The organism is Pseudomonas sp. W2-17 (assembly GCF_041060445.1).
In the GTDB taxonomy this organism is placed as follows: Bacteria; Pseudomonadota; Gammaproteobacteria; order Pseudomonadales; family Pseudomonadaceae; genus Aquipseudomonas.
Genome location: NZ_JAUFNS010000006.1, coordinates 230686 through 288356, shown reverse-complemented (window position 1 = coordinate 288356; position 57671 = coordinate 230686). Strand labels below are relative to the sequence as shown.

At 60.9% G+C, this 57671-nt stretch carries 50 protein-coding genes and 1 pseudogene (1 of these 51 running past the window's edge); 38 read left to right on the top strand and 13 right to left on the bottom strand.

Features of this window, described 5'->3' with window-relative positions; translation table 11 throughout:
- Both gcvA and QWI20_RS10240 read left to right on the top strand, forming a co-directional pair.
- Window positions 1-109, top strand: the 3' portion of a protein-coding gene (gcvA, locus tag QWI20_RS10245) for a transcriptional regulator GcvA (protein ID WP_369305366.1). It extends 797 nt beyond the left edge of the window; the window shows 109 of its 906 coding nt (coding positions 798-906); the start codon falls outside the window, past its left edge; its stop codon occupies window positions 107-109.
- Between the two features lie 75 nt (window positions 110-184).
- On the top strand, window positions 185-1012 hold the full coding sequence (locus tag QWI20_RS10240; RefSeq protein WP_369305416.1) for an EamA family transporter: 828 nt from the start codon (window positions 185-187) through the stop codon (window positions 1010-1012).
- Between the two features lie 11 nt (window positions 1013-1023).
- Here the strand turns inward: QWI20_RS10240 and QWI20_RS10235 are convergent, their stop codons facing one another.
- Both QWI20_RS10235 and QWI20_RS10230 read right to left on the bottom strand, forming a co-directional pair.
- Window positions 1024-1305, bottom strand: coding sequence for a hypothetical protein (locus tag QWI20_RS10235; protein WP_369305365.1), 282 nt, complete (start codon window positions 1303-1305; stop codon window positions 1024-1026).
- A gap of 178 nt (window positions 1306-1483) precedes the next feature.
- Window positions 1484-2002 (bottom strand): Hcp family type VI secretion system effector, encoded by a 519-nt coding sequence (locus tag QWI20_RS10230; protein ID WP_065988875.1) that lies wholly within the window; start codon window positions 2000-2002, stop codon window positions 1484-1486.
- Between the two features lie 681 nt (window positions 2003-2683).
- Between QWI20_RS10230 and tssA the strand changes: the two genes are divergently transcribed.
- The 16 genes from tssA (at window position 2684) to QWI20_RS10150 (ending at window position 23155) form a co-directional block, all read left to right on the top strand.
- Entirely contained in the window at window positions 2684-4246 is a 1563-nt protein-coding gene (gene tssA, locus QWI20_RS10225) for a type VI secretion system protein TssA (RefSeq protein WP_369305364.1), read from the top strand.
- A gap of 26 nt (window positions 4247-4272) precedes the next feature.
- Window positions 4273-4776, top strand: a complete 504-nt coding sequence (gene tssB / locus QWI20_RS10220; RefSeq protein WP_369305363.1) for a type VI secretion system contractile sheath small subunit — start codon at window positions 4273-4275, stop codon at window positions 4774-4776.
- 25 nt (window positions 4777-4801) lie between these two features.
- Complete coding sequence (gene tssC / locus QWI20_RS10215) at window positions 4802-6277, top strand: type VI secretion system contractile sheath large subunit (protein WP_369305362.1); 1476 nt, start codon at window positions 4802-4804, stop codon at window positions 6275-6277.
- Between the two features lie 13 nt (window positions 6278-6290).
- Window positions 6291-6710 (top strand): type VI secretion system baseplate subunit TssE, encoded by a 420-nt coding sequence (gene tssE / locus QWI20_RS10210; protein ID WP_369305361.1) that lies wholly within the window; start codon window positions 6291-6293, stop codon window positions 6708-6710.
- Between the two features lie 92 nt (window positions 6711-6802).
- A complete protein-coding gene (gene tssF / locus QWI20_RS10205; RefSeq protein WP_369305360.1) occupies window positions 6803-8590 on the top strand; it encodes a type VI secretion system baseplate subunit TssF in 1788 nt (595 codons plus the stop codon).
- Entirely contained in the window at window positions 8554-9576 is a 1023-nt protein-coding gene (gene tssG / locus QWI20_RS10200; protein ID WP_369305359.1) for a type VI secretion system baseplate subunit TssG, read from the top strand. The genes tssF and tssG overlap by 37 nt, the downstream gene beginning before the upstream one ends.
- Complete coding sequence (gene tssH, locus QWI20_RS10195; protein ID WP_369305358.1) at window positions 9573-12152, top strand: type VI secretion system ATPase TssH; 2580 nt, start codon at window positions 9573-9575, stop codon at window positions 12150-12152. Before tssG ends, tssH begins: the two co-directional genes overlap by 4 nt.
- Before the next feature lie 10 nt (window positions 12153-12162).
- Complete coding sequence (locus QWI20_RS10190; RefSeq protein WP_369305357.1) at window positions 12163-13680, top strand: sigma-54 interaction domain-containing protein; 1518 nt, start codon at window positions 12163-12165, stop codon at window positions 13678-13680.
- Window positions 13681-13758: 78 nt separating this feature from the next.
- The gene (locus QWI20_RS10185; RefSeq protein ID WP_369305356.1) at window positions 13759-13899 is read left to right on the top strand and encodes a type VI secretion protein; all 141 of its coding nucleotides are present in this window, start codon (window positions 13759-13761) and stop codon (window positions 13897-13899) included.
- 17 nt (window positions 13900-13916) lie between these two features.
- On the top strand, window positions 13917-15122 hold the full coding sequence (gene tagH, locus QWI20_RS10180) for a type VI secretion system-associated FHA domain protein TagH (RefSeq protein WP_369305355.1): 1206 nt from the start codon (window positions 13917-13919) through the stop codon (window positions 15120-15122).
- Window positions 15123-15127: 5 nt separating this feature from the next.
- Complete coding sequence (gene tssJ / locus QWI20_RS10175) at window positions 15128-15634, top strand: type VI secretion system lipoprotein TssJ (RefSeq protein WP_369305354.1); 507 nt, start codon at window positions 15128-15130, stop codon at window positions 15632-15634.
- Window positions 15631-16962 (top strand): type VI secretion system baseplate subunit TssK, encoded by a 1332-nt coding sequence (gene tssK, locus QWI20_RS10170; protein ID WP_369305353.1) that lies wholly within the window; start codon window positions 15631-15633, stop codon window positions 16960-16962. Before tssJ ends, tssK begins: the two co-directional genes overlap by 4 nt.
- 5 nt (window positions 16963-16967) lie before the next feature.
- Complete coding sequence (gene icmH, locus QWI20_RS10165; RefSeq protein ID WP_369305352.1) at window positions 16968-17867, top strand: type IVB secretion system protein IcmH/DotU; 900 nt, start codon at window positions 16968-16970, stop codon at window positions 17865-17867.
- Between the two features lie 13 nt (window positions 17868-17880).
- The gene (tssM, locus tag QWI20_RS10160) at window positions 17881-21408 is read left to right on the top strand and encodes a type VI secretion system membrane subunit TssM (RefSeq protein WP_369305351.1); all 3528 of its coding nucleotides are present in this window, start codon (window positions 17881-17883) and stop codon (window positions 21406-21408) included.
- Complete coding sequence (locus tag QWI20_RS10155; RefSeq protein ID WP_369305350.1) at window positions 21408-22136, top strand: PP2C family serine/threonine-protein phosphatase; 729 nt, start codon at window positions 21408-21410, stop codon at window positions 22134-22136. The genes tssM and QWI20_RS10155 overlap by 1 nt, the downstream gene beginning before the upstream one ends.
- Entirely contained in the window at window positions 22133-23155 is a 1023-nt protein-coding gene (locus QWI20_RS10150; RefSeq protein ID WP_369305349.1) for a serine/threonine-protein kinase, read from the top strand. The genes QWI20_RS10155 and QWI20_RS10150 overlap by 4 nt, the downstream gene beginning before the upstream one ends.
- 225 nt (window positions 23156-23380) lie before the next feature.
- On the opposite strand, the gene QWI20_RS10145 is transcribed toward QWI20_RS10150, so the two are convergent.
- Window positions 23381-23788, bottom strand: a complete 408-nt coding sequence (locus tag QWI20_RS10145) for a type II toxin-antitoxin system HicB family antitoxin (RefSeq protein WP_369305348.1) — start codon at window positions 23786-23788, stop codon at window positions 23381-23383.
- Window positions 23789-24291: 503 nt separating this feature from the next.
- On the opposite strand from QWI20_RS10145, the gene QWI20_RS10140 reads away from it, so the two are divergent.
- Window positions 24292-25674 (top strand): MFS transporter, encoded by a 1383-nt coding sequence (locus QWI20_RS10140; RefSeq protein WP_369305347.1) that lies wholly within the window; start codon window positions 24292-24294, stop codon window positions 25672-25674.
- Between the two features lie 74 nt (window positions 25675-25748).
- On the opposite strand, the gene QWI20_RS10135 is transcribed toward QWI20_RS10140, so the two are convergent.
- Window positions 25749-28178, bottom strand: a complete 2430-nt coding sequence (locus QWI20_RS10135) for a DUF3772 domain-containing protein (protein ID WP_369305346.1) — start codon at window positions 28176-28178, stop codon at window positions 25749-25751.
- 352 nt (window positions 28179-28530) lie between these two features.
- On the opposite strand from QWI20_RS10135, the gene QWI20_RS10130 reads away from it, so the two are divergent.
- Complete coding sequence (locus QWI20_RS10130; RefSeq protein WP_369305345.1) at window positions 28531-29484, top strand: DNA/RNA non-specific endonuclease; 954 nt, start codon at window positions 28531-28533, stop codon at window positions 29482-29484.
- An 87-nt stretch (window positions 29485-29571) separates the two neighbouring features.
- On the opposite strand, the gene QWI20_RS10125 is transcribed toward QWI20_RS10130, so the two are convergent.
- Window positions 29572-31170 carry a hypothetical protein gene (locus QWI20_RS10125; protein WP_369305344.1) on the bottom strand — a complete coding sequence of 533 codons (1599 nt, stop codon included), beginning with the start codon at window positions 31168-31170 and terminating at the stop codon, window positions 29572-29574.
- Window positions 31171-31173: 3 nt separating this feature from the next.
- Window positions 31174-32871: an Hsp70 family protein gene (locus QWI20_RS10120; RefSeq protein WP_369305343.1), complete on the bottom strand. Its 1698-nt coding sequence runs from the start codon at window positions 32869-32871 to the stop codon at window positions 31174-31176.
- A 351-nt stretch (window positions 32872-33222) separates the two neighbouring features.
- On the opposite strand from QWI20_RS10120, the gene QWI20_RS10115 reads away from it, so the two are divergent.
- The 5 genes from QWI20_RS10115 to QWI20_RS10095 all read left to right on the top strand — a co-directional run bounded on the left by QWI20_RS10115 (window position 33223) and on the right by QWI20_RS10095 (window position 38856).
- Window positions 33223-33924 carry a DUF3053 domain-containing protein gene (locus tag QWI20_RS10115; RefSeq protein ID WP_369305342.1) on the top strand — a complete coding sequence of 234 codons (702 nt, stop codon included), beginning with the start codon at window positions 33223-33225 and terminating at the stop codon, window positions 33922-33924.
- Window positions 33925-34172: 248 nt separating this feature from the next.
- Window positions 34173-34427, top strand: coding sequence for a hypothetical protein (locus QWI20_RS10110; RefSeq protein ID WP_369305341.1), 255 nt, complete (start codon window positions 34173-34175; stop codon window positions 34425-34427).
- Window positions 34428-34546: 119 nt separating this feature from the next.
- Window positions 34547-35257 (top strand): hypothetical protein, encoded by a 711-nt coding sequence (locus QWI20_RS10105; protein WP_369305340.1) that lies wholly within the window; start codon window positions 34547-34549, stop codon window positions 35255-35257.
- Between the two features lie 332 nt (window positions 35258-35589).
- The gene (locus QWI20_RS10100; protein WP_369305339.1) at window positions 35590-37341 is read left to right on the top strand and encodes a right-handed parallel beta-helix repeat-containing protein; all 1752 of its coding nucleotides are present in this window, start codon (window positions 35590-35592) and stop codon (window positions 37339-37341) included.
- Window positions 37342-37614: 273 nt separating this feature from the next.
- Window positions 37615-38856 carry a DUF1835 domain-containing protein gene (locus tag QWI20_RS10095; RefSeq protein ID WP_369305338.1) on the top strand — a complete coding sequence of 414 codons (1242 nt, stop codon included), beginning with the start codon at window positions 37615-37617 and terminating at the stop codon, window positions 38854-38856.
- Here QWI20_RS10095 and QWI20_RS10090 read toward each other — a convergent pair whose 3' ends face one another.
- Together QWI20_RS10090 and QWI20_RS10085 are read right to left on the bottom strand one after the other, a co-directional pair.
- Entirely contained in the window at window positions 38857-39318 is a 462-nt protein-coding gene (locus tag QWI20_RS10090) for a GNAT family N-acetyltransferase (protein WP_369305337.1), read from the bottom strand.
- A 189-nt stretch (window positions 39319-39507) separates the two neighbouring features.
- Window positions 39508-40401, bottom strand: coding sequence for an AraC family transcriptional regulator N-terminal domain-containing protein (locus QWI20_RS10085; protein WP_369305336.1), 894 nt, complete (start codon window positions 40399-40401; stop codon window positions 39508-39510).
- A gap of 138 nt (window positions 40402-40539) precedes the next feature.
- On the opposite strand from QWI20_RS10085, the gene QWI20_RS10080 reads away from it, so the two are divergent.
- The 4 genes and pseudogenes from QWI20_RS10080 (at window position 40540) to QWI20_RS10065 (ending at window position 43322) form a co-directional block, all read left to right on the top strand.
- A complete protein-coding gene (locus QWI20_RS10080) occupies window positions 40540-41283 on the top strand; it encodes an SDR family NAD(P)-dependent oxidoreductase (protein WP_369305335.1) in 744 nt (247 codons plus the stop codon).
- Window positions 41284-41302: 19 nt separating this feature from the next.
- Window positions 41303-41704, top strand: a complete 402-nt coding sequence (locus tag QWI20_RS10075) for a VOC family protein (protein ID WP_369305334.1) — start codon at window positions 41303-41305, stop codon at window positions 41702-41704.
- On the top strand, window positions 41701-42687 hold the full coding sequence (locus QWI20_RS10070; protein WP_369305333.1) for a trans-acting enoyl reductase family protein: 987 nt from the start codon (window positions 41701-41703) through the stop codon (window positions 42685-42687). Before QWI20_RS10075 ends, QWI20_RS10070 begins: the two co-directional genes overlap by 4 nt.
- A gap of 7 nt (window positions 42688-42694) precedes the next feature.
- Window positions 42695-43322: pseudogene (locus tag QWI20_RS10065) on the top strand (SDR family NAD(P)-dependent oxidoreductase).
- A 52-nt stretch (window positions 43323-43374) separates the two neighbouring features.
- Here the strand turns inward: QWI20_RS10065 and mntP are convergent.
- The 3 genes from mntP to QWI20_RS10050 all read right to left on the bottom strand — a co-directional run bounded on the left by mntP (window position 43375) and on the right by QWI20_RS10050 (window position 46629).
- Window positions 43375-43941, bottom strand: a complete 567-nt coding sequence (mntP, locus tag QWI20_RS10060) for a manganese efflux pump MntP (RefSeq protein WP_369305332.1) — start codon at window positions 43939-43941, stop codon at window positions 43375-43377.
- 247 nt (window positions 43942-44188) lie between these two features.
- On the bottom strand, window positions 44189-45499 hold the full coding sequence (locus QWI20_RS10055) for an ATP-binding protein (RefSeq protein ID WP_369305331.1): 1311 nt from the start codon (window positions 45497-45499) through the stop codon (window positions 44189-44191).
- Between the two features lie 218 nt (window positions 45500-45717).
- Window positions 45718-46629, bottom strand: coding sequence for a LysR family transcriptional regulator (locus tag QWI20_RS10050; protein ID WP_369305330.1), 912 nt, complete (start codon window positions 46627-46629; stop codon window positions 45718-45720).
- A 91-nt stretch (window positions 46630-46720) separates the two neighbouring features.
- Here QWI20_RS10050 and QWI20_RS10045 point away from each other — a divergent pair, with 91 nt between their 5' ends.
- Entirely contained in the window at window positions 46721-47158 is a 438-nt protein-coding gene (locus tag QWI20_RS10045) for an ester cyclase (RefSeq protein ID WP_282372030.1), read from the top strand.
- Between the two features lie 20 nt (window positions 47159-47178).
- Entirely contained in the window at window positions 47179-48099 is a 921-nt protein-coding gene (locus tag QWI20_RS10040) for an NADP-dependent oxidoreductase (protein WP_369305329.1), read from the top strand.
- 66 nt (window positions 48100-48165) lie between these two features.
- On the opposite strand, the gene QWI20_RS10035 is transcribed toward QWI20_RS10040, so the two are convergent.
- The gene (locus QWI20_RS10035; protein ID WP_369305328.1) at window positions 48166-48753 is read right to left on the bottom strand and encodes a TetR/AcrR family transcriptional regulator; all 588 of its coding nucleotides are present in this window, start codon (window positions 48751-48753) and stop codon (window positions 48166-48168) included.
- 89 nt (window positions 48754-48842) lie between these two features.
- Here QWI20_RS10035 and QWI20_RS10030 point away from each other — a divergent pair, with 89 nt between their 5' ends.
- The 3 genes from QWI20_RS10030 to QWI20_RS10020 all read left to right on the top strand — a co-directional run bounded on the left by QWI20_RS10030 (window position 48843) and on the right by QWI20_RS10020 (window position 51506).
- Window positions 48843-49856: an NADP-dependent oxidoreductase gene (locus QWI20_RS10030; RefSeq protein WP_369305327.1), complete on the top strand. Its 1014-nt coding sequence runs from the start codon at window positions 48843-48845 to the stop codon at window positions 49854-49856.
- A 166-nt stretch (window positions 49857-50022) separates the two neighbouring features.
- Window positions 50023-50376 (top strand): hypothetical protein, encoded by a 354-nt coding sequence (locus QWI20_RS10025; protein WP_369305326.1) that lies wholly within the window; start codon window positions 50023-50025, stop codon window positions 50374-50376.
- A 128-nt stretch (window positions 50377-50504) separates the two neighbouring features.
- Window positions 50505-51506 (top strand): YiiG family protein, encoded by a 1002-nt coding sequence (locus QWI20_RS10020; protein ID WP_369305325.1) that lies wholly within the window; start codon window positions 50505-50507, stop codon window positions 51504-51506.
- A gap of 53 nt (window positions 51507-51559) precedes the next feature.
- Here the strand turns inward: QWI20_RS10020 and QWI20_RS10015 are convergent, their stop codons facing one another.
- Entirely contained in the window at window positions 51560-53632 is a 2073-nt protein-coding gene (locus QWI20_RS10015) for a calcium-binding protein (RefSeq protein ID WP_369305324.1), read from the bottom strand.
- 405 nt (window positions 53633-54037) lie between these two features.
- Between QWI20_RS10015 and QWI20_RS10010 the strand changes: the two genes are divergently transcribed.
- From QWI20_RS10010 to QWI20_RS09995, 4 genes are read left to right on the top strand one after another with little or no spacing between them, the layout of a single operon-like run.
- Window positions 54038-55057 (top strand): NAD-dependent epimerase/dehydratase family protein, encoded by a 1020-nt coding sequence (locus QWI20_RS10010; RefSeq protein ID WP_369305323.1) that lies wholly within the window; start codon window positions 54038-54040, stop codon window positions 55055-55057.
- The gene (locus QWI20_RS10005) at window positions 55057-55815 is read left to right on the top strand and encodes a glycosyltransferase family 2 protein (RefSeq protein WP_369305322.1); all 759 of its coding nucleotides are present in this window, start codon (window positions 55057-55059) and stop codon (window positions 55813-55815) included. The genes QWI20_RS10010 and QWI20_RS10005 overlap by 1 nt, the downstream gene beginning before the upstream one ends.
- The gene (locus QWI20_RS10000) at window positions 55812-56090 is read left to right on the top strand and encodes a lipid-A-disaccharide synthase N-terminal domain-containing protein (RefSeq protein WP_192173500.1); all 279 of its coding nucleotides are present in this window, start codon (window positions 55812-55814) and stop codon (window positions 56088-56090) included. Before QWI20_RS10005 ends, QWI20_RS10000 begins: the two co-directional genes overlap by 4 nt.
- A gap of 3 nt (window positions 56091-56093) precedes the next feature.
- Complete coding sequence (locus QWI20_RS09995) at window positions 56094-57614, top strand: ArnT family glycosyltransferase (protein ID WP_369305321.1); 1521 nt, start codon at window positions 56094-56096, stop codon at window positions 57612-57614.
- Window positions 57615-57671 lie beyond the last annotated feature (57 nt).

Genomic DNA, 57671 nt, shown 5'->3' with positions numbered 1-57671 from the left:
GGCCTATTACTTCGTTTGCCCGAAAGGGGTGGAAACCCAGCCACACGTGGCCAGTTTTCGCGATTGGCTGCTCGAGGAGTCGACAGCGGCCGGCATCACCTATGAGTGAGGCATGAGGATTTACTCATGGCCGGATGAAGAAACGTCGCTTTTGTTTCCCGGCGTCGACTGGCTACTATCGGGCATGCCTACTCACATCATCCTGCTAATCCTCTTCGCCGCCTTGCTGCACGCCAGCTGGAATGCCTTGCTGCGCGGCGGTGGCGACAAACTCTGGTCGATGACCGTCATGTGCGTCGCGGTGGCCATCGTCAGCATTGCCGGGGCGCTGTTCATGGACGCCCCGGCGCCGGAAAGCTGGCCTTACGCGGTGCTCTCGGCGCTGCTGCATATCGGCTACAACCTGTTTCTGGTGCGCACGTACCGCAGCGGCGACCTCGGGCAAACCTACCCGATCTCACGGGGTTCATCGCCGGTGCTGATCACGCTGTGTGCGTCGATATTTGCGGGGGAGGTGGTCGAGACCGGCGCGATGATCGGCATTGCACTGGTGTCAGCGGGGATTATTTCTCTTGCGTTCAAGGGCCGGAAACTGGACATGACCAGCCTCCCTTATGCGCTGGGCACCGGGTGTTTCATCGCGGCCTATAGCGTGACGGACGGCATCGGCGGGCGTCTGTCCGGCGCGCCGATGGCGTACACCGCCTGGATGTGCGCCCTGTGGGGCGTAATGATGCCGATCACTTATATCTGTCTGCGGGACGCACGCAGTCTGTTGACGGTCCGGCCCGGTTTGGTCGCCGCGTTGGGCGGAGGTGTGGTGTCGCTGCTCGCTTACGGCATCGTCATTTACGCAATGACCCTCGCGCCCATGGGAGCGGTGTCGGCCCTGCGCGAAACCAGCGTGCTGTTTGCCGCCTTGCTCGGGTATCTGTTTTTGGGCGAGTCGCTGACCGTGCGCAAGATCCTTGCGTGCGTGGTCATTGCGGCCGGCACGATCATCATTGGCTGAGCGGCGCATGTTTACTTGCGCAGCTTCGGTTTGACCGCCTTCAACCGCGCAATGGCGAGGTTGTGCAGGTATTGGCGTACGGCGTCGTGATGCTCGGCGCTGACGTGATAGCTGTCCAGCAGTCCCAGCAAATACCCCTCGGCCATGGCGTGGTAACGCGACACGCTTTCCCGAGTGTCACTGGTGTTGAGCCGGGCAATCAGCTCGCCGATCCGAGCGTAGTGCTCCTGTGAGAACCAGTCCTGCTGAGGCGCAGAGCCTGCGTCATCGGTCAGGGGCGTGTGCAGATTCATTGAGCCTCCAGGCAAGTACTGCGGTCGCGGGCTGAAAGGACGCGGGACGGTTTTGCTGCTAGATCCCACGAACATGGGGTTGGACAGCGCATCTGCCGCAAAATCCGCTAGCCCGCGCCGCAAAGGCTCAGAAATCCCGGCCAGTATTACCGGCCGGGATTTTGATGGTTAGCTGATCTTAGCCAGCAACCGGGGACCGCCAGTCATCGGAGCCCGAAGTGCCGCAGACTTCGTGGGTCCAGGTGATCTTGCGGTAGGTGAACTCCACGTCTTCCAGATGGGTGAAGTGGGCGTTCGACGGGTCCTGACAGTTATGCATGTAGTCCTTGATGTCGACGATAATCGCGTCCTCGAGTTTGGTGGTGTAGTAATGCTCCTGTGTGCCCGCCGCCGAGGTGCGATACCACTGGATGGTGATTTCGGTCAGGCGTTCGCCCGACGTCAACGCTGCCAGCAACAGTGGCGAAGACTTGTCGAACACTTTGGTGATCTTGACCGGCTTGTGCACACGTTGACCGGTTGGCTGGCCCGACTGCGGGTCGCGCGGGATGATCATTTCATGTTGAAACCCTTGCACCATAACCTGATCTTCGTGGCCTTCCTGAAACGTGTTGCCCACCGAGTCTGCGGTGAAAGCGCCCGCGGTGATCAGGCCCTGCTTGGTGCCTGTGATGGACATATATGCTGGTGTCGCCATGAAAATGCTCCTTGCCTCATAAATTAAAATCCCGACCAGCGAAATTGCCTGGTGGGCGGAAGAGTTAGTTCAAGCATCGTGCCAAGTAAGTTTTGTTTAATTTAAAAAATCGTTTTGGGGGTTTTTTATGGTTTATTTGCGTTATAAGAAACGACTTTTTAGCCTTATTGTGGGATTTATGTTGCGCTGTGATACGAAACTTCTTGCGCACTTGCCGACAGGGCCCGTTCTATAAAGGCTGGCCAGGATCATTCAGTGATATTTCCGTCAGGAAGTGCGCAACTTGTTGCGCAGGGAGGCCTTGGACCATTGCTCGTCGCGGGTGATTGCATAATAGCTAAGGAAGCACGCTGGATCCCGTTACACCCTTTGCATGACCGCGCTAGCCCGGTGCTGCGCCCTTGATAGGGTATTTGCCACCGCTGAAACATTGCAGAAAGAAGTTATATGAAAGAAGTTTCTCTGGGCCTCATGTATTTGAAGAAAGTTCCTACAGTCTGAGTTGAGTTATCGCGTTTATAGAAAGCTTGATAGTGTTATTCGCGCTAAGTATTATTCCCGGCCTCTGAGGGGTAGACGTTTTGTTACATGTCAGCTGCACAACTAGCCCTTATTCTAATTCCGTTAGGCACGCCAATTTAATTGTCTAAATTCGGCGCGGTTTTGCACTGAAGATCTCGAATGTCTTATTCATGCCCACTGTCTGATCATTATCTCGACGCTGCTCAAGCCTCAATATCCACAGAGCGCTTCGCGGGTGAAGACGTTCGTTTTTCAAATGAATACGAGACGCTGGAAAGCGAGGTCAATAAAGCTCAATCGATGCATGAAACGGTTCAGATCGACTGGCAGAAAGTGCGTGAGCAAAGTGAGCACCTGCTTCGCACCCAATCCAAAGATCTTCGCGTTGCGGCCTGGCTTACGTGGGCCTTGTATCAGCGGGAATCCTTCCACGGGCTGTTGGCAGGACTAGGGCTTCTTCACCATCTCTGCGTGTTCCATTGGGTTGAAGTACATCCCGTCAAGATTCGCACCCGCTCCGCAGCCATTGGCTGGCTGCTTCCCCGCCTTGAGCACGTGCTTTTTGATCACGTCGCTATCAAAGCGCAGTTACCACTGTTCAGTCGCCTCGTCGAGATACTCGAAGACCTTGATACGGTGTTTACACAGCACATGGGCGACGATGCACCTTTGCTGTTGCCGATCTCCCGGCGTTTGAAAAATATGGCCCAACGGGTGACTGACAATCTGCCCGACGCCGGGATCGTCGGGGGCTCCGACGCGCCAGTCAAGCCGCCTCTTACCCAGTCATTCCCTTCACCGGTGCTGATCGACAGCGAGAAAGACGCGCACAAGTCACTGCGACTTCAGCAGGACAGCGCGCGCACGTTGTGTGCCTGGTGGCTCAAGCAAAACGCCAGCGACCTGCGCGCGTTGCGCCTGAACCGAACATTGCTGTGGCTGCCAATCGAGGCATTGCCAGAGCGCAACTCAGAGCACATTACCGCGCTGCGCGGGCTTCCGGCAGACAAGCTCAGGTGCTATCGAGACCAATACGATCAGGGCAACTACGCCGATCTGCTTGTCGAGCTGGAGGCGAGCATGGCAAAGGCGCCGTTCTGGTTCGATGGCCAGCGAATGGCCTGGGAGTGTCTGCACGCGCTGAACGCCGAGCTGGCAATGCGCGAAATAGAAGTTCAATTCGCGCTGTTGATTCAGCGGTTGCCGGAGGTCATCGAGCTGCGTTTTCACGACGGCGTCCCGTTTGCCGATCCGGCGACTCGCGCCTGGATCAGTGCCACCGTCATGCCTCGGCTGCAGGCCGCCAGTGCGCCTCGCAAAGTCGAAACCGCTGATAGCCAGCCAGCCTGGGAGTCCGCCCTGGAAAGCGCGGTCTCGGTGTTGCGCGATAAAGGCCTCAAAGCTGCTGTGCAGCTCCTCAAGCAAGGCCTGCACAGCGCTCAGGGCGGGCGTGCACGATTTTTCTGGCAATTCGCCCTGGCGCGGTTGTGCTTCACCGCCAGGAAATACGAACTCGCCAAAACCCAACTCGAAACCCTCGACTTGACGCTGGAGGACTCAGGCATCAATGCCTGGGAGCCTGATCTTGCGCTGGAAGTGCTGGAGCTCTTGCACAGCTGTTACGAATTGCTGCCTCAGGTTCCTGGCGCTCGGGAGCGCAAGGAAGAGGTTTATCGCAGGCTCTGCCACCTCGACCTCGAAGTCGTACTTGAACAGGCCTAAGGGCCCTAATTACCAGGAGAACGGCCATGGCCAAAGAAGGATCGGTAGCCCCCAAAGAACGCATCAATGTCACGTTCAAACCCGCCACGGGCGGTGCGCAGGAAGAGATCGAGCTGCCGCTGAAGCTGCTCGCAATCGGTGATTACACCCTGCGCAAAGACGAGCGAAAAGTCGAAGAGCGCAAGCCGATCAGCATCGACAAGATGACGTTTGACGAGGTGCTGGCCAAGCAGGACCTGAGCCTGACGCTGAGCGTGCCGAACCGTCTGCAAGAGGATGAAGGCAATGAAGAGTTGGCGGTGCAACTGCACGTCAAATCGATGAAGGACTTCAATCCCGCCTCGCTGGTGGACCAGGTACCCGAACTGAAAAAACTCATGGAACTGCGCGACGCCCTGGTGGCGCTCAAAGGACCGCTGGGTAACGCGCCCGCTTTCCGAAAGGCCATCGAAAGCGTCCTCGCCGATGACGAGTCCCGCGGTCGCGTGCTCGGCGAGCTGGGTTTGAATGCCGCCGCCCAGGACACCTGAGTCCACCCGCCAAGGAGCCAACATCATGAGTACTACACCATCGCAGCAGCACAGCAGAGAGTCCGGCGAGTTCAGCATTCTCGACAGCATCATCGCCGAAACCCGTCTGCCTCGAGATGAGGATGCCTATGGCATCGCCAAGCGCGGCGTGTCGGCGTTTATCGAAGAGCTGCTCAAACCGCAAAACGCGGGTGAGCCGGTCAAGAAGGCAATGGTTGACCGCATGATTGCCGAGATCGATGCCAAGCTCGGCCGCCAGATGGATGAAATTCTGCACCACCCCGCCTTCCAGTCTCTGGAGTCATCCTGGCGTGGGTTGCAGTTGCTGGTCGAACGGACCGACTTCCGCGAGAACATCAAGATCGAAATCCTCAACGTGTCCAAAGAGGACTTGCTGGAAGATTTCGAAGATTCACCCGAAGTCATGCAGGCCGGGCTCTACAAACATATCTACACCGCCGAGTACGGTCAGTTCGGTGGGCAGCCTGTGGGGGCAATCATCGCCAACTACTTCATGTCCCCAAGCTCGCCGGACGTGAAGCTGATGCAGTACGTCTCCAGCGTCGCCTGCATGTCCCACGCGCCGTTCATTGCCGCCGCCGGCCCAAGATTCTTTGGCCTGGAAAGCTTCACCGGCCTGCCGGACCTGAAAGATCTGAAGGATCATTTCGAGGGCCCGCAATTCGCCAAATGGCAGAGCTTCCGTCAGTCGGAAGATGCTCGTTACGTGGGACTGACGGTGCCGCGCTTCCTGCTGCGCAACCCGTACGACCCGGAAGAGAACCCGGTCAAGTCGTTTGTCTACAAGGAAACCGTTGCCAACAGCCATGAGCACTATCTGTGGGGCAACACAGCGTACGCCTTCGGTACGAAGCTGACGGACAGCTTTGCCAAATTCCGCTGGTGCCCGAACATTATCGGCCCGCAGAGCGGTGGCGCAGTCGAAGATTTGCCGCTGCACCACTTCGAAAGCATGGGTGAAATCGAGACCAAGATCCCCACCGAAGTACTGGTCAGCGATCGGCGTGAATACGAGCTGGCGGAGGAGGGGTTCATCTCCCTGACCATGCGCAAGGGCTCGGACAACGCGGCGTTCTTCTCCGCAAGCTCAGTACAAAAGCCGAAATTTTTCGGCACCAGCGCGGAAGGCAAAGCAGCGGAGCTGAACTACAAGCTCGGCACCCAGCTGCCGTACATGATGATCGTCAACCGCCTTGCTCACTATTTGAAAGTTCTGCAACGCGAGCAGCTGGGTTCCTGGAAAGAACGCACCGACCTCGAACTGGAGCTGAACAAGTGGATACGCCAGTACGTTGCCGACCAGGAAAATCCAAGCGCCGAAGTCCGTGGTCGTCGTCCCCTGCGTGCCGCGCAGATCATCGTGAGTGACGTGGAGGGCGAGCCCGGCTGGTATCGCGTCAGCCTGAACGTGCGCCCGCATTTCAAATACATGGGCGCCGATTTCACCCTGTCGCTGGTGGGCAAGCTGGACAAAGAGTGACGGGCTTCAACTCATGACTGGATACGGCAGCCTCTTTGAACGCCTGGGTGGCGATGCAGACAAGCGCGTCGGCTGGAGCCGCGAAGACGCTGCGACGGCGTCGGTGGCTTCCCATCTCGCCAAGATGCTCAGTACTCGGGCCGGCAGCGTTCAGACCCTTTGCGATTACGGGCTGCCGGATCTCAATGACATGCGCTTGAGCCTTCATGACGCGTTAACGAAAGCGCGGCTCGCTATCGAGGTCTTCATCGAAAGCTACGAGCCACGCCTGAGCAGCGTCCAGGTCACCGCGCTGCCCCATGATAACGATCAGCTTCGGCTCGCCTTCAGTATTCAAGGGTTGCTGGAGGTGGAGGGTTTCAAGCGTCAGGTCACGTTCGCCGCACGCCTGGAAGGCGGCGGTCAGGTACAGGTCAATCACAGGAAAAGCTGATGCGTGGCTGCACCTGATGACATGAGGCGCTAGCAGGCATTTTTTTTCTACGTCCACCCTTGAACCAAACAGCTCCGCTAGAAGGTAATACCATGTCCTTTAACCACTACTACCAAAGCGAACTCACCGCGCTTCGCCAGTTGGGTCGCCGATTCGCCGAGCGCAGCCCGGGGTTGGCCCCTTTTCTGGGGCAGACCGGGCGGGATCCTGATGTAGAGCGGTTGCTGGAGGGTTTTGCCTTCCTGACGGGACGCTTGCGGCAGAAACTCGATGACGAACTGCCCGAGCTCAGCCACTCGCTGATGCAGCTGCTGTGGCCCAATTACATGCAGCCGCTGCCGGCGTTCAGCATTCTCCAGTTTGACCCGTTGAAGCTGGCAGGCCCTGCGCTGAGGGTGGAGCGGGACACGCCCGTTGACAGCGTGCCGGTCGATGGCGTGCAGTGCCGCTTTCGCACCTGCTACCCAACCGATGTCCAGGCGCTGGATCTGGTGGACCTGACGTACTCGGTCAAGGGCGACGGCGCGCTGTTGAGCTTGCGTCTGGAACTGAGCGGCGAAGGCCATTTGGGTGAGTTGGACCTAAGCTGTTTGCGCCTGCATCTTGCCGGCGAGCGCTACATCAGCCAGACGCTCTATCTGAGCCTTCTGCGCAATCTGGAGAGCATCGAGCTGGTGCCTTTGGACGAAGACGGCAAGCCCATACCCGGCGTCAACGGCATGCCCATGGCATTCAGAATGCCTGGCGATCGTATCCAGCCCGTGGGGTTTGCCGAAGACGAAGCGCTGATTCCGTATCCGCTGAATACCTTCCGCGGTTATCGCTACCTGCAGGAATACTTCGCCTTCCAGGACAAGTTTCTGTTCGTGGACGTGACGGGCCTGGAGCTGCTCGCTGCGCTGGCGGAAGACACGCTCAAACACGTACGCGGTCTTGAGTTGCGTTTCGACATTCGCAAGAGCGGCGTCCAGCGCCTGCGACCGACGCTGGACAACGTCAAGCTCCATTGCACGCCTATCGTGAACCTGTTCAAGCACGATGCCACGCCGATCCGCCTTGAGGGCAAACAGGACGAGTACCTGTTGATGCCGGCGCTCTACACGATGGAAAACTGTGGCGTGTTTTCGGTTGAATCCGTGATCGGCTGGAAGCCCGGTGGCCTGGGCTACGAGGCCTACGTGCCGTTCGAGTCCTTCGAGCATGACCCTAGTTTCGACGTGCCGAATCGCCGTCCGCATTACAGCATTCGTCAGCGTTCATCGTCGTTGCACGACGGCCTCGACACCTATCTGAGCTTTGGCATCCGTCACACCGAAGCCTCTGAAACGTTGTCGATCGAGATGACGTGCACCAACCAGAACCTGCCGCGCAGGCTAAAGCTGGGCGACATCTGCATCGCCTGCGAACAGACACCGGAATTTCTGACCTTCCGCAATATCACCCCGGCCACGCCCAGTTATGCGCCGCCGCTGAATCGAGACTTCCTGTGGAAGCTGATCAGCAATATGTCGCTTAACTACCTGTCCCTCGCGGACGTCAACGCCTTGAAGGTGATCCTCGAAACCTACGACCTGCCGCGCTATTACGACCCGCACGCTGAAAAGGTCAGCAAGCGTCTGCTGGGCGGGCTCAAGTCGATCAGGCACCAGCATGTCGACCGGCTGCACAGAGGGCTGCCGGTACGCGGGTTGCGCACCGAGCTGACCATCGATCCGCAAGGCTATATCGGCGAGGGCGACGTGTTCGTGTTCGCCTCTGTTCTCAACGAGTTTTTTGCGCTTTACGCCAGCCTCAATTCGTATCACGAACTGCGCGTAAAAAGCACACAGGGAGAGGTGTACCAATGGACACCCCGTATGGGCCTGCAGCCCCTGCTTTGAGCGGGCTGACCCAAGGTATACGCGAATACTCGCTGTTTCAGGTCGTGCTGCTGGTCATCGACCGGTTGCGCACTGCACACCCGCACCTGAGCGATGACGACGTGTATGACCTGCTGGAATTCCAGGCCAACCCGAGCCTTGGCTTTCCGGGCAGTGATGTGGACCGCGTCGAGTTTTTTGAAGAATCCGGGCTGATGCGTGCACGCCTGCGCTTCAACCTGCTGGGTCTTGTCGGGTCTGGATCACCCTTGCCTGCGTTCTATAGCGAGCAAGCCCTGGGTGACAGTGAGGGGGGCAATCCGACCCGCCAGTTCCTCGATCTGTTTCACCATCGCCTGCATCGGCTGATGCTGCCGATCTGGAAGAAATACCGCTACCACGCCCGTTTTGAAAGCGGCGCGATCGATCCGTTTTCGTCGCAGTTGTTCGCGCTGATCGGACTGGGCAGCGAGGCGATTCGAAGCGCACGGGAGTTGAACTGGAAGCGACTGCTGCCGTACCTGGGTTTGCTCAGCCTGCGCGCTCACTCGGCAGCGCTGATCGAGGCGGTGCTTCGCTACTACTTCAAACACGCAGAGCTGACGATCGAGCAATGCATGGAGCGTCGCGTGGAAATTCTCGAAGAGCAGCGCAACAGCCTTGGCCGGGCCAATAGCCAGCTAGGCGAGGACCTGGTGCTCGGCGAACACGTTCGGGACCGCAGTGGCAAGTTCCGTATTCATATTCGAGAGCTTGGCTGGCAGCGCTTTCACGAGTTCCTGCCGATCGGCGCGGGTTACCAACCGCTGTGCGCATTAGTGCGATTCACGCTGCGTGACCCGCTTGATTACGACGTTCGCCTGGCGCTGCGTCGGGAAGAAATTCGCGAACTGCGCCTGGCGGGACAGAACGCGTGTCGACTGGGATGGACCAGCTGGCTGGGCCGAGAACGCGCGGACGGCATGGTGACCCTGGGAAGCAAATCATCAAGGACAGCCCAACCATGAGTAACGTCAATCTGCAACAACTTATCCAGGCGCTCGACGCCGAATGCCGACACGACCTGGAGCACGCTGCCGGACGCTGTGTGGGAAGGGGCGGCAGCAAGGTCCTCGTCGAAGACCTGATGCTGTGCTTGCTGGAACGCCCGCAGGGCCTTCTTTCCCGCGCACTCCAGGATGCCGATATGGACGCCGGTGAACTCGGCGCGGTGCTGCAGGCGCGGATGGAAAACAGCGCCTCGCGCAACCCGGTGTTTGCGCCGGAACTGGTGCAGTGGCTGCAGGATGCGTTGCTGGTCGCCAGCCTCGAACTGAGTCAGACCCTGGTCGATCAAGGGGCGTTGGTGCTCGCGCTGTTGCGCAACCCCGAGCGTTACGCAGGCAGCCGCTATCAGGCATTGCTCGCCCGGCTGAATACCGAGCGACTGAAAGCATTCGCCTTGTCGCAGAAGGCGCATTCCGACCCGGGGAAACACGGTACTGCCGGCGAGTCATTGCTGATGCGCTTTACCCATAACCTCACTCAACAGGCCCGAGACGGCAAACTCGACCCGGTGCTGTGCCGTGACGAGGCCATTCGGCAAATGGTGGATATTCTCGCTCGCCGACGGAAAAACAATCCGATCCTTGTGGGGGAGGCAGGTGTCGGCAAGACGGCTGTCGTTGAAGGGCTGGCGTTGCGCATCGTCGCGGGGGAAGTGCCCCAGGCCATAAAGGGCGCTGAAGTGCTTTCCCTGGACATGGGGCTGTTGCAGGCCGGCGCCAGCGTCAAAGGCGAGTTCGAGCGTCGCCTCAAGGGCGTGATCGACGAGGTCAAGGCGTCGACCAGCCCGATCATATTGTTCATCGACGAGGCCCATACCCTGGTCGGCGCAGGGGGTGATGCAGGTGGTTCCGATGCGGCCAACCTGCTCAAGCCTGCCCTGGCACGCGGCGAACTGCGCACTATCGCTGCGACCACTTGGACCGAATACAAAAAATACATCGAAAAGGACCCGGCACTGGCCCGTCGCTTTCAGCCAGTGCGGCTGCACGAACCGACCGTCGATGAGGCGGTGACCATTCTGCGGGGCCTCGCTCACGTCTACGAGGGAAGCCACGGCATCTACTTGCGTGACGATGCGGTGGTGGCGGCTGCGGAGTTGTCCGCTCGCTATCTTGCCGGGCGCCAGTTGCCGGACAAGGCCGTCGATGTACTCGACACGGCGTGCGCGCGCGTTCGCATCAGCCTCGCCGCTGCGCCGCAATGCCTTGAGCGTCTGCGCAGCGAATTGGCCGAAGGCAGCCGCCAGCGTCAGGCGCTGCGTCGTGACACCGAAGCCGGTCTGCCCGTCGATCATCCGGCACTGGATGCATTGGAAAACCGTTTGCACGCTGTGGAAGAAGAAAGCCTTGCTCTCGAAACGCTCTGGTTGGAACAGAAAGGATTGGCCGAGCGCCTGCTGGACGTGCGTCAGCAACTGGCGCAGGCCCGTGATGCCGACGACACGCGCAGCATCGAAGTCCTGCAAGTTGCGCTCAACCAGACTCACCGCGCCCTGACCCAGGCCCAGGCCAAAGAAAAGCTGGTGAGCTTTGAAGTCTGCCCGCGTCTCGTCGCCGAAGTGATCAGCGCCTGGACCGGGGTGCCCTTGGCGCAATTGGCGCGAGAGCACAACGCCAGAATCGCCAGTTTTTCAACTGACCTGCGCGCCCGCATTCGCGGTCAGGAGCAAGCGGTCCACGCCCTTGATCGTTCGATGCGTGCGACGGCAGCCGGTCTGAACAAGCCGGATGCACCCGTGGGCGTGTTCCTGCTGGTCGGGCCGAGTGGTGTCGGCAAGACTGAAACCGCGCTGGCGCTCGCCGATTTGCTCTACGGCGGCGAGCGGTTCATCACCACCATCAACATGTCAGAGTTTCAGGAGAAACACACCGTCTCGCGTCTGATTGGGGCGCCGCCTGGCTACGTGGGTTACGGCGAAGGCGGCATGCTCACCGAAGCGGTGCGGCAGAAGCCGTATTCCGTGGTTCTGCTCGATGAAGTCGAAAAAGCTGATCCAGACGTCCTGAACCTTTTCTATCAAATCTTCGACAAGGGCGTGGCAAATGACGGGGAAGGGAGGGAGATCAACTTCCGCAATACGCTCATCCTGATGACCTCGAACCTTGGAAGCGACCTCATCAGTCACCTCTGCGCCGACGGCGCGCGTCCCTCCGCGCAGGTGCTTGAGGAGCATATCCGTCCGGTTCTCGCGCGACACTTCAAACCGGCGCTGCTCGCACGCATGCGCGTCGTCCCGTACTACCCGGTGAGCGGGTCGGTGCTGCGTGAGCTGATCGAGATCAAATTGCGCAGTCTGGGCGAGCGCTTGAACCGTCGCCAGCTGACGTTCACCTTTTCCGACGCGCTGGTCGATCAACTGGCTGAACGCTGCAGCCAAGGCGACAGTGGCGCACGTCTGATCGACCACTTGCTGGAGCTTCACGTTCTGCCCCGGGTGGCTGACCGGCTGCTCGACGCCATGGCCGCAGGCCAGCGTCTCACCTCTGTGCACGCAACGCTTGATGTTGAAGCCGCCGTGACCTGCGAGTTTGCCTGAGGTGGGCGCTATGTTCATTCAGGTGCCGCAACCGCTGGCCTATGCGGAAGCGTTACTGGAGCAATTCGCCCGGCTTGCACGCGCAGCGGACGATGCCGCGCTGCTGAGCGGGCTCGTGCTCGGACTCGCCGAGTTGAGCGGGTGCGAGCTGACTCAGCTTTATCTGCTGGACGCGACCCATACGTGTCTGGGCATGACTGCCGAGTGCCTTGAGGGCAGCGTGCAACCCCGTGAGGCACAGAGCCTGCCAACCGATTACAACGGTGAGCAACTGCTGCAGTTTGCACTGTGCCAAAACCGCGTTGTGTGCCTTGTCGATTTGCCGGGCAGCCTGCACGAAAGCCGTTTCCTGCCGCCCGGAGCGAAGCCCTGGCAGTCTTTGCTGTGTGTGCCCATCGTCAGTGATCAACAGACGGTGGAGGGCTTGCTCGTCTGCGTGAGCAGTCGACACCTGGAGCTGCAGGCTTTTGCCGACTCCCTTGGCCGACTGGGCACGTTCGTGGTGCGTCAATTGCAGTTGCTTCAGCGCTTGAGACGACGTACCGATAATTCATCGCCCGTGCGCGTCAGTGTGCCAAGCATCAGCGCCTACGGATTGATCGGCAAAAGCGCGCCCATGCGCCACACCTGTTCGATGATCAGTAAAGTCCTGCACAGCCCGTATACCGTTTTACTGCGCGGAGAAACGGGCACCGGCAAGGAAGTGGTGGCACGTGCCATCCACGACTACGGTCCGCGTCGCTCGCAGCCTTTCATCGTGCAGAACTGCGCGGCACTCCCTGAAAGCCTGCTGGAAAGCGAGCTGTTCGGCTACAGCAAAGGGGCGTTCACCGGCGCTCTGCGTAATCGCGCCGGACTCTTCGATGCAGCCAACGGCGGGACCCTGTTGCTCGATGAAGTCGGCGACATGCCGCTGTCGCTGCAGGCCAAACTGCTGCGCGTGCTGCAGGAGCGAGAGATACGCCCGCTGGGCTCCAATGACACGCACAAGATAGACGTGCGCATCCTGGCAGCGAGCCACCGGGATTTGTTGGTCATGGTCAGCGAAGGCACCTTTCGCGAGGACCTCTACTACCGCCTCTCGCAATTCCCCATCGAGCTGCCCGCTCTTCGCCAGCGCGGCGATGACATCGTCGATCTCGCCCGGCATTTTGCCGACAAGGCCTGCTCATTTCTGCAGCGGGATGCTCTGTGCTGGTCTGACGCGGCGCTCGATTACTTGTCCGGGTATGCCTTTCCCGGAAACGTTCGCGAGCTCAAGGGGATGGTCGAACGTGCCGTTCTGCTGTGTGAAGGGGGCGAATTGCTGCCCGAACATTTCACCCTCCGCGCGGCGGCCGTCCCTGGTACTGCCCGCCTGACGCTGCGCGAACGCCTTGAGCAGGTCGAACGCGGCCTGCTGCTCGATTGCCTGCGCAGAAACGAAGGTAATCAGAGCCTGTCCGCGCGTGAGCTTGGCCTGCCCAGGCGCACGCTGCTGTATCGCCTTGGCCGCCTCAATATCAATGTGGGTGAAATCAATGCGTAGGCACGAACGATTTTTTTCACGCTCGCTTTCCCTCGCGCCAAACGAAGGCGCCCTGTGCTCACCTCTGGAGATCCTCTGATGTTCGCTCGTCACCGGCAAGCCGTTCTGCTGACCCTTGTTTTTCTCTGTGGCGTCTCGGGTTGCAGCGGCAATTACAAGTTCAACGACAACACCTATCGCCCGCTGGGTGATCCCCAGGCGGCCAACCGCGGTAACTGACCTCAAGGAGCATCACCGTGGAACTGGTTTTCGAAATGCTGAGCACCCGGCAGTTTGTGCCTGCGGAGCAGTGCCAAAAAACCTTCAGGCAGACGGGCGGGGTGATCGGACGGGCCGCGGACTGCGATTGGGTCATTCCCGACCGCAGCCGGCACCTGTCCCACCACCACATCACGATCAGCTACCGCGATGGCGGATTTTATCTCACCGACACCAGCAGCAATGGCGTGCTGAGTGGGGAGAGCAGGGTGCGCCTGCCCAAGGGGCAAGCCGTTCGCATCGAGCATGGCAGTCTGTATGTACTGGGCGATTTCGAGCTGCGCGCACGACTGATGCGTGACCCGGCCTTGTTTGACGATCACGGGGGTCGTACTTGCGCGGCGGGCAGCATCATCCCGGACGACTCGTTTCTGGACCTCGACCCGCTGAACGCGCTCGACCAGCAGGAACGCGTCCACTCGGACATCGACGAACTGCTTTCGCCAGGTGCCGCCATCAAGGACGGTCCACAGCGTGCGGACTATGCCCGGGTGGACATGGAAAGCCTGCGCGTGCCAGAACTGGTCGAAGATCCTGCAGCACACCCCGCTCCAGCACCCGCGCCAGCCGCTGTTGAGACCGAGCGCCAGGCCGATGATTTCTGGACCCGGTTTTCCGAATCGCTGGGCATTGAATTCGACGAGCTTGATCAGGATGCCCGGGAGGCGCTGGCCCTCAATGCCGGCCGTTTGCTGAGGCAGTGCGTCGGCGGTCTGCAGCAGAACCTGCAAACGCGCAGCGAGTTGAAAAATGAATTGCGCCTGTCGCAGACCACCGTGCAGGGCGCCCAGCGCAATCCGCTGAAATCAGCGGTCGATGCGGGTGAAGCCCTGTCAGCAATGCTGCGTTCTGGCAAACCCGGGCAGCTGCCCGCCGAGCTGGCGATAAGCCGAGCCTTCCATGACGTGCAGGCGCACCAGGTCGCCTTGCTGGCCGCCTGTCGCGCGACGACGCGCGCTACGCTGGAGCATTTTTCACCGGAGCAACTCACCCTGCGATTCGAGCGCGACAACCCGCCACTGCTCGCGACCTCCGGCAATCGCTGGAGAGCCTATGGCCGCTATCACCAGGCGTTGCGTCAGGACAATGACTGGAGCGAACGCCTGCTGGCGCGAGATTTCGCCCAGGCCTATGAAGAGCAGATTCGTCTGATTTCCACCCTCCATACTGATCATCAGGGATGAAGCGCATGTTTCGCCGTTCAACTGTCTTTCCACACGCGCTGACTGCGTTGATTGCCGTGCTCATCCTTGCAGGTTGCTCGACGCTGTCGCCGTATTCACACCTCACCAAACTCAACCTCAGGCTCACGGCCAGCGATCAGCTGAACCCCGATCTGAATGGTCGTCCGTCACCGATCGTGGTCCGCCTGTACGAGCTCAAACACGCGGTGGCCTTCGAGAACGCTGATTTTTTCAGCCTGTATGAGCGCGCCAGAGAGTCCCTGGCCCCGGACATGGTCGCCACCGAGGAGCTTGAGCTGCGTCCGGGCGAAACGCTCGAGCTCAAGCTCAGTGTGCAGAAGGGCAGTCGCTATGTCGGCGTAGTTGCTGCGTACCGCGACCTGTCACAAGCCTCGTGGCGCTCCACGCTTCACCTCGCGCCTCGAACCGCTACCGAAGTCGATCTGATCCTTGATGAAAGCGGCATTCAGACTTCACCTGAAGCGCTTGCCGAGGCGGTTGACCAGCCATGAATACGCACAAAGTCATCTGGCAGGAGGGCATGCTGCTGCGTCCTCAGCACTTCCAGCACAACGACCGGTATTACGACCACCAGCTGAAAACCCGCACTCGGTTAATGGGTGGCTACGCCTGGGGATTCCTCACGCTGGAGATCGACCTGCAGTTTCTCAACATGGGCAAGCTGGTCATCAGCCAGGCCTCGGGCATCCTGCCTGACGGCAGTGTGTTCGAGTTGGGAGGCCATACGGAATCGCTGGCCCTCGACATACCGCCCAATACCGTCAACACGCCTGTTTATCTGGCGTTGCCGCTGGTCACCGGCAATCACCTGGAAGCCAGGCGACCGGAGCAGTCCGATGTACTGGCGCGTTACACCGCGTATGAAGCGCAAGTCGCCGATTCAAATGCAGGTGATGACGCGATGTGTCAGGTCAGCTGCGGTCGTCCCGACTTCAGATTGCTGCTGGGCGAACAGCAGAGCGACCACGCTTACGTCAAGCTGAAGATCTGCATGGTGCTCGACACAACCCCTGACGGCGTGGTCAGTCTCGCCCCGGATTTCGTACCGACTTACCTTCAGTCCCATGCTTGCGCCTATCTGCTGTCATGCCTGAAGGAAGTCATCAGCATGCTCAGCCATCGGGGCGACAGCATTGCCGAGCGCATCCGCTCCAGCGGCACGGTCGCCAGCGCGGAAATGGGCGACTTCATGATGCTTCAGCTGATCAATCGTGCCGAACTGCTGCTACGTCACTACCTCGGTCTGGAGCACGTGCATCCGGAAGAACTCTACCGCGCGTTGCTGACCCTGCTGGGGGATCTGGCGACCTTCTCGAGTGACAGCAAGCGGCCGCGTCTGGACAGCCGCTACCGGCACAGCGATCAAGGGGAAAGCTTTCGCAGATTGGTGGAAGCGCTTCGGCAGATGCTGTCGATGGTGCTGGAGCAACACGCCATCGAGCTGGTGCTGCAGCCGCGTCAATACGGCATCACCGTCTCGCCGCTGCACGATCGCACGTTGCTGGGTTCGGCCTCCTTTGTATTGGCGGCGAGTGCCAATTGCGATTCCGAGGAACTGCGCCATCGTCTGCCCGCGCATTTCAAGGTTGCGCCGGTGGAACGTATCCGCCAGTTGGTGAACCTGCACTTGCCCGGCATCAAGCTCACCCCGTTACCAGTGGCGCCGCGGCAAATCGCGTTTCATTCGAAGAAAACCTACTTCGTCCTCGAACTCAGCTCCGAAGACCTGGCGCAGCTGGAGCGCTCCGGCGGATTCGCGTTCCACGTGTCCGGCGAGTTTGCCGAGCTTGAGCTCAACTTCTGGGCCATCAGGAATTGAACGCCATGATCAGGGATAGCGATTATCAACAGGACGACAAAACCGTCCTGGTCACTCGACAGGGCCATGGTCCGGCGTCGAAGCCGATGACGGATTCCACGCCGCCGCCGCGCTTCGAGCAACTGGAAGAACGCATGATCTATGCCGCGCGCCTGCGCCCGGCGCAGACGTTCAATGTCGGCATGAACCCGCTTGTGGCGGCTGCATCGGAGCTGTTGTCCGAGGTTGTACGGCTCAAGAGCGGTGACCTCCCGCAAGACATGGGCGCGCTCCACGAGCACCTGACCCACGTGCTGAAATCGTTTGAAGTGCGCGCGCTGCACAACGGTGCCGAGAGCAGCCAGGTCGCGGGCGCCCGCTATGTGCTCTGCACTGTTCTGGATGAGGCCGTGGTAACGAGCGGCCAGGGCAACGAAAGCGAGTGGTCGCAGATGAGCCTGCTGAGCCGGTTTCACCAGGAAACCTTCGGTGGGGAAAAGTTTTTCCAGCTGCTGGATCGACTCACGAAAAACCCGGTGAAGCATCTGTCGATGCTGGAGCTGATGTACCTGTGCCTCTCGTTGGGTTTCGAGGGGCGCTACCGGGTGCAGACCCGCGGCGTGCAGGAGCTCGAGAACATTCGTGATGCGGTCTACCGACAGATTCGTCAGCTGCGCGGTGATGCGCCTCGCGAGCTGTCGCCCCATTGGGAAGGCCTGAACCGCCAGCGCCGCAGCCTGGTGCGCATCGTGCCCGGCTGGATGGTGGTGGGCTTCACCCTGGTATGTCTGATCGTGATGTATTCGGGCTTCGCCTGGGTGCTGGGCGAGCACCGCAAGGCCGTCCTGCAACCTTATCAGCTGTTCGATCAGCCTGCCGCTCACCCGCAATCGCAGCGGCAAGCGCAATCAAAGCCGCAGCCGTAAACAGAGACGTGTGATGAAAAACCTATTCAAGAAAACCGGCGCGCTTCTGCGTCAGACGTGGGTGTGGACGCTTCTGCTGGTGTTGCTCGTGGCGCTGATGGTTTGGTTCGTCGGGCCAGCCCTGGCGGTTGACGACCGAAAGTTCTGGGAGGGTTCAAGCGCCCGGCTGTTGACCATCAGTTCGCTGTTCCTGCTTTGGGGCCTTGCCATGGTCTATGTCAGCTGGCGTGCCGGGGAGCGCAAGAAAGCGGTCGAGGACAGCGAAGACGGTCAGGCGCGCCTCCTGCGAGACGATCAGATTGACGAGGAGCAGGCTGAACTGACGACGCGTTTCAAGGACGCACTGAAAACGCTGAAGACCTCAAGCCTGTATCGCGGCCGCAGCGAACATTGGCGCACCGAGCTGCCGTGGTACCTGCTGATCGGACCCGAGGGCAGCGGCAAGACCAGCCTGCTGGACTTTTCAGGGCTCGAGTTTCCGCTCAACACAGTCGGGCGCAAACTTACCCGCGACACCCGAGGCACTCGCCACTGTGACTGGTATTTTGCCAACAATGCCGTGCTCGTCGACACCCCAGGCCGTTACCTGACTCAGCCTAACGCCGACATCGACCGCAGCGCCTGGTGCACGCTGCTTGATCTGCTGCGCAAATATCGCCGCACCCGCCCTCTGAACGGTGTACTCGTCACGCTCCCTGTCGACACGCTCCTCCACGGCAGTGATCCTGAACTGGAGACCCTCGCCGGACAGGTGCGTGCGCGGTTACAGGAGGTGAATCAGAAGCTCCACGTCGAGGTGCCTGTCTACCTTGTGCTGAGCAAGGCCGACAGCCTTCCGGGCTTCGACGCGTTTTTCGATCAACTGACCCGGGAGGAAAGTGATCAGGTCCTCGGCACCACCTTCAGCAAAGGGCAGAGCGGCACTGACGCCGCCATACTGCGCAACGAATTCGGCGAATTGCTGGTTCGGCTGAACAGTCAGGTGATCACCCGCATCCATCACGAGCGTGATACCTCACGGCGTGGCGGCATTCTCGACTTACCCCATCAACTCAGCGGAATTGGCGAGCGCGTGTGCGTCTTTGTGGAACTGGCGTTCACGGGCAATCGCTATCAGTTGGCGAGCCAGTTGCGGGGTTTCTATCTCACCAGCGCGCCAGGCTTTGAACAGGACATTCACACGCCCGCTGCCGGCAGGGGTGTCAGTCCCGGGATGAGCACAGGAACGCTGCCGACACTGGGCAGGGCCCGATCGCGTTTTATCCATCACCTGCTCAGCAGAGTCATCTTCCCGGAGGCTGACCTTGCAGGCCTGGACATGCGCGAGCGCAGCCGCATCCATTGGGCCCAGCGCGCGCTATACGCAGGTGCGCTGGCGTCACTCGCTCTGTTTGGCAGCCTCTGGGCTTTGAGTTTTTCCGGCAACTATCAACGCCTGGACAGCGTAGGCGCCCTTGCCAGAACCTGGGCCGAGCAGCGGTCGGCGAACGCGGCCCAGGGTGACCTTTTCCCAGCGCTGAAAGTGCTGGACACCGGCTATGCGGCGACTCGGGTTTTCCCTGGCAAAGAGGATGTCGGTTACCAGGCGCGCGGCGGCCTCTATCAAGGCGAAGCGGTCAATCCGGTGGTCGAAAGCGCTTACGATCGTGAGCTTGAGCGGCTGCTCTTGCCTCAGGTAGCGACGATCCTGGAAGGACAGATTGCCGCGAGCCTTGACGATCGCGAGGGACTCCTCAAAAGCCTGCGCGCCTATTTGATGCTGGGCATGAAAGACCGGCGTGACGCGGCCTGGCTCAAGGAGCAGGTCGCCGCTGTCTGGTCCGAGCTGTACCCCGGCAATGCCGCTGCGCAAAACGGTCTGAACGCCCACTTTGAGCGGTTGCTGAAGCTGCCGTTTGTCCATGCCCTCAATGACCAGCGCGTGGCGCAGGCACGACAGGTGCTGCGCGGTGAGTCGCTGGCGAACGTCGTCTACCGGATGCTGCGCGAGCAGGCCGCTACGTTGCCGGATTACAGTTTCGACCAGCATCTCGGGCCACAGGCAGCGCTGTTCGTCGGCGCCGATTATGTGATTCCGGGGTTTTACACTCGACAGGGCTACGAGCAGTATTTTTCGGTGCACGGCTCCCGGGTGGTGACCGATATCCTGCGGGACAATTGGGTGCTGGGCGAAGGCTCCGGCCTCAGCGACATGGACATGCGGCGCTTGATGGTTGAACTCGAGCAGCTTTATTTCCGTGATTACGCTGATTACTGGGGCGAGGCAGTGAGCGCGGTCGAGCTGCCCGGGCCCTATGATTTTGCCGACAGTGCCGAGCAACTGGCTGGCCTGACGTCGGCCCATTCGCCGGTCATCAATCTGCTCAGGGAAGTACGGGAGAACACCCGCTTCACACCAGTAGCCGAGGCGCTGACAAACGCCGTCGATGCCACCGCGCAGTTGCCGGACAAGGGTGGCAAAGCCGGCAAACTTGCGGTCGCTGCGTCAAGTAAAGTCGCTGATGCGTTGAGTACATCTGTCCCGGACACCGCACGTAAATCACTGCAGAACCGGTTCGATCCGCTGCACCGCCTGCTCGACGCAAAAGATGGCCCGACGGCGGACCTCATGCCTGTTCTGGCGGTACTCAATGAGCTGCAAATGCAGATGGCGAGTCTGGGCAGGGCCAGCTCGCCGGAGCAGGCTGCGTTCGACATGGCCAAGTCACGCATGGGCGGACAGCGGGATGCGCTGGGCACTTTGCGTGCGGCATCCAGTCGCCTGCCGCGTCCGGTGGGCGCGTGGTTCAACACCCTGGCCGAGGACGCGTGGCGGCTGGTGCTTCGCGATGCCTATCAACACGTCAACCAGCACTACCAGAGCGAGGTGTACAGCTTTTATACCAAAGCGATCAGCAAGCGGTATCCGTTCAGCGCCGACAGTGCCAGCGACGTCGCACTCAGTGATTTTCGCGAGTTCTTCAAGGTTCAGGGTGTTACAGACCGCTTCTTCGACGGTTTCCTGCGTCCGTTCGTGAGCGGCGAGAAAGGCAGTTATCGTCTGCGCAGTATCGACGGGCAAAGCCTGCCGATCTCCCGGGCGTATCTTGATCAGATGACCGCCGCTCGGGTCATCCGACAGGGGTTCTTCGCCGACAACCCGGCCGAGCCTCAGGTGCAGTTCAAACTTGAGCCCCATACCCTGGATTCTTCTGTCAGTCGTTCCGAATTCAAGCTGGGTGACAAGACCCTTGAATACCGCCACGGTCCGATTGTCCCGGTGTCATTCAAATGGCCCACCGATGCGCAGGCCGGTCGAACCAGTCTGGTGCTCGACAGAATGGTTGGCCGACCCCTGGGTATCGAAGAAACCTCAGGGGCTTGGTCGCTGTTCCGTCTGCTGGATTCGATGCAGCGGGAGGAGCTGAGCGGTCGCGACGTGTTGGTACTGAAGGCGGATGTGGGGGGACTGCGTGCCAGCTACCTGTTGACGAGCCAGCGTTCGCCCAACCCTTTCGACATGAGCGTGCTGCGCAGCTTCCGCATGCCGGCACAACTCTGATGGCGATCGCCAGCCAGTGGCTCAGCGCTGCGCGGACTCACAGCGGCAAGGTCCGGGCGCGCAATGAAGATGCGTTTCTGGAGTGTCCCGAGCAGGGGCTGTGGGTGGTTGCCGATGGCATGGGCGGCCATCAGGGAGGCGATATCGCCAGCCAGATGATCGTCGCCAGTCTGGCAGAGCTGCCGGTGCAGGAACACTTCGAGGACAGGCTTATCGGTCTTAGAAAGTGCCTGCACTGGCTGAACCGGCGGCTGGGCCAGGAGCTGACTGTCAGTGCAGGCCGACAGGACAGCATCATCGGCAGCACGGTGGTCGCACTTCTGATGGAGGAAAGCCGGGCGGCCTGTGTATGGGCGGGGGACAGCCGCTGCTATTTGTGGCGCGGTCGGCGCCTGTACCAGCTGTCCCGGGACCATTCCCTGCAACAGCAACTGATCGACGAGCAACAGATGAACGCTCGACAGGCCCGCGCCTACCCGGGAGCGCACGCCTTGACCCGCGCGGTAGGTGCTGCCGAGCAACTGACGCTGGAGGTGCTGGAGCTTGAGGTGTTTCCGGGGGATGCGTTCCTGCTGTGCAGCGACGGTTTGTATCAGGGGTTGAGTAGCGATGCGCTGGGTCACGCATTGAACCACGTTCAACCGGAAGCAGCGCTCAAGCATCTGTTCGATAACGCGTTGCGCGGCGCTGCCCGGGATAACCTCACGGCTGTGGTGATTCGCGGATGACCTATCCCCTGCAAACAGATCCCGATAGACAGGCGCCGACTGCTCCCGCCGGCGATGACCCGCCCGCAGACCTCACCTGCTACGCCTTTGCCCAGCCTAAAGACCGTGAACCCGCTCGCACGTCGGCCTCATCCGCCTTCAGCACGATGCCGGACGTGCTCGCAGGCCGTTACTGCATTGAGCGACTGCTTGGCGCCGGCGGCATGGGAGCGGTTTACCGTGCGCGCGATCTGCTGGCCGAGCAATACGGAGATCCCGAGCCTTACGTCGCGCTCAAGGTCCTCAACGAAGACTTTGCCGAGTCGATGGACGCCAGCGCAGTGCTCTACAGCGAGTTCCGCCTGACCCGGTACCTGCGGCATGACAACGTGCTGCGCGTGCACGGGTTTCATGTCGACACTTCGTGCGCGCGGGCTTTCATCACCATGGAGCTCATGCGAGGCCTGACGCTGGACAAAATGCTCTGTGAGCGGCCGCTGGGACTGCCGTGGAAAGAGCTGCGCGAGGTCGTTCTGCCGTTGTTGGACGCACTGGCATTCGCCCACGCTCGCGGCGTGGTTCACGGTGATCTGAAACCCAGCAATATCATGCTCAGTGAAGAGGGCGTGCGCCTGTTCGACTTCGGTCTCGGCAGGGCCGAGGAGGGCGTATTACCCGGCCTGCCGCATCTGAGCCGCGAGCGCTTCAATGCCTGGACCCCGGGCTACGCCGCCCCTGAACTGCTTGAACACCAGCAGGTCTCGGTACGCGCTGACGTCTACGCGGTGGCGTGTGTGATATACGAACTGGCAAGCGGCAAACATCCCTTCCGGCACCTGCCTTCGACCCTGGCCCGTGATCAGCACCTGGGGGCTGGGTTGAAACCGCCATGCCACTTACCCAGGCATGGTTGGCCTGCTTTGCGAACCGCGCTCGCTTTTGACGCCGATGCCCGCACGATCACGGCCGGGCAGATGCGTGACGCTTTCACCAACTCCTCGTCCTGGGGGTGGTGCAGGAAAATCCGCCCATTTCGGTGAGGCCATCAGTTGTGCGGTGCGAGATCGGGAGCCTTCCCGGCTAAAGCCGGTCCCACTGACAGCGTATGCTGTATGTCAGGGCGTACGCGCGCTTATTGTAGGACCGGCTTTAGCCGGGAAGAGGCCGGCGTAAACACCCTGGATTTCGCGGTGTGACGTCTGAAGCTTTCCCGGCTAAAGCCGGTCCTATCAAGAGCGCATGGTGTCGCTGCGGTCACTTTTCATTCAAATCCGCCCGAGTTTTTCCAGCGCCGCATCGGCCAAAAACGAAGAGCGGCTTTTGACGTTGTGATCGCGAACATAACGGTCGATGCGCTGTATGACGAACCCCGGCAAGGTGACATTGACCTTCTCGGTCTTGCCCAGATAAGGGGTGATGTCGATCTCGATCATGCCCCAACCCATGTTTGCGTAATCGTCATGATCATGATGCGCTCGAGCCGATGATGGCATCGGCACGGCGCGACCGTCGGCAACCCGTTCTTCAAGACAGATATGGGCAATTTCGATGGCGGCGTTGTAAGCGTCTTCGAACGTGTCGCCAGCCGTCACCGCGCCGGGAATGTCCGGAATCTGTATGCCGACAGCCGTCGTCTCGTCGCCCCATTCATAGAACAGGGCAGTCCTCTTCATATGTCACGACACCGAGGAGTGCATGGGGGATTCGGTCTGAACAGGTGACCAGCGATGGGCTGCCAGGCAAGGTTGATCAGCATTTCGCTGGCCGCTCCCTTGCCCGCGCCTGCCTGTAGCGCGGCATCGGCTTGGTGAAAAACCGCCGAGAAGAGCGGAATAGAGCCATCTTGAAGAAAAAGATGGATTTATTTTCATACACGAGCTTCAACACCCAACCGCCCAGTCCCTCTACCCCTCAGGCGATACAACCGGGCAGTTTGTCGCACCCAAGGCGGCCCAGCTCGGTTGTGCTTAATCGATTCATCTGGCATAAAAAGCGGGCTTCGGGCTCGAAAATCTAGAAAAAACATAGATTAATGGGTCGACGATAGCTGCTGTCACGTCCGACCCCCGCGCGCTACCCATCAAGCCAGTTCTGCTCGCTGCCCGAAGCGGAAATCCGTGCCACCCCATCTGCCTTTCAACCTCATCGAGGCCATTCATCGGCGCGCCCAAACGCCGTGCATCAAAAAAGGAACGGAAAATTGAGCGATCAATCCACTCCGAATACTCCACTCTCACGATTCTGCGAAAAAGTCGGAATTCCCTATCCCATGTTCTGGGGGTTTGTCGGCCTGTTGATCTTCATGATCGGCGATGGCGTAGAACTGGGATACCTCTCGCCCTTCCTCAGTGAACGCGGCATGCCCGGCGACGAAATCGCCATGATTTTCACCCTGTACGGCGTCACGGTCGGGATTTCCTCCTGGCTCGCCGGTGCGCTCTCCAATATCTGGGGCCCGAAACGGGTGATGTTCCTGGGACTGGTCATCTGGAGCGTGTTTGAAGTGCTGTTCCTGATTTACGGATTGCAGGAACTGAGCTACTCGATGATTCTCCTGACCTATGGCCTGCGCGGCTTCGGTTATCCGCTGTTCGCTTATGGCTTTCTGGTGTGGATCGCAGCGTCAACGCCGTCCCGCAAAATGGGCATGGCCGTGGGCTGGTTCTGGGTGGCTTACGCTGCAGGCCTGCCGATGCTGGGCTCTCTGGTGGCGAGCGCCGCCATCCCGCTGATCGGCGCATTGCAGACCTTCTGGTTGTCCTTCGGCCTGGTGGTGCTCGGCGGCGCGATTGGTCTGATCGGGATGCGGGAAGCCCACGGCATGCGTCGACTGGCGCCCGAGGGTGAGCGGCCGATGGTGTCGATGGCGAAGAACATCACCATTATGTGGACGCGTCCGAAAGTCTCGCTGGCCGCCCTCGTCCGGGTAATCAACACCTCGTCGATGTTCGGTTTTCTGGTGGTCATGCCCGGGTTCTTCATGCACACCGTCGGCTTCACCCTGGAAGAGTGGTTACGCCTGCTGACCATCGTCTTCGTGTTCAACATCATCGGCAATCTGAGCTCCAGCGTGATCAGCACCAAGATCGGCTATCGCAACACGATCCTGTGGTTTGGCGCGGTGGGCAGCACGATCAGCACGCCGTTGTTCTTCTTTATGCCACAGGCGTTTCCCCACGATTTCCTGATCGCTTCGATCTTCGGTGCCTTTTACGGCCTGACGTTGGCGTGTTTCGTGCCGCTGTCGGCGCTCGCACCCGCGTTGGCGCCGAATAACAAGGCTGCGGCGCTGTCGGTGCTAAGCCTGGGGGCAGGGGCGTCCACATGGGTGGGCCCGGCGGTGGTCGCGATTTTCAATGAAAGCTACGGCATTGAAGGGGTGGTCTGGGCTTTCTGCGGCTTGTACGCACTGAGCGCCGTGCTGACCGCATTCCTGAAAGATCCGGAGCCCGTGCATGACCCGATCCTGATCAAGATCAAGCGCCGAATCAAAGTGTTCGCGCCACGTCTGGATTATCGTTGGGCCCATGCCGAAGACCCTAACAAAGACGTAAGCTGATTCCGGTGCTCGCGCGGCGCGACAGTCATGAAAGGGTCGACTGCCGCGCCGCGTGTCTCAATGGCGCGGGATCATCAATCAGCCGCTGCCGGCGGCGGCTCTTTGCTCAGCCCGTCATTGATCAACACCATGCTCTGCGGTGCAGACAACGCGATGCCCATTTCGCGAATGCGGCCCAGCACGGTAAACAACAGGTCGCTTCGGGCACTGCCCACCGAGCGCGGGCTGTTGACGTAACCGCTGGCGCTGATGATCAGGCCAGTGTTGGTCAGGTCTTTGAAGGTGACCGAGGGCGCTGGCGTATCAAGGACGGCTTCGTGCTCGGTAAACGCCTGCAACAGCAATTCGCGGATCTGCAAGACATCCGTTTCCAGCGGCAGCGTCAGGGAGATCCCTACAACGCCCAAGGCATTGCCCATGGTCACGTTGCGCACGTTCTGGGTAATGAACTGCGAGTTCGGCACAATCACCGTCGAGCGGTCGGACATCTGGATTTCAGTGGCACGCACGTTGATCCGGCGAATATCGCCCTCGACCCCCGCCAGGCTCACCCAGTCTCCCACCTTGACTGGCCGCTCGGTCAGCAGGATCAGGCCGGAGATGAAGTTCTGCACGATGGCCTGCAAACCAAAACCGATCCCCACCGACAGGGCGCTCACTACCCAGGTCAGGTTGGTCAGGCTGATGTGCAGCGTGGACATCACCACCGCAATCACCAGCACAAACCCGATGTAGCCGATCAGGGTCACCAGGGACGCCTGCATGCCGGCGTCCATGTTGGTTTCCGGCAGCAGGCGTTCGCCGAACCATTCCTTCAGCACGCGCACGCCCAGCATGCCGAGCACCAGGCAACCCAGTGCCATGAGGATGTCGCTTGGAACGATGTTCAGGGCGCCCAGGGATTTGTCGGTGACTTCCATCCGGGTGAAGCTTTCGAGCAACTCGCCCGGGCTTGAACCTGAAGGCAGGAAGGCCAGCAGCACGGCGGCCAGCAACAGCAAACTGCGGCCAACGCCCGCGAGAATGGTGCTCGCCTGGGCCTGATGGCGCGGAGACAGGCCGAGTGCCGAACCCAGCGCCATGCCTCCCGGTTGCTTGGGCGACAGGAGGGTTTCGCAGACGTCGCCGAAGAACGCCACCAGCAGGTAGGCGGTCGATGCCACCACGCTCATCCACAGCAGCTTGACCGCAAGGAAGTAGGCCAGCGTCAGGTAGCCGCTCAGCAACGCCAGCAAACTCAAGCCGACCCACACCGCGACGACGAAGGGGATCAACCCGGCGAGGCCGCCCGGACGCTCGATTGCAAAGCGGCGGCGGGTGCGGCGGTAACGCACCAGGCCGAAGAAAAACATCAGCGAAACGGCCAGTGCGGTCAGGCCGTTGACCGCGACGGTCAGCGCCAGGCTGCTGGCGATGACGCTGTTGATCCGCTCCTGGGTGCCGATGACCATCAGTGCCAGGGCCAACACAGGCGGAAAGCGGCCCATGGCCGTCGCAATTTCGTCAGGAATCTTCGGCAGGCGCCACGAGGGGTGCGGCAGCATCAACAGCGCGCGGCCCAGGCCGACGATGAAGGCGCAGAAGGTGATCAGCGTCTGCAGTTGGTCGAGGAGATTGACCACGTCGTTGCTCAGCACTGCATTGCTGGTGATGCCCCAGCGCAGCAGGGAGGTGGCAGTGGTGATGGTGAGCACCGTCGAAAGACCGACGGCCAGGGCCAGGGCGCTGCGGCGCAGACGACCTTCGGGCAACCAGCGGACCATCAGGCGGATCAGCAGGCTCTCCAGCAGGCGGCGCACCACCACCCAGATCAGCAGCGCGCCGATTACCACGCTGGCAAACAGCATGCGGTTGCCGGGGGCCAGTGCGCTGGTGAACACGCTGCGGACGTCGTCCAGCAGGCCGTTCATGCGCCTGAGGTCGTCATCGGTCGGGCGAATCAGGGTCGACCAGAATGCCGAGCTGAGAGGGCTCGCCGTGCGTGTGCTGATCTGTGAGTCAAAAAGGCTGCGGCGCAGGCTGAAGATCTGCGTGGCCAGGTCCCGGGCCGACTGAGTCAAGGTATTGGTCTGGCGCTCGTCGCTGACCAGCGCGTTTTTCTGGGCGGTCAATGCCTTGCGCTGGCTGGTCAGGGTGGGCGCTTCGTCCGGTTGCACCGGGCCGAGAATGTTCAGCTGATCGTTCAGGTGCTCGATGTCGACCGCCTGTTTGGCAATCAGATCATCGGCCTGCTTCTGCACCTGCAATGCGGCCTGGCGCAGGCTCGACAGCAAGTCGTCATTAGCGCTGACGGTGACTTTTTGCCGGATCTGGTCGAGCTGTTCGCTCAGGTCATCCAGGCTGGGCGCCTCGACCTCTGGCGTTGCATCACTTTGGCTCGCCGCCTGCGGTGCGGTTTGTGGCGCGACCTGCGCCGCCGCGGCCTGTGCGAAAGCGGGCAGGGTGACGCACAGCAACAGCGCGAGCACCCCAGCGTAAAAGCGGTTCAACGTGACGTGTTGCATTCGGGTTCCTTTGGGGCGTTAACCGGTTTTGCGAGCTGATCGTTTGGCGCAGGTATCGAACGGCAGGCGGGGCTCTCGATCATTCGTGCGCGCGGGGGCGGATGATAGCAAGGATTGGGTCGGGACGACTCCCACGCGATAGAGCGGATCCCACTGGATGTACTCGATTTGACAGGAGGACCGGCTTCAGCCGGGAAAGGGGCCTCTTGGTCAACATCAATTCGTGCTGTGAACCCACAGTTAGCCGATACCCCCTTCAGGTCATGTGATAGTCACACTTGGCGGCACATTATCGTGTTCGGTGTTAAACAGGGCCCGTCCGACGGACCCCCATCAATCGAGAGGTAGCAGGATGCCGACAAGTAACGCTCAGGTGGATCTCGCCCATCGCCCCCGTCTCGCTGATCTTCAGCCCATCACCGCCGATCCGTCATCCCATGCCACGGCGCTGCGATCAACCCCGCAAGGGCGGGTCACGCCGGCGTCGCAGCTGGAAGGTCGGTCAGGCTACAGCGGCGATTTTCTCGGGGAATTCATCGTGCCGTGGCCGACGACATCAACGCCGGATGACGTGTTCCCGGTGGGCAATCCGGGCAATCCGGGCAATCGTCTGGATTACACCCACTTCTCCATCAGCATGTCCCGGAGTCGGCGCATTGCGCTGTATGTGGGCGTGAACATCGAGGGCGGTAGCAGCGTTGAGATCGTGCGGAGTCAGGACCCCTGGGCCTACGACGGTCGCCTGCCGGTCGAGGCGCAGATTGGCGACGATCTGTACCGCGACAACCTGCTGGATCGCGGGCATCTGGTTCGCCGGCAGGACCCCAACTGGGGCGCCGAGGCGCAGACCGCCAATCAGGACACCTTCCACTTCACCAACTGCTCGCCGCAGATGTCCGCCTTCAACCAGAAAACCTGGCTGGAGCTCGAAGACTTCATCCTGGACAACACCCGCCGCTGGAAAGAGCGCGCCACGGTCTTTACCGGACCGGTCCTGCGCAGTGACGACCCGCTGTACCGGGGCGTGCAAATCCCCCGAGCCTTCTGGAAAGTCGTCGCGTTCCTTGGCGATGACGGCAAACCTTCGGCCAGCGCGTACGTGATCGACCAGACCCGCGAGCTGGGCAAGCTGGAACTGATGTTTGGCGCGCTGAGGACCTATCGACGCAGCGTCGCTCAGATTGAGGCGCTCACCGGCATCAGCTTTGGCGAGCTGGCGCGGTATGACGGGTTTTCCAATGAAGAGCAGATCACTGGCACCCGAATCGAGGCACTGATTCAACGGCCGGAGGATATTCGGCTCTAGGCGGTGCTGCGGCTGTGCTGCCTGCGGGGCCTCGGGCTCTCCCGCCGAGGCGCTATCAGCGCAACGTCTGGTCGCAGCGCCCTAGTCTCAGGTGCCTCGGGTCAGCTGGGTGCCGGGCATGTCCATTTGCACATACGCAATCAAAGCCACCATGACGATGCAGAACAGCCACTGCAGATGGCTGAGCCCGGCGATCCGGTAGATCGCCTGCAGCGGCTTGCGCCAGCGATATTGGCGATCCACTGGCACTGCACTTTTGGGTTGCAGTCTGCCGATCAGGCCAGTGATGACGTAGGTGGCCACCCCCAGAAGTCCCAGCCATTTCCAGAGCACAAAGGCCAGGGCCAGCACCGGTACGCCGTTGCGGATCACCAGATAACGCCGATTCCGCGTCAATGTATGGCGTGCGCACCATGCGCTGAAGCGTTGATCCTCATCGTAGAAGTACGCCGTGAATCTGACCCAGTGCTCATACAGCTTCTTGCCCATGTACGTGAGTAGCAGCCCTGTCATCAAGATGAGCGGCGATATGACCGCCAAGAGCAGGAGAGGGGCGGGGACGTCGAGTATGCCATTCAGTGTGAGAGTCATGGTTAGAACAATGCCCGCCCGCTGCGTGACGTGGGGCGGACTTTCCGGCCCCACCAGTGCTTTCCAGAACCACGGATTATGGTCCGGGAACCTCCGTGCCCAGTCGGGAAAGCGCTTCGTGAAGTCCTTGGATAATTGTTCGCAAGCCTGCCAGTCAGCCTCGGTGAATGTCGCGACGCGTGCCTGAAGGCGTTCCGCAGACGAACCCGTCAGGAACAGCGCAGCAGCATTGGCGCGTGGGTTGGGATTCTCCTCGCCCTGGCGCACCAGCGCACGCAATTCGTCCACCCATTTCTTCTCTTCGCAGCGCCAGAGCAGCGCATGCCATTGCTCATCAACGATGGGGACAACGGCTGACTCGCTGTCCCAGGCGAACAGCTGCCGGATCCTTTGAAACAGAGCGGGGGACCAGTTCTTGTGTTCGAGAAAAAGATCGAGCACCTGCACGTGAAGCGTCTGGCGACGCGCTAAATCGCCTAGCCAGCCTTGTCGACTGTGGTGCTCAAGGCACCCGATGAAGCGTGTTTCCTCGCCGGCCGCCATGTATTGCTCCAGCCTGCGGTACAACCCCATGGAGAGCAGATGGCCAAGCCGCTGCTGATCGGCTTCCCGCGGGCGAATCTGCTGCCACGGCGTCAGCCACTGGCGGGTTTCAAGGCCCCAATGCAACAGGTTCGGGTGCGCGTCCGGCGCCTGTACGCACCGCATGAACAGCAGGGCCTCCACTGTCGATTCGATGCCCCTTGCTATGGCTTCGGTCCAGCACTGCTCCAAGGCCGCGTCGTCAAAGGTCTCAAGCAATTCAGCGGCCTGTTCCTGAGCGGAACGCACCACTGGCCGGGTGACCGGCGCAGGCTTTTGCACCAGAGGCGCTGTCGAAGCCTGTAAGAGCGAAGCGTCACCGCCAACGCCATCGTCGCCGTAGCGTGCCAGTTGCAACGCGCGCTCGTAGGCTTCACGCAGTCGCTGAAAGGCCACCGGGTCTTCATCCGGCCGGGTGACCTTCAGCAGTCGGGCGTACTGGCGTTTAACGCTGCGCTCATCGGAGCGGGCAGGGAGGTCGAGAATCTTCCAGCAATCGAGAGTCGCGTCCATGGGTCAGTGCCAACCGCCGCGTTCCAGCTGGGCAAGGCGCTCGTTCAGCTCCGTGCGCGTTTGCCGGATGATCCGCTCGTCCTGACTGTCTAGGGCCCGCTGAAACTGGCTTGCCCAGTTATCGATCAGCTCCCGGCGCGCGCCCAGGCTCTCCTGATAGAGATGCTCCAGGCGCGCCATCAACAGCGTGTTGATCTGCTGATCCCGCGGATGCACCTTGAGCGCAGCGAGCGCTTGCAGGCGCTCGGCAATTTCTTTGGGGCTGAGCACGCCGGGGTTGTTTTCGATGACCAGCGCGAACTGCTCGCCGGTGCTGGGAATAGTGACCTGACACTCGAGAATGCCGTTGTTGTCGTAGGTAAACCGTACATCGAGGTTGAGGTCGCCACCGCTGCGCGGCGGTAGCGGTATTTCCAGTTCCCCCAGGGGTATGTTGTCGCGCACGAGGCGACTTTCACCCTGGAAAATCTTCACCATCACGCTGGTTTGCGTGTCGTCGACGGGGCAGACCGTTTCTACCCGGCTGACCGGTACGGTGGTGTTGCGCTCGATGATCGGCAGATAGTGCCCGCCCTCAAAATGCTGACCGACCTGGTGTGAGGTCGCGATGCCCAAGGTGTAGGAACAGACGTCAGTCAGCACGACTTCTTCCAGGGCCGCATCCCGCGATTTCAACGCCGCCTGTATCGCCGCACCGTGGGCCACCGCTTCGTCGGGGTTGAGCTGAATCGAAGGGAAGCGCCCGAACATGCCCGCCGCCAGTTTACGCACAAGCGGCATACGCGTGGTGCCGCCGACCAACAGGATTTCGTCCAGATCGCCGACCTGCAGCCTGGCATCACGCATGGCCCGTTCAACCGGATTGCGCAGCCGCTCAAGCAACGGCGCATACAGCGCGGCCATGTCTTCCTGGGTGAAGGTCTGCTGCCACTGCTGGCCGTCCACCCGCAGCACGAACTCGTCGCTGCGGACCTGACCCAGGGCAATGCGCAGGCGCTGGGCTTCGCGATGCAGCGCGTGGGCGATGGATTCGGGGGCGGGGAAGCCTGGCTGATCGGCCTGGGCGCGAACGAAAGCTTCGGCCAGCAGCCGGTCAAAGTCTTCGCCACCGAGGAAGTTGTCCCCCGCACTGGCGCGCACTTCCATCACGCCCTCGAACAGCTCGAGGATCGACACGTCAAACGTCCCGCCGCCCAGGTCGAACACCAGAAACGAACATTCCTTGCCGTGCTGCGGCAAGCCGAACGCCAGCGCGGCAGCGGTGGGCTCGTTGATCAGCTTGTCGACCTTGAGGCCGGCCAGTTCGCCCGCGATGCGCGTGGCTTTGCGTTGAGCATCGCTGAAATAAGCGGGCACGCTGATGACCGCCTCAACGACCGTCTCCCCATAGGCGCGTTCGACGTCTTCCTTGAGACTTCTGAGCACCAGCGCCGAAAGTTCTTCAGGACGGAATATGTGATTGCCGAGGGCCGTCTGGTGGGCGCTGCCCATGTGCCGTTTGAACAACGCAGTGGTCAGGGAAGGGTGGGTGTGCAGGCGTTCGCGGGCGGCTTGCCCGACCAGAATCCGGCCCTCATCGTCCAGCCCGACCACGGAGGGGGTGAGCAGCTCGCCCAGCGCGTTCGGCACCAGCACGCTGGCATCGTCTTTCCAGACCGCGACCAGGCTGTTGGTGGTGCCGAGGTCAATACCGACGATCATGGGTGAGTTCCTGTGTGCAGGCTTGGGGAGCCTGGGGCTGCGATAAACGCGTTGGGTGTCATGAATGCTGTCTTCCTTGAGCCCGGAGGTGGCGTGCGCGGATTTGAGAATGATCGGCGTGCAGGGTTCAAGTGCTCATGTGGACGCCCTGCGCCGACTGCGTAACATTTCGCAAAATTACAAAATAATAGGATCCAAAGGGAATTTATTTTTCCGTAAGCTATCTAGCATCACGCTTATAGACGGTTCATCGGCATCGACAAACTGCCGACTGATCCCGAACGCTGTACCGCCCCGAAGCAAGACTTTTCTGCCAACGGTTTTTTTTCACTTCCTGGAGATTCCCTGACAATGACCGTCTCATTCAGCCGCCACTGGTTACTCGCCCTCGCACTGCCGCTGCTACTGACCGCCTGCGGCAGCAGCGAGCCTGACCAGCGCGCCGCGTTCAAGCAGTTCCTGCAAACCCGCATCATCGACAAGCCGGGCGTCCACGTGCCCAAACTGACACCGGAAGAATCGAAGTCTTTCGGCGATTACACCCAGCACTACGCCGTGATCACTGACTTCAACAGTGGTATGGACGCCAGCATCAAGCCCCTCAACGGCTTCGTGCAGAAAGGCGCGTTCCATTCATTGGGCGACGTGATCGAGCGCCGCGATGATCTCAAGACGGTGCAAGCCGGCGTGACCGATCTGGTCGCACAGCTCAAGCAACAGTTGGCGAAAGCTGACGCAGCCCATGCCCAGCTCAAGCAGCCGGACGACCTGAAAACCGTGTATGACAGCGCCTACGATCGCACGGTGACCGTCCCGGCCAACACGCTCCTGGCTGTCATGCCGCAAGTCAACGGCACCTTCGAGTCGGGCCTCAAAGTGGCGGACTACGTCGACGCTCACAAGGCGCAGATCCAGATCAATGGCTCGGTGATTCAAGTGACGGACCCCAAAGTACAGGCTGAATTGAACACGCTGCTGCAGGACCTGAATGCCAAGGCCAAGGTGGTTCAGGAAGCGCAGACACGCATGCAGGCCGTGTTGCTGGGTCGCTGAATGTTGACGCCGAGTCTTTCGTAGCTCACCGCTTCGCAGTCCTCGGTCAAAAGTACGCAAAGGGCATCAGGCCCTTTGTCCAGGGAAGCAGGCGCGCCAGGGATGGCACTCGGCGGCGCTGTGGAAAGGGGCTGGTTCTGCTGCTTGCCCCACTGCTGTTTTCGGGAGTTACAGGGCATGATCCGCAGCCGTTCTTTGTCGGTGGCGGCGTCGCTCTGCTCATCACGCTGTGCACGCTGCCCTTTGGATTGCGCTTCTTCAGACGCGCCCATAAAACCGCGCCGCTGCCTGAGCTGACCCCACGTTCGTTCTCCTCACCCGATGCCGTGCTCAACAAGAAGAAATGCTGGTTGATGTTGCCCCTCTCCCAGTTCTGCCGCGATGACATAAAGCTCAAGATCCCCGAGCTGGTTGAACTGATCGGGACCTACGTCAACGCAGGTGCAGCGTGGCATTTGCTGCAGCAGCGGTTTGAGCAGGATGGGGAATTGAAGGCTGAGTAACAGGTAGTCATGGATCCTTCACGAAATCGGCGGCGATCCAAGAGAAAGGGCTGATTCAGATCCAGGCAGTCACCAAACAGTGATAATCGCCGATTCATTTACTAAAGGAGAGCGTCAGCGTGAGTGATGCAAGTGCCCGGCATGAAAACCTCAGCCGCTTTAGAAAATACCTCAGAATTGATGCCGCGCTGTTCATCGCCAGCATGGTGGGCGCTTTCACGCTCAGCGGATTTGCATACCTTGAGAAGTTCTACCTGACGCTGGACGTATCAGTAAGCCGGATCAATATCACCACGCAGCAATTGCTGGCTTACGGCGCGGCAGGGTTTGGTTCTTATCTTGCCGCGATGGTGTTCGCGATGGCTTTGGTGGGAGCCGTTACCCTTCTGATTGTTCTGTTTGAAAAGCCAGCGGTAAGCACGGATAGACAGCCTGACCCGGCTCGTTGGGTAGTGAAGGCGCGAGACAGAGTAGCGAGAAATCGTGGTGCATTCATCTTCGTCGGGTGCATTGGCTTGATCGCTTTTCTGTTATTCGCCGCCTGGGCCTTGCTGGTGACCTTGCCCTCTCAGACGGGCCGAACAGCGGCGCTGGATGAGGCGGCCAAATGTACGGCACGACGGTTCGATTACGCGAATCTGGATCATTTTGAGGGGTGCCAGATTGCCGAGTCCGACGACATGGTATTCATTCTGCAACGAACCGAATGCACCAAGGAGGGCGTAGCGTTTCGAACCCTTGAGCTGCCCAAACAGGGGCTTAAAAGTATTTCGAGCCCTGCGCAAATGCGTTTACTGAAAAAGCCGGACCCTTCTCACTGTGCTCAATAGCGACAGGCGCGAGATACCGTCGTTCTGATGCCGCGACATCTCGCAGAAAACACCGCCCATGTGGGAGTGAGCTTGCTCACGAATACGGCATTCCAGCCGCTGAAAATGTTGCGGATGTTCTCGCCTCTTCGCGAGCAAGCTCGCTCCCACAAAAATGCTCTTCGACCTCGAATTTTCTATTGCCCAGGTGCTGGCGGGTAACTGGCGTCTGAACCAATCGGAAAGAATGGGGCTATTTTCGCCACCGCTCGTCGCCTGTCCCGTCAGATGACCCGCCTTTCACACAGCATGCCCATACTGCCCCCGTCTCTTCAGTTGAAACGGAGCACGTTATGACACTGCAATTCAATGTCCGGGATTTTGGCGCTGTCGGTGATGGACATACGTCTGACACCGCCGCCATTCAAGCCGCCATCGATGCTGCGGCAAAAGCCGGTGGCGGTGATGTTTATATTCCTGCCGGCACCTGGGTCGTTACCGCAGGCGACAAGCCTGCCGATGGCGCGCTGATGCTCAAAAGCAACGTGTTCATCAAAGGCGAGGGCATGGGCGCGACAGTGCTCAAGCTGGCAGACGGCACCGATCACGCGGTCACCGGCATCATCCGCTCGGCGAGCGGCGAGGCGACCCACGATTTCGGCGTCAGCAACCTCACCCTCGACGGCAACCGGGATGCAACGACAGGCAAGGTCGATGGCTGGTACAACGGCTTTCTGCCGGGCCAGCCGGGTCAGGACACCAACGTCACGCTGTCGGGCGTCGAGATCCGCGACTGCTCGGGCTACGGCTTCGATCCCCACGAGCGCACGGCGAACATGCTCATCGAAAACAGCGTGTCCCACGGCAACGGGCTGGACGGGTTCGTCGCCGACTACCTGATCGACAGCACGTTTCGCAATAACCTGGCCTACGACAATGACCGTCACGGTTTCAACATCGTCACGACCACCCATGATCTGGCGCTGCTGAACAACGTCTCCCACGACAATGGCGGCGGCGGCATCGTCGTCCAGCGCGGCAGCGAAAACATTCCCTCGCCGTACCACATCACCATCGAAGGTGGCGAGGTCTACGGCAATGCGGCTGAAGGCGTATTGGTGAAACTGTCCAAAGGCGTTGATATCAGCGGCGTGGACATTCACCACAACGGCACGTCCGGCGTGCGTGTCTATGGCAGCACGGACGTTGAAGTCCGCGGCAATCTGATCCACGAGAACGCGCAGAAAGGAGGCATCCCTGAAGTGCTGATCCAGCCGTTCGACGATCGCGGCGGCGTATCCGGGAAGGTTCATCCGTCTGACCACAACACCTTCGCGGACAACATCATCACGGGTGGCGACAAAAGCACCTTCGGGGTGGCGGAGGAGAGCGGCCAGTCCGGCAGCACCTCGGTGTACGGCAACACGTTCGCTCATCTGCAACAGGACGCCGTATCACTGCAGGGTGGGGGTGACCACGTCGGGACCAACCCCGTGCTGAATGCCATCGACGGCGGGAATGGCAGCGATGCAATCGTCGGAACGGCCAAGGCCGACTCGATCAATGGCAAGGACGGGGCAGACACCCTGAATGGCGGATCCGGGGCGGACCTGCTCTGGGGCGGCGCCGGTCATGACCGATTGCTTGGCGGCAACGGCAACGACACCCTGATCGGCGGCGCCGATGCCGACGTGCTGTTCGGCGGCGCAGGGTCGGATCTGTTCCGGTTTGCTTCGGTGTCCGACAGCTACAGAACAGCGACCGCCAGCCATGCAGACCGCATCGGCGACTTCGATTCCGCCCACGACACCATCGATGTCTCGGGCCTCGGCTTTACCGGGTTTGGCGACGGCCATGACGGCACCTTGAAGTTCACCACCAACGCCGAGCACACCCGGGTTTACCTGAAGGACCTTGATGCCGACGTGCAAGGGCATCGGTTCGAACTGGTGCTGGACGGTGATTTCAAAGCCGGTCTCCCTTCAAAATCGATGATATTCGCCGACGCCCCAGCGTTGCTGGCCAGCACATCAACGACAGCGGATGCCGTGTCAGTGGAGCTGGTAGGCGTGGCTCAGGATCATCCGGATATAGCGCTCGTTTGACGTAGCGTCAGGCCCTTGCCAGTGTGCGAGCACTGGGCAGTGGACCGAGGGATGCATGCGCCGTGAGGCAACACTCACGGCGTGATGCCAGTCGATTCCCGCACCCAATTCCCGCGCCAACCTTTGCATCCTCAAGACCTTCCCGCTAAAGTCGGCCTCCGGGCGTCTGCTGCGCCTGCGGTCCGCGCGAAGGGGTTTCCCAAGGCAAGCGTTGCACACTCATTCATTCCAGCTCCCGGCTTGTCGGCGGACCGAGCCCTGTAAGGAGTTGGCATGCCTGCCACGAATGCGTCCCGTCAACACGGTCTGCTCGATCTGCCTGCGCTGCGTAAACACGCAAAGCGTCTTCTCAAAGCCCTGAAAAACAACGAAGCGTACGACGCCCGGGCGCAACTGCGCGCGATAGGCCTGCCGGGCCCGAACTATCGGCTCGCCGACACCCAATGGCTGGTGGCGCGCGAGGCCGGGTTCGCCAGTTGGCCCAAGCTGATCGCCCATGCCGACGCCGTCGCATTTGCCGCCCGGCATCCGGATTTCGCGGCGACGGGTGAGGCACAGGTTCAGCACTGGCGCTGCGGCAACGACATCGAGCGCAGCCTGAAGGTCGCCGGCTTTTCGGGTTCTTTTCATATGTTCGACGACCCTATGGTCATGGGCCCGGTGCCAGCCCTGCCTGACGATGAGTACTGGGCGGTGCGTGCCGCGTTTGCCGAGCAGGCGTTTGGACTGTCGCCCCGTGACGCTCAGCAACGACAGGCGATTCAGCGTGACGCACTGGCACGCCTGAATGCCGACAGTGAACTGGTGCTGTGGTGCGAGGGCGATGCCTACGATCAACTGTTTCTGGTTCGCTTGCTGGCGAGTCTGCCCAGCGTGCCGCGCAGGCTGGAGCTGATCGAGATCAGCCGCGTGCCCGGCGTCGAGCGATTCATCGGCATCGGGCAACTGGACCCGGACGTGCTCGCCTGGCTCTGGCCCCAGCGGCGCGCCATCGGTGAGGATGCCCTGGCACTGGCCCGGCAGGTATGGGCCGCTTACACCGCAGCGGACCCGACCCGCTGGGCTGAGCTCGCGGCACAACACCATTCGGCGCTGCCGCTGCTCGGCCCCGCGTTGGCGAGACAACTGCAGGAACTGCCCGGCGCCGAGGATGGTTTGGGCCTGACCCAGCGGTTGATCCTGCGCATTCTCGCGGAGAAAGGCGAGATGGCTGCGGGCAAGGTGTTCGGTCATTTGATGCTGACCTACGAGCCGCTGCCGTACCTGGGCGACATGATGTTTCACGCACTGCTGAGACCGCTCATCGATGCGCCCCAACCGTTGCTGCACGAACAGCCAGGAAGTGAATGGCCCAGGCGCCTTGTCCGGTTGACAGCGCAGGGTGAGCGCGTCGTGCGCGGGGAGTTGAACGGGCTCGATCTCGGGCCGGCAGAGCGTTGGGTCGGCGGTGTGCAGATTGTTGCCGATCGCTCGCCCTGGGTGGTCAGCGCTGAAGGGCGGGTGTGGCGTCGCTGACTACACTTGGGATGTCAGCGACTTCTCCATGATGATCGTCCGCTCCTCGCCGTGGTATTCATCGCGAATGATCGAGTAGCCAAGCGACCGGTAAAAGCCCTCGGCCGTGATGGAAGAGGGCACGCGCAACCGACTGACGCCGTTGATGGCGGCGGCTGATTCAACCGCCGCCATCAACGCGCGCCCCGCGCCTTGGCCTTGGTGTTCGGGGGCGACGAATACGCTGCGGACAGTGGCCTGATCGAGGCTCGCCGTGGCAATGATGTCTTCGCCAAGCGTTGCCACATACACCTGCCGCTGCGCCAGCAAGCGCAGGATCGCCGACGGGGAAAAACTCAGTTCCACCTGCGCAATGACGGCTGCGGAATAGTCCTGGCGATTGGACTCGCGCAGGGCGGCCACGATGACGTGGCTGATCGCAGTGGCGTCCTTTTCCGTTGCCTCGCGGATCACGCAGTTCATGGGGCAGTGCTCCTGGCAAAACTGAAAAACACGACCAGCCGGCTGTTTGAGGCGTGCAGTGGAGGCTCTGGGGCAATTCCTTGACTCCGGCCCTGGCCGGGCAATTTTCTTTCAGTCCACCCAAAAAATCTTGAGTTTGGGCAGTTTTGCCGAATTTTTCTTCACTGCACACATTCGTACTCTGTGCCTTCACCACTCGACCAGCCCCGTATCCCTGAGAATCCTCCCGGCATCCCGAGCGGGAGGCAGCCCGAATACCCGGGTGTAATCACGGCTGAACTGGGTGGCGCTCTCGTAGCCGACCTCGAACGCGGCGGCCATGACGCTCCTGGCATTGGCGACCATCAGCGTTCTGGCCTGCAGCAGGCGTACCCGCTTCTGGTACTGCAAAGGGCTGAGGTGGGTCACCGCCTTGAAATGCCGATGGAACGCCGAAACGCTCATTGAGGCGCGCTCGGCCAGGCGCTCCACGCCCAGGGGTTGGGCGAAGTCACGGCGGATCCACTGAATGGCCAGGTTGACCCGGGCCATGGCGCTGTCCGGCGCGGCGATTTCGCGCAACATCCAGCCAAGCGGGCCCTGAAGCACGCGGAAAATGATTTCCCGTTCATAGACCGGAGCGAGGGCGGCGATCGCTTCCGGGTCGCCCATCAGCCGCAGCATTCGCACCCAGGCATCCATCAACTCACCTGTCATCAACGCGACGGAAAACCCAGCGTCCTGTTCGACGCGGCTGGCAGGTTTGGGCAGGTCGGCGAACAGCGTGGCGAGCACCGCCGGGTCCAGCGTCAGGCTGACCGCCAGGTAAGGCTCGCCCGACGCGGAGGGATGTACCGAACCCACCGCAGGCAGATCAATGGACATCACGAAATAGGTGGCCGGGTCGTACCTGAGCGTTCGATCCCCCACGGTCATGCTTTTGCTGCCTTGCAGAATCACGTTGATCATCGGGTCATACACCGCCGCCAGCAGATGCTCGGGGATTTTGCCCTGAACCATGGCAACGCGGGGGATGCCCGTTTCGGTGCGACGGTTTTTCGCACCGGCAGCAAGCGATCTGAGTTCATTCAGTTGTTTTTCCATGGGGAGCATGCTGAGGGCTGAGGGTCATGCCGCGCAAGGGAAAAGCAGAAACGGGCAGGTTCCGAGCAGGAACGGACACGTCCTCGGTCTCTGTGATGGGTACTGTGGAGTCAGGTTTGAATCACAGAGGAACACGACATGGGCGTTATCGTTATTACAGGCGGCAGCCGCGGGATCGGTGCAAGTGCCGCCGAACACGCGGCGAAACGGGGTATGGGTGTCATCCTGACGTACAACGCCAACCCTCAGGCAGCGGCGTCGGTCGTCGAGCGCATTGCACAGGCCGGAGGGAAAGCCGTTGCGCTGAAACTCGACGTGTCTGACGTCGGCAGCTTCGCGGCGTTTCGAGCGTCCGTGGTCACAGCGCTTCGGGAAACCTGGGCGACCACCGCGTTGAGTGGCCTGGTCAACAACGCCGGCTATGGCCTGTTCAACCCCTTGGCGACGGTCAGCGAAGCGCAGTTCGACGGGCTGTTCAATGTGCACCTCAAAGGGCCGTTCTTCCTGACGCAGGCGCTGCTGCCGTTACTGGCGGAAAACGCCAGCATCGTCAATCTCACCAGCGCCACGACACGAGTGGCCACGGCCGGCGTTGCACCCTACGCGGCGTTCAAGGGGGGCCTTGAAGTGCTGACCCGCTACATGGCCAAGGAATTTGCCGAACGACGGATACGCGCCAACGCGGTATCACCCGGCGCCATCCGCACAGAACTGGGCGGCGGCCTCAACGATGAGTTCGAAGCGATGCTGGCGGCGCAGACCGCACTCGGCAGAGTGGGCGAGCCGGAGGATGTCGCGCGCGTCATTGCCATGTTGCTGTCGGAGGAGGGCGGCTGGATCAATGCCCAGACCCTTGAAGTTGCAGGCGGCTACACCATCTGACCACGGGAGGGTTTTTAGCATGCTGGACCATATTTTTCTGTCAGTGAGCGACATCCCACGTTCCATCCGCTTTTACGACGCAGCGTTGAGGGAGCTGGGTATTACGGCGCGGCTGGACTACGACGGCAAGGACGTCCCGCCGGGGCACCCTGACCTCAAAGGCTTCGGCGCCAATGGCCGGGTGTTTTTCTGGCTGCGTGAAGGGGTTGCCGAAGGGCGTGCTGTCCACGTCGGCTTCGTCGCCAACAGCAAGGCCGAAGTGGACGCGGCCTATGCCGCCGCCATGGATCACGGGGCGGTGGACAATGGCGCGCCGGGAGCACGCTTGCACTACGACCCTGATTACTACGCCGCCAATGTGCTGGACCCGGACGGCTACAGCCTCGAATTCGTCTACAAAAAATGGCAGCACGCCCAATGAGCACACTTCTGATCTACGGCGCCACGGGCTACACCGGGCGCATGGCAGCAGAACGCGCCAAAGTCCAAGGGCTGGCGTTCGAAATCGCCGGGCGCAATCGTCATCAAATAGAGGCATTGGCTGCGCAACTGAACGTGCCCTATCGGGTGTTCGATGCCGACGGGGATGCCGCCACTTCGCTTTCAGGGGTCTCGGTGCTGCTCAACTTCGCGGGGCCCTTTGCGCACACAGCCGAGCCTTTGATGCGCGCCTGCATCCACGCCGGGGTGGACTATCTGGACATCACCGCAGAGATCAACGTGTACCGGTTGGCCGAGCAACTGGGCGCCGAAGCGGCTGCACGCGACGTCATGTTGTTGCCAGGCGTCGGCTGGGACGTGGTGCCTACGGACTCGCTGGCAGTGCATGTCGCCAGGCGCGTTAATCAGCCGCGTTCGCTGAAAATCGCGCTGCAGGTCCCGGGGTCGATGTCTCGGGGCTCGGCCTTGAGCGTCAGCGAAATCATCGGCGCCGGTGTGCTCGCCAGGGTGAAGGGTGAACTGGTCGCAACACCTGATGCGCAACCGCGGCAGTTTGATTTCGGCCAGGGACCGCAGCTCTGTGTGCCGCTGTCCTTCGGGGATCTCGTGACCGCGTGGCATGCGGCCGCCATTCCCGACATCACGATGTATGTCCACCTCTCGGGCGAAGCGTTCCCGGAGGGCGACCTCTCACTGCTTCCCGATGGCCCCAATGCGGCGGAGCGTGATGCTCATCGCGCCCGCGCGGCGGTTGAAATCACTGGGGCGGATGGCTCGATGGCGCGGTCTGTCATAGAAACCGTCAACGGCTACACCTACACGCCGCTGGCGGCGGTTGAAGCTGCCCGTCGCGTGTTGGGCGGTGAGCGGCGGGCAGGTTTTGCGGCCCCGTCGCAGGTGTTCGGCGGCGGGTTTGCGCAGAGCATCGCGGGCACGGTCATTACCGATCTGCCAGCCAGTTGATGGTGTCATGAGGCTGCCGGTGGCGCGGTGGTCTCGCCCTGTGTGGCGAGGCGAACAACCGGCAAACGCTGATCCGATGGTTGGCCGAATACTGGTGCCACGCAGCTTGATCAAGGCCCGGTATTCACGACCGGTGCTCACGACGGACAGAGACGAAGCTCAATCACACCTCATTTCAAAAAGGTCGCGGTATGAAACTCAACGGAAAAATCGCAGTAGTCACGGGTGCGTCCTCGGCTACCTGCTCGCCGTGCGAGAAGCGGTCAAGCTGATGGCGCCTGGTGCAAGCATCATCAATATCAGCTCGATTCTGAGCACAGATCCCTACCTGGCGTCGAGTATCTACTCGGCCACCAAGGGCGCCGTCGACACCTTGAGCTTTGCTCTGGCCAGAGAGCTGGGGCCGTGGTATCCGGGTCAACTCAATCCTGCCGGGCCACACCAATACGCCCGCAACGGCCGAGCACTTTGCGGGGGAGCTGGGAGAGAAAATACTGGCGGGTACGCCCTTGGGACGCTTCGGAGAGCCAGAGGACATCGCACCTCTGGCCGTATTTTTAGCTTCCGGCGATTCCCATTGGGTCACCGGTGAATCCATCAGGGCGTCCGGTGGCGTGCGCGGCGTCGGGTATTAACCCTCACGGCTTGAGGCCTGAAGCGCACGGTTCACGTGCGCTCGGTCCGTCGTTACGCCGCCGACAAATGCTCGTACAGGATTGTCGCGCCAACCAGCATCAGCACAATGCCGCCGATGATTTCAGCGCGTTTGCCCACCATCGTGCCCAGCACGCGGCCCAGCATCACGCCGATGGTGACCATCACCGTCGTGGCGACACCAATGGCCGCGGCAGCCACCAGGATATTCACGTTGACGAAAGCCAGACCAACGCCCACGGCCAGCGCATCGATGCTGGTGGCGAAGGCGGTCACGGCCAAGATCAGGAAGGAATGCTGGTTGGGTTTTTCTTCTTCGGCGTCTTCATGCTTGAGGCCGTTGTAGATCATGTGCACGCCGAGCACCACCAGCAGGGTGAAGGCGATCCAGTGATCCCAGTTCTTGACGTAGGACGTGGCGGCCTGGCCGATCAGCCAGCCGATCAGGGGCGTGATGCCTTCGATGACGCCAAAGATGATGCCGGTGCGCAGGGCTTCTATGAGGCGGGGCTTGTGCAGGCTTGCGCCTTTACCGATGGCCGCTGCGAAAGCGTCCGTGGACATGGCCAAAGCAAGAAGGATGAGGGAAATCGGGTTCACGGTTATGTTCCAGTCGGGCAATGAGTCAACGACGCAGCCACACGCCCGACTTTAGGCATGGATGCATCGTTGGTCTCGCCAACCCGAAGGTGTTCGTGCCACGGCAGGCCGCCGAGAATGTTGACACGAACGCTCTGTGACAGTGAGTCCAGAGCAGGCTACTCCCCAACAAGGGCCGCCACTATAACGCGAGAATGTAAAAAAAATGTCGGCGCCTGATGATTTGTTCAGCGAATCAGCACGGGGCTCAACCCGCTTCCGACGTGGCGATACAGCCCAGAATTCTCAGATACAGACTCACCGTCGTCCCCGCCCCGGGCGCTGTTGTTATGCGAGCGTCACCGCCCGATTTGATCGCGAAATCCTTGACCTGGGCCAACCCCAGTCCTGTGCCTTCGCCCGTCGCTTTGGTGGTGAAGAAAGGCTCGAACACCTGGCGCGCGACCTCGGCAGGCATGCCAGGGCCGTTGTCACTGACGCTGACCACCAGGTAATCGCCCTGTTGCAGCGAAAGGTCATCCTCCACATGCACCCAGCGGGTGGACACACGAATCTGGCCGGAACCCTTCAGCGCATCACGGGCATTGCTGAGCAGGTTCATCACGACTGCGTGCAGTTGGGCTTCGACACAGAGGACGCCCCAGCCCCATTCCGCCAGATTGAAATCGAGATCGATGCCTTCGCTCATCGAATGGCGCATCAACTGCTGCGCCGCGTGAAGGCGTGCGGTTACATCGATACAGATCAGTTCAGGCCCGTCACCGCGCACGCTCGACATCAGATAGCTGATGAGCTGCCGCCCTTGCTCAACGGCTTGCAGACCGGTCTCGGCGAAGCGCTCGACGTCCACTGGCCGTCGGGAACGCAGTCGGGTCAACTGAAACGCCGCGCTGACGCTCTGCAGCAAGTTGTTGAAGTCATGGGCAATGCTCGCGGTGAGCATGCCCAGCGACGAAATGCAGCGTGAGTTCTGCAACAGGGGCGTGACTTCGCCCTGGCTCTGCTCGGCTTGCTTGAATTGCTCCTGAAATCGCGCCAGTTGCTGTGCACGTTGTTTGTTGAGCAATCGGGCTTCCAGCAACGCCGCGGCCTGCCGGGCCAACGCCTGCAGGGCCAGGGACTGGCGTTCGCTCAGCTGACGGGGGCGGGTGTCGATCACACAAACGGTCCCCAATGCGACGCCACTGTCCGTGACCACAGGCGCACCGGCGTAGAAGCGAATGTAAGGCGGCCCGAGCACCAAAGGGCTGGAAGCGAAACGCGGGTCGAGGGCCGCATCTTCGACGATCAGCACCTGCGCAGGGTCAAGAATCGCGTGGCCGCAGAAGGCCAGATCCCGATGGGTTTCCTGCACCCCGAGGCCCACGCAGGCCTTGAACCACTGGCGTTCCCGATCGACCAGCGACACGAGCGCAATGGGCGCATCGCACAGGGTGATGGCCAGTAAAACGATGTCGTCGAATGCCTTCTCGCTGGCAGAGTCCAGCACATCCAGGTGCTCGAGCGACAAGGCGCGCTCTTCCTCGTTGAAAGGAAATGGGGCGGGATGGTGGGCCATCGGTAGTCTGCGTCGGGAAATAAATAATCGCGCATCATGCGCTGTGCCCCGTCGCCCCGCAAGGCTATCGCCCTGTCGATGGTCGGGCCGGCCCTGTCACCTCCTTTTCAACCACGCTTCGCGCTTGCACGGCATTTCACTATTGAGGCCGGCCGCTTGGGTGTGGGCGTGACAAGCCATGTCGGGCCCCTGACGGGCCGTATCAGGCCGCAACTGTTTTAAAGCCCCGCTGCAACCGATTCGATCATCCCTCTGAACCATTCCTGAGCGGGATTCCCATTGCCACGACGATGCCAGATGAGATGAAACGTAATCTCCGGCAACGCGACCGGCGGCGGGAACAGCACCAGTTTCCCTGCAGTCGGCGAGCTGAGGGCGATGCGTTTCAGGACCGTGGCGGTCATGCCGGAGGAGGCGATGATCGCTGGCACCGCGAACATCTGCGGCAGCGTCAGCGCCAGGGTGCGTTGTTTGCCCAACTGAGCCAACGCCTGATCCACCAAGCCGTGTCGATCACCCTCGGGCGAGACCAGTACATGGGACAGCGAGAGGTAAGTGTCCATGTCCATCCCGCGTCGGGCTGCCGGATGGCCATGGGCAATGAGGGTGACGAAAGTGTCACGCAGAATCGGTCGCGTGAAAATGCGACCGTCTTGATGGCTGGGCAATACGCCAATTGCCGCATCGATCACTCCCGCATCCAGCATGTCCACGGCATGGTCGCGGTCATTGACTGCGTGAACGTTGATCGACAGGTGAGGGGCGTGTTCGCTCAAGGTCTGCAGCAGCGTGGGGAGCAGCACGAACGCGGGATAGTCCGACAAGCCAAGGTTCATGGTGAGTACGGCATCGGCCGGGACAAAGTCAGGCATTTTCACCAGCGCGGCTTTTATCTGGCTCAGCGCCTCGGCGACAGGTTGGGCCAACTCACGGGCACGGGGCGTTGGAAGGAGGCCGTCAGGGCTGCGCAAAAAAAGCGGATCGCCCAACCGCTTGCGCAAGCGTGAAAGCGCCGCACTCATGGCCGGTTGGCTCACACCGACCTGGGTGGCGGCGCGCGTGACGTTGCGCTCGTCCATCAGGGCGTTGAATGCGGCCAGCAGGTTCAGATCGATGCCGTGAAAATCCATAAATCAAATAAACCTATATAGAAGCCATTTGTTATACGGATGGTAGCCCTGCGCTCACACTCTCGCCATACCCCACGACGAGAGCAACCCTATGTCCACCGCAGAACTTGCCACCCGCCTTCAAACCGAACGCCAGGCCGTTGAGACCCTCTACCGCGCGTTCAGCGAGAACAATCCCGACCTCGTCGACAGCGTGCTGGCTGCCGACTGGGACGACATCCCCCTGGCACCCGGGCAAGGCCCAGGCCCCGAGGGCATCAAACCCATTATCCGCAGCCTTGCCGACGCGTTTCCGGATGTGCGCATCGTCATCCACGACATGGTTCAGGCCCCTGGTCAGGTCGCCGTACGGGCTGAAATAACCGGCACCCACCTCGGCGAATTATTTGGCATCGCCGCCACCGGCAAACAGGTGAGCTTCCGTTTGCATGAGTTTCACGCACTGGAGAACGGGCGGGTGGTGACCACGTGGCACATGGAGGACTGGTTTGGCCTGTTCCTGCAACTCGGTCAGTTCCCTCAAGCCTGAACACTCACGAGAAAGCCATCATGAAAACAGCGTCCATTTCTGTATTCGGCGGCCCTGAGGTCGTCACGCTGCACCCCCTTGATCTGAGCAAGCCAGGTGTTGACGAGGTCCTTGTGGGCGTCGAGGCCGCCAGCGTCAACCCGCTGGATTTGAAGATCATGGCCGGGTACATGCAGCCGGTCTTTCCGGTTGAGCTGCCATACACCCCGGGCACCGATTTCAGCGGCATCGTCAGCCGCGTCGGCGAGCAGGTGACCCACCTGAAATCCGGTGATCGCGTGTTCGGCCGCAGCACGCCCACTGCGGGTGGCGCCTTTGCCCGGCAGTTGATAATCGCTGCCACCGAGCTCTGTCTGATTCCGGCTTCCATGAGTTTCGAGCAGGCGGCGGCGTTGCCGACGACCTTCGGCACCGCGCAGCAGGCGTTGTTTGAGGTGGGGCAATTGAAGCCCGGCCAACGCGTCTTGATACATGGGGCAGCGGGTGGTGTGGGCAGCATGGCGGTGCAGTTGGCGCATCGGGCGGGCGCGTATGTCATCGCCACGGCTTCGGCGCGCAACATCGAGCGGGTGAAAAGCCTGGGTGCGGACGAGGCGATCGATTACCGCACCGAGGATTTCACCACCCTGCGTGACATCGACCTGGTACTCGACACGGTCGGCGGCCCGACACTGGAAAGCTCCTGGTCGGTACTCGGCAAGGGTGGACGGATTGCGACCCTCGTGGAGTTCGACATCGAATCCCGCGAAGACCATACCGGGGAAGCCGTGTTTTTTGCCAGCGCCACGCCGTATCTCCAGGACGCCGTGCGGCAGTTCAGCGCGGGGCAGCTGCAGGTGGTGACCGACTCGATCTTCGCCCTGGACGAGACCCGCGCCGCGCTGGAGAAAGTCGCCACCGGGCATGCCTGCGGGAAGGTCATTATCCGTACTGACCATTGATTCACTGGCGTCATCAATTAAGTGACGCCTATGCCCATGGCTCCATGGGTGACGGCGTCAGACGCATCAGGCGTCCGTTCGAGATGCGTCTCCAATTTTATCGGCGCTGCCGGGTACCAAGAGTGCACTTGCGATAACACCAAAAAGATGGTCCGCACGGGCGGTCAGCGTCGGTTGATCATTCAGCCATGCAAGAGCACCCACCAGTGCAAACAGATCCGCACCGTCAATGTCACGACGCGCCAGCCCTTCAGCTTGAGCGCGGACCAGGAGTCGCGTGCCGGATGCCTTCATCGCTACACACGATGCGTGTAGGGCAGACTCCGGGGCCTCAATGGCGGCAACCATCGAGGCAATCACGCCGCGCAAGGTGTGCGCGAGCGCGACGACTTCGCGGAGCCAGGACACCAGGCAATCATCCGCTGGCTCGGATGTTTCAAGCTCGCGGGCCCGCGCAGAAAGCGCATCAAAACTGCTGCGCAGCAACGCCTCAAATAGCGCCTCCCGCGTCGGGAAATGTCGGTACAGGGTGCCCAAACCCACTTCGGCCCTTCGCGCGATATCACGCAGCGATGCCTCTGCACCGTGTTCGGCAAACGTCTCGCGGGCGACGGCGAGGAGATGAAGATAGTTTTTCTGAGCATCGGCTCTCATGGAGTGACCTTTGACAATCGGAGCGGCGCTCCATATATTCGGAGCGTTGATCCGGTAAAGATATCTCACCTCTACGCAGGAAGAAAGCGATGACGATTCTCAAGATGAAAGCGATTCGACAGCACCAGTACGGTGGCCCTGAAGTTTTACGTTACAAGGATGCGCCTGTGCCCGCGCTTGTGCCCGGTGAAGTACTGGTTCGCGTGCATGCGGTAGGCCTCAATCCGCCTGACTGGTACCTGCGCGACGGCTACAAGGCGCTGCCGCCCGAGTGGCAACCGCAGGTGCCGTTTCCGATCATTCTGGGCACAGACATCTCTGGCGTGGTTGAAGCGGTCGCCGATGACGTAACAGGTTTCAGCGTCGGCGACGAAGTGTATTCGATGGTTCGCTTTCCAAGCTTCGGGCCGAGCAAGGCTTACGCAGAATACGTCAGCGTGCCGGCCTCGGAGATCGCCCTCAAGCCACGCGGCATTGATCACGTGCATGCGGCCGCAGCGCCTATGTCGTTGCTCACTGCCTGGCAATTCATGATTGAGCTGGGGCACGACGAACCAAACCCGCTTCAACCCTACAAACACGAGCCGGTGCCACTCGAAGGCAAGACCGTTCTGGTGAACGGCGCCGCGGGCGGTGTTGGCCACTTCGCCGTGCAGCTCGCTAAATGGAAAGGGGCGCGGGTCATTGCGGTCGCCTCAGGTGAGCACGAAAAGTTCTTGCTCGGCCTGGGTGCCGACGAGTTCATCGACTACACCAAAGCGACACCCGAGGATGTTGTGACGGACGTCGACCTGGTCGTCGATTCGGTGGGCGGCCCGACAACTGGCCGCTTTCTCAAGACCCTCAAGCGCGGCGGCGCCCTGTTTCCGGTGTTTCCGCTGGGTTTCTCTGGTGCCGAGGAGGCCAAGAAACTGGGCGTCACGGTGTCCGCGACCCAGGTGCGCTCAAGCGGGGCTCAGCTTGCGGAGCTCGCCGGCCTGCTTGATGCAGGGACGATACGTGTGGTGATCGACAGCGTTTATGCGCTCGCCGATGCGCGCAAGGCGCACGAGCGCGCGGCGCGCGGCCACATCCGGGGCAAGCTTGCGCTCACGGTTCGGTGATGGGTTTTTACCGAGCCGGATTCGTGCGTTAACCCTGAGTAAAAAAGGCTGTGAGATCACGAGCGCCGTTCAACGGGCCCGTGACGTTGCCTTGAGGCGCCTCATGGTCGTTTCGGCCATTCGGCGCCTCTTGTTGAAATTGACTGTCCCACGATGGAGTGCAACGTTGAATATTTTGAAGGGCGCCATCGATGACCTGTTCAATGGCCCGGAATCAGCAGTAAACGACGCCATCGACAGACACTTTGGCGCAACGTTTGTGCAGCGCATTAATGGGGCGTGGATTGACCGCCAGACGTTCGTGGCGGGTATCAGCGAACTGCGCAGCGTCGTCACTCAAGCCACAGTCACTGTGCTCGATGAGCTGGTAGATGCAGACCGCTACGCAGAGCGGCACATCATTGAATTGATCAAGCACGACGGTGAGCGGATCGTTCAGGAGGTGTACGTGTTTGCACGGTTTGACGCAGACGGGCGCTTTAACCGGATCGAGGAGACAAGCGTGGGAGTCAGCGATTAAAGAGCACGATCTTCGTGCCTGGTGACAGCGTTTGTTAATTTTGTTTGTGAGTACTTTGCGCCGTGAAATACTTCGGTCGGCGCGAGCATCTGGTTGCGCGCGCCATCACGAATCAAGGAGCTACTGTGTTGAACAAAGGGATCAAGGTTGTAACGCTGGGGATGTTGGTCACCGCACTTGTGCTGCCGCTGGTGGCGTGTGACAAAAAGAATGGGACGGAGGGAAAGCCTGTACCACAGGCCGCTTCAAAGGTTGTTGAGGAGGACCCCGACACGCAGCTGAGCACTAAATTGAGCGCCTACGTGGATTGCTTCAACAACGCCGATGGCTCGACGCGTGCAAGTGCCGATCGTTATACCAGCTGGATTGCTGATCTGGACGCCGGGCCGACGGGCAAGGAGCGTAACGTCAATGTACTGGGCGATGTGAGTGCTCATGACCTGGACACCTGTACCAAGGCCATCACGCAAGCAACGAAAGCCAAACCGTCACTGCCGGCGCTGGATGCTGCGGCTACCCAATACCTCGTTGATTTGACTGCCCTGGCACCGCTGGTGTCGCAAGCCTACGTCTATTACAGCCATGAGGATTACAAGGACGACGGCTTCGCCAAGGCCAGGCAAATGCATCAGCCACTGATGATGGCTTTCGGTCGTTTCATCCTGTCCAGCGATAAATACGGTGCCGAACTGGGGAAAGAAAACGACGCGCTGTCCGCCGCGCAAATCGTCGAGATCGAAAAAAACGAGGGACGCCACAGCGCGTTCTACCATTTGGCGTTGATCAGGCAGGCGAAGTTGTTGAGCGCTCAGCTCATGGCTGAGTCCTTCGACGTTGCTGAGGTCTCAAAAGCGATTGACGCCTATGGTGCGCTGCTGGACGAGTCAACCAAGGCAACGGCCAACGAGCCCGGCAAGCCATTCAGTTGGTCGCTCTTCCAGAGTAAAGCCGAGGAGTTCCTGAAAAACGGCAAGGAACGCATGCGCCGGGTGCGTGACAAGACGCCTTACAGCAGTGGTGAGCAAATGCTGATGAAGGGTGACGGGAGCGGCGGCTGGATGGTTGCAGGTTCACCGATGCGGATCTTGAAGTCCTATAACGAGTTGGTGGATGCGGGTAACCGGCTCTAAGCGTTTAACCAGGGGAACGCGCATGAGCCGTTCCCCTCGCTGCACCCAACCTGTCAGCCGTGTGCAACCTCTGTCGCCATCCCCACCAGGGTCACTTCCTGCGCCTGCGCAAAGATCATGTCGGCGTTGCGCAGGTCCAGGGTCCAGTCGCCGGTGAGGGCGATCTCGAACCGATGGCCCTGAGCGTCCGCTTCCACATCCTTGAGGTAGGTGCGGTCCAGGTCGTCGTTATAGATCATTTTCAGTGTGGTTCCGGTACCGTCTCCAAAACCCGTGTAACCCAACGCCGACACGTCGATTTTGTCGTTGTTGTTGGCGAACCGGACAATCAAGTCCACAAAGCTCTGGCTGTCGGTTCGGTAGCTGTCAGTCGCCGCCGTGTAGCGGAATATGTCAGCATCATTGATGCCATCACGGCCATAGACTGAAAGGTTCGGGTCGTCGCCGCCGCTCAACAGGTCGGCACCTGCTCCTCCGATGATCACATCCGAGCCTCTGCCGCCGTCGATACGGTCGTTACCGGCCAGGCCGTAGATGACCTCCGACATGGCACTCCCCGTGATCACGTCCTTGCCAGCCGTTCCTTCGACGGTGGGGGCCGTGAACACCAAGTTGCTGCTGTTCAACTGCCCCGTCAGGTTGCCTTCGAGCGCCAGTTCAAAGCGCTGCCCGTCGGCATTGGCATCGAAACTTTTCAGGTAAGTGCGGGTGCCTTCAGCGTTGGCCTGGATGGCCAGCGATCCATTGTGGCCGTCGCCAATGCCGGTGAATCCCAACGCAATCAGGTCTACACGGTCCTGGGAAGCGTCGAAGTCCAGAATCCGGTCGCTGCCGGTTTCCGTAGCGGTACGGTAGCTGTCGCTGATCTGGCTGAAACGGAAAATGTCTGCGCCGTTCCCTCCTGCCAACACGTCACGGCCACCCGCGCCTTGCAGCACGTCGTCACCGCCCAGGCCGCGGATGATCTCGGCCGTGTCGTTGCCAATCAGGTGATTGGCCTCGCTGGAGCCGTCCACGTGGTATTGGCCGTCCTGGCTGCCGAAGGTGGTGTCCAGGCTGCCATCGGCGTTCAGTCGAGTGATCACGTCGCCGGCGATAAGGATCTTGCCATCGGGCTGAACGATTGCCGAGTGGGCATAGGCGGAGTCGCCTTGGGGCACCTGAAGGGTGAGCTTGCCATCACCGCTGAAGGAGGTATCGAAGGAACCGTCCGCATTGAGCCGCAGTACGTTGAAGGCGGTACTGTCATTACTCTCGCCGGCAATGATGATCTTGCCGTCGGCTTGCACGGTCATCGCGGCGCGGTAGTCCAGCCCCAGCGCGGTATCGAAGTACACCACGCCGTCCACGCCAAACGCGGTATCCAGGTTGCCGTCGGCTGCAAGTCGCTGAACGGCATACACCGGATCGCCCGGGTCGTGGGGTCCGTCGGAGCCTACGTATAGCCAACTGCCGAGCAAGACGCTGCCGTCGGGCTGCACAACGGTGGCGATATTGCCGGTGCCGTAATACCCGGTCGGGTTGAGGACAAGTGCGCCGTCGGCACCGAAATCCTCGGCCGGAGCCCCGCTGCTGTCCAGCTTGAACACCACTGCTTGCGAGGTGCCGCGAGCGCTGACGTACACCGAGCCATCGGCTGTGGCGTAAATCGCCATTCCATCGGTGCTGATCGGTACATCGAGGGCTGCGGCGCCGCCTTTGCCGAACGTGGTGTCCAGAGTGCCATCGAGGTTGAAGCGTTCGACTTTCAAACCGCCAAGCCCAGGCTGCGCCGACAGGACTTTTCCGTCGGCCTGCACGGCCATGACGTAGTAAGCCTCATCTTCCGGATCCAGGCTGGCGGGCACGAGGGCAATCCCGTCCTGGCTGAAACTGCTGTCCAGGCTGCCGTCGCTGTTGAGGCGCACCGACGTGAAGCTGCCACGTGTTCCATAGCTTTCATCGCCCGGCGAGCCCGGGTAACCAATGGCGGTCTGGAAGCTTTCGCCGCCGATGAGGATCTTGCCGTCAGGCTGAAGAATGATGCTCCAGGTTTGATCGCCCCCCGTGGAGGGGTCCACTTGCACGGTGCCCGTACCGGTTCGTACGGTGTAATCGATGGTGGGCTTGCTGTCTGTTGAAGCCATGACATTGTCCTTTTGACATGGAACTTGATGGGATTTAAAGGCGCCGAGGGAATGACGCTCAGGGGTTGACCGTGTGGGTGTCAATAAATGCGAACGAGGTTCCCTGTCGGCAAAAAACCGTCAGGCTGCGCGAGAGCGGGTGGCTCAACCGCTCTGGGCTTCGCTCGGTCCACGTCTCGAGCGCATGACGCGATGGGCCGCTCACCCTGTTCACATTGCTTAAATATTGCTGTGACACAGTTTCATGTCGCTTGATCAAGCATCCGACAGCGTCAGACAGCCAACCCATGGATTCCGGGCGGTTGGCTGGTTCTGTAAAAGGACTCATGAAATGAATGTCACTGTCTTAAGCGCAGGATACGCAGGACTCACCCAGGCTGGATGCCGCCGCCAGGCGATAGCCCAATGACGGTGCTGATCACAGGCGTTGCGGGGTTCATCGGCTTTCACATGGCCAGAAAGTTGTGCAGCCAGGGCGTTCACGTGGTGGGCATCGACAACTTGAACGACTACTACAGCGTCGACCTCAAGCGTGCCCGACTGGCGCAGCTCGAACACTTCCCCTCTTTTCAGTTTCAGCCCATCGACATCGTCGAGCCAAGCGCCTTGCTCGGGCTGTTCAACGCGTCCGGCTTCAGCGAGGTCATTCACCTGGCGGCGCAGGCCGGTGTTCGGTATTCCATCGACAACCCGGGCGTGTATGCCGATTCCAACCTGGTGGGGTTTCTCAACATCCTTGAAGCCTGCCGGGCGCACCCCGTAAAGCACCTTGTTTATGCGTCGAGCAGCTCGGTTTACGGCGCCAATACCAAGATGCCGTTTGCGGTGGAAGACGCCGTTGAGCAACCCGTTTCTCTGTATGCCGCGACCAAGCGCGCCAACGAGCTCATGGCTTACAGCTATTCGCATCTGTACCGGATTCCGGCGACGGGCCTGCGGTTTTTTACCGTCTACGGCCCTTGGGGGCGGCCGGACATGGCGCTGTTCAAGTTCACCCAAGCCATCCTCAAAGGCGAACCCATCGATATCTACAACGACGGCGAGATGGCGCGGGATTTCACCTACGTCGACGACATCATCGAGTCGATGAATAGGCTGTTGCCCAAGCCGCCACTCATGGAAGGGGTCCCGCCGTGTCAGCTGTTCAACATCGGTCGGGGCGAGCCGGTGAAGCTGCTCGACTTCGTCCGGTGCCTGGAATCGGCGTTGGGGATTCAGGCGAGGCGCAACTATCTGCCGCTTCAACCGGGCGACGTGCTGCAAACCTGGGCGGAAGTCTCCGGTCTGGCGAAATGGATCGACTTCAGCCCGCAGGTAGGGGTGGAGCAGGGCGTGGCTGAATTCGTGCGCTGGTATGGCGATTTCTACCCGGGCACACAGCCGAAACAGGCCAGACAATCACAACAAGAGATGCGGTGGGCGTGATGAATGAATCGGTGTTCGTGTCGGTGTTGATCCCGGCAAAAAACGAAGCGCAAAACCTGCCTTCGTTGCTGAATGAAGTACGCACCGCGCTGGCCGGTGAGCGCTATGAGGTGTTGGTGGTCGACGACGGCAGCACCGACGACACGTTGCGTGTCCTGCAGCAGATCAAGGCCGAAGGGTATGAGCCCCTGCGGATCCTGCACCATGGGGTTTCCCTCGGGCAGAGCACCTCGATCTGGCATGCCGCCCATGCTGCCCGCGGTGAATGGCTGGCAACGCTGGACGGCGATGGCCAGAACGACCCCGCCGACTTGCCCGGCATGCTGGCGCTGGTGCGCGACGCAGGGCAGGGCAACGACCAGAACCCAGGCGAGCCGGTGACCTTGGTGGCGGGGCATCGCGTCAACCGGCGAGACACCGCGAGCAAGCGCTGGGCGTCCCGGTTCGCCAATGCCTTGCGCAGCCGCATGCTCAAGGACGCGACGCCCGATACAGGCTGCGGGCTGAAGCTGATCCATCGAGCGGCGTTTCTGCAACTGCCTTACTTCGATCACATGCACCGCTTCATTCCCGCGTTGATCCAGCGCCATCATGGCCGAATGATCGTTCATCCGGTTCACCACCGGCATCGCCAGGCCGGCGTTTCCAACTACGGCAATCTGGACCGTGCGCTTGTGGGCATCCTCGACCTGTTCGGGGTCTGGTGGCTGGTGCGTCGCACGCGACTCAACACCCAGCCCGAGGAGATGAACGGATGAATTTCACCCGCGAAACGCTCTGGCTCACGGTCGGATTTCTTGGTCAGGCGGTCTTCACCGGCCGTTTCGTCTTGCAATGGCTGTACAGCGAAATCAAGAAACGCAGCGTGATTCCGGTGGGCTTCTGGTACCTGAGCATGCTTGGCAGCGCGTTGTTACTGCTCTACGCCATCTACCGCGAAGACCCGGTGTTCATCATCGGTCAGTCATTTGGCTTTGTGGTTTATCTGCGCAATCTGCAGCTGATTGCCAAGCACAAAGACCTGAAGGAATAGCCCGTGGGACGTGTTCATTCTCCCGCGCGGCAATGCCTGGCGCTGGTGGCGCTTGCGCTGATTCTGGTCGGCGCCGGCTTTGGCATCCGGCAGCCGCTCAATGTCGACGAAGAACGGTTTCTGGGCGTAGCGCTGGAAATGCTGCACAGCGGCAGCTGGCTGATCCCCCATCGGGCCGGTGAAATCTACGGCGACAAGCCGCCCTTGTTCATGTGGACGGTCGCGTTTTTCACCTGGCTGACCGGTTCGCCGTCGCTGGCACTCTTCATCCCGGGCCTGCTCTCGGCGGCCACCGCCACGGCGGTGTTGTACGACCTGGGCCGGCGCCTCTGGTGCCGCAGAGTGGGTCGGATTGCCGCGCTGCTGTTTCTGGCGACTTACCAGACCTACAGCATCCTGCGCACCGGCCAGATCGACAGCTTCCTTTGTCTGTGGGTGGCGATCGGCTTCTACGGCATGGTCCGGCATCTTCTGCTGGGCCCGGCGTGGGGCTGGTTCTACGTCGCGTGTCTGGCCATGGGCCTGGGCATCATCAGCAAAGGGGTGGGTTTTCTGCCGGCGTTGATGTTGGTGCCCTATGTCTATGCCGTGCGCAAGCGATGGCCGGGTGTGGCCGTCATGCCGGGGCAGGGGCTTCGCTGGGCGACCGGTTTTCTGGTGGTGCTGGCGGGGTGCGCGGTCTGGGTTGTCCCGCTGCTCGCCACCGTCTGGCTCAAAGGTGGGCCTGACGAAGTGGCGTACCTGAAGGAAATCCTGTTTCACCAGACCGGTGGTCGCTACGCGTCGGCATGGGATCACCGCGAACCGTTCTGGTATTTCCTCACCGTCATTCCCCAGTACTGGCTGCCGCTGGTGCCGGCGTTGCCGTGGCTGGTGCCCGCTTGGCGCCGCCAGCTGCGCAAGCACGACGCGCGGATCTTGTTGTTGCTGGGCTGGGTGGTGCTGGTGGTGCTGTTTTTCTGCCTGAGCACCGGCAAGCGCAAAATCTATATCTTCCCCGCGCTACCCGGCCTGGTGCTGGCCGCCGCGCCGCTGATTCCGTGGCTGCTTCGCCGCTGGTTTGGCAATCGCCCGAAGGCCCGCGCCGTGTTTGGCGTGGCGGTGGTGGCATGGTTTTGCCTGTGGTTCGGCCGTGGCTTCGTCGAACCGTTCACCGACGGCCCCAACCCCCACAAGGTGCTGATGAGCGAAGCGGCCCGGCTGACCGACGGCGCCGAGCTGGTGCTGGTCGGCTGGCGGGAAGGGCACTGGCTGTTCGCGCGCCAGCCGGTGGTGCATTTCGGGTTTGCCGATCAGTCCGCCGTCGAGCACGCCGCGCTCTGGTTGCGCACCCATCCGGCGGCGTTCGCTCTGGTGCCCGCCGCTGAACTGGAGCGCTGTTTCATGGCGGGTAAGGCTCGCCAGCTGGGATCAACGTCGAGGGCCGAGTGGTTGATCGTCGGGCCTGACGCGGACAATGGTCGCTGCCAGCCGCCGGCGCCCGTGCGCGCTTATCGCTTCTCGTGGGGTTCTGACGCGTTGTAGGCCCGTGGCGCGCACGGGCCTTTCGTTAGACGCGGCAGCTCCGCGTCTCTACGGATC

Coding starts and splice junctions, on each gene's coding strand:
- QWI20_RS10035 (WP_369305328.1), bottom strand. CDS start 48,753: ATGAGAGCCGATGCTCAGAAAAACTATCTTCATCTCCTCGCCGTCGCC.
- QWI20_RS10090 (WP_369305337.1), bottom strand. CDS start 39,318: ATGAACTGCGTGATCCGCGAGGCAACGGAAAAGGACGCCACTGCGATC.
- QWI20_RS10235 (WP_369305365.1), bottom strand. CDS start 1,305: ATGAATCTGCACACGCCCCTGACCGATGACGCAGGCTCTGCGCCTCAG.
- QWI20_RS10040 (WP_369305329.1), top strand. CDS start 47,179: ATGAAAACAGCGTCCATTTCTGTATTCGGCGGCCCTGAGGTCGTCACG.
- QWI20_RS10100 (WP_369305339.1), top strand. CDS start 35,590: ATGACACTGCAATTCAATGTCCGGGATTTTGGCGCTGTCGGTGATGGA.
- QWI20_RS10130 (WP_369305345.1), top strand. CDS start 28,531: ATGCCGACAAGTAACGCTCAGGTGGATCTCGCCCATCGCCCCCGTCTC.
- tssM (WP_369305351.1), top strand. CDS start 17,881: ATGAAAAACCTATTCAAGAAAACCGGCGCGCTTCTGCGTCAGACGTGG.
- QWI20_RS10000 (WP_192173500.1), top strand. CDS start 55,812: ATGAATTTCACCCGCGAAACGCTCTGGCTCACGGTCGGATTTCTTGGT.
- QWI20_RS10075 (WP_369305334.1), top strand. CDS start 41,303: ATGCTGGACCATATTTTTCTGTCAGTGAGCGACATCCCACGTTCCATC.
- icmH (WP_369305352.1), top strand. CDS start 16,968: ATGATCAGGGATAGCGATTATCAACAGGACGACAAAACCGTCCTGGTC.
- tssK (WP_369305353.1), top strand. CDS start 15,631: ATGAATACGCACAAAGTCATCTGGCAGGAGGGCATGCTGCTGCGTCCT.
- QWI20_RS10185 (WP_369305356.1), top strand. CDS start 13,759: ATGTTCGCTCGTCACCGGCAAGCCGTTCTGCTGACCCTTGTTTTTCTC.
- tssF (WP_369305360.1), top strand. CDS start 6,803: ATGTCCTTTAACCACTACTACCAAAGCGAACTCACCGCGCTTCGCCAG.
- QWI20_RS10125 (WP_369305344.1), bottom strand. CDS start 31,170: ATGGACGCGACTCTCGATTGCTGGAAGATTCTCGACCTCCCTGCCCGC.
- QWI20_RS10230 (WP_065988875.1), bottom strand. CDS start 2,002: ATGGCGACACCAGCATATATGTCCATCACAGGCACCAAGCAGGGCCTG.
- QWI20_RS10155 (WP_369305350.1), top strand. CDS start 21,408: ATGGCGATCGCCAGCCAGTGGCTCAGCGCTGCGCGGACTCACAGCGGC.
- tssG (WP_369305359.1), top strand. CDS start 8,554: ATGGACACCCCGTATGGGCCTGCAGCCCCTGCTTTGAGCGGGCTGACC.
- tssC (WP_369305362.1), top strand. CDS start 4,802: ATGAGTACTACACCATCGCAGCAGCACAGCAGAGAGTCCGGCGAGTTC.
- QWI20_RS10135 (WP_369305346.1), bottom strand. CDS start 28,178: ATGCAACACGTCACGTTGAACCGCTTTTACGCTGGGGTGCTCGCGCTG.
- QWI20_RS10190 (WP_369305357.1), top strand. CDS start 12,163: ATGTTCATTCAGGTGCCGCAACCGCTGGCCTATGCGGAAGCGTTACTG.
- tssE (WP_369305361.1), top strand. CDS start 6,291: ATGACTGGATACGGCAGCCTCTTTGAACGCCTGGGTGGCGATGCAGAC.
- tssB (WP_369305363.1), top strand. CDS start 4,273: ATGGCCAAAGAAGGATCGGTAGCCCCCAAAGAACGCATCAATGTCACG.
- QWI20_RS10045 (WP_282372030.1), top strand. CDS start 46,721: ATGTCCACCGCAGAACTTGCCACCCGCCTTCAAACCGAACGCCAGGCC.
- QWI20_RS10055 (WP_369305331.1), bottom strand. CDS start 45,499: ATGGCCCACCATCCCGCCCCATTTCCTTTCAACGAGGAAGAGCGCGCC.
- QWI20_RS10030 (WP_369305327.1), top strand. CDS start 48,843: ATGACGATTCTCAAGATGAAAGCGATTCGACAGCACCAGTACGGTGGC.
- QWI20_RS10145 (WP_369305348.1), bottom strand. CDS start 23,788: ATGAAGAGGACTGCCCTGTTCTATGAATGGGGCGACGAGACGACGGCT.
- QWI20_RS10005 (WP_369305322.1), top strand. CDS start 55,057: ATGAATGAATCGGTGTTCGTGTCGGTGTTGATCCCGGCAAAAAACGAA.
- tssJ (WP_369305354.1), top strand. CDS start 15,128: ATGTTTCGCCGTTCAACTGTCTTTCCACACGCGCTGACTGCGTTGATT.
- tssA (WP_369305364.1), top strand. CDS start 2,684: ATGTCTTATTCATGCCCACTGTCTGATCATTATCTCGACGCTGCTCAA.
- QWI20_RS10095 (WP_369305338.1), top strand. CDS start 37,615: ATGCCTGCCACGAATGCGTCCCGTCAACACGGTCTGCTCGATCTGCCT.
- tssH (WP_369305358.1), top strand. CDS start 9,573: ATGAGTAACGTCAATCTGCAACAACTTATCCAGGCGCTCGACGCCGAA.
- QWI20_RS10010 (WP_369305323.1), top strand. CDS start 54,038: ATGACGGTGCTGATCACAGGCGTTGCGGGGTTCATCGGCTTTCACATG.
- QWI20_RS10050 (WP_369305330.1), bottom strand. CDS start 46,629: ATGGATTTTCACGGCATCGATCTGAACCTGCTGGCCGCATTCAACGCC.
- QWI20_RS10115 (WP_369305342.1), top strand. CDS start 33,223: ATGACCGTCTCATTCAGCCGCCACTGGTTACTCGCCCTCGCACTGCCG.
- QWI20_RS10085 (WP_369305336.1), bottom strand. CDS start 40,401: ATGGAAAAACAACTGAATGAACTCAGATCGCTTGCTGCCGGTGCGAAA.
- QWI20_RS10015 (WP_369305324.1), bottom strand. CDS start 53,632: ATGGCTTCAACAGACAGCAAGCCCACCATCGATTACACCGTACGAACC.
- QWI20_RS10150 (WP_369305349.1), top strand. CDS start 22,133: ATGACCTATCCCCTGCAAACAGATCCCGATAGACAGGCGCCGACTGCT.
- QWI20_RS10120 (WP_369305343.1), bottom strand. CDS start 32,871: ATGATCGTCGGTATTGACCTCGGCACCACCAACAGCCTGGTCGCGGTC.
- QWI20_RS10240 (WP_369305416.1), top strand. CDS start 185: ATGCCTACTCACATCATCCTGCTAATCCTCTTCGCCGCCTTGCTGCAC.
- QWI20_RS10070 (WP_369305333.1), top strand. CDS start 41,701: ATGAGCACACTTCTGATCTACGGCGCCACGGGCTACACCGGGCGCATG.
- QWI20_RS10080 (WP_369305335.1), top strand. CDS start 40,540: ATGGGCGTTATCGTTATTACAGGCGGCAGCCGCGGGATCGGTGCAAGT.